Consider the following 56079-nt stretch of genomic DNA (forward strand, 5'->3'; position numbering starts at 1 on the left):
CCGGCCTTGCTCCCGGGAGGACCGCGCTGCAGGGCCCATCCTGGGCCCCAGCGCTTGACGGGCATCCATGCCCGTCACCTCCCTCCGCAAGACCTGCGTTCGGCCTCCTGAAGTCGCGAAGTTACGGGCGGCGCCTGGGCTGACGCAGCTGTCGCTAGCGAGGTACGAGGCTAGACTCCTGATCGGCAACGGCAACGGCAACGGCAACGGCAACGGCAACGGCAACGGCAACGGCAACAGGCGACTAAGAACGACATCGCCATTCTGTGCGTTCGTCGGCGCGCCGACTCAAACATCGAGCGTTTCTCTGTCACGCAACTGTATTGTTGACTATCCTGCGATCTGTCCCAGTACACTTCGCAACTGTTACGGTATTCTGCCTCGGCAGTGAGTCGCACAAGAACAACGATCCCGTCCGCGCTTCGAGAACACGCCATGACCAACCTGCTGCTGTACCAGCGTATTGCCCAGCAACTGGCCGATGACATCCGTCGGGGTGTCTACCAGCCGGGTGAGCGGGTGCCGTCGGTACGCAAGATGAGCGCCCAGCTCAATGTCAGCCACGCCACCGTGCTGCAGGCCTATGCCAATCTCGAGGACCAGGGCCTGATCCGCGCCCGGCCGCAGTCGGGCTACTATGTCCACCAGACCCCTGCGCTGACGGCGCAGACCCCGGATATTGCCCGGGTCGAACGCCCCGGCCTGGTCACCCGGGCCAGCATCATCCAGCAGGTGTTGGTCGAGGCGCGGCGCGATGGCGTCTTTCCCTTCGGCGCGGCGGTACCCCATGTCGACTATCTGCCCGTGCGCGCCCTGCACCAGCAACTGGCCAAGGTGACGCGCTTCCATAGCCCGCGAGCCTTCAGCTACATGTTCAGCCCCGGCTTCGAGCCGTTGCGTCGGCAGATCGCCATCCGCATGCGCGATGCCGGTGTGCTGGTCGATCCCCGTGAAGTGGTGGTGACCCATGGTTGTGTCGATGCCCTGCAGATGGCGCTGCGGGTCCTGACCCGGCCGGGCGACCTGATCGCGGCCGAGTCGCCCACTTACTATGGGCTGTTGCAGCTGGCCGACCTGCTCGGGCTCAAGGTCATCGAGATCCCCAGCGATCCGTCCACCGGCATTAGCCTGGAGGCGCTGCAGTTGGCCGCCAATCAGTGGTCGATCAAGGCCCTGGTGCTGACGGCACGGCTGAGCAATCCGCTGGGTGGCACCATTCCCGAAGAGCGGCAGAAGCAATTGCTGCGCCTGGCCTCGGATTTCGACATCCAGATCGTGGAGGACGATATCTACGGCGAGCTGATGTTCGAGCAGGGGCGTACCAAGGCGCTCAAGGCGTTCGATCGGTTGGATCGGGTGATCTACTGCTCGAGCTTCTCCAAGACCCTGTCGCCGGGGGTAAGGGTCGGCTGGATGATCGCTGGGCGCTACCAGGACGAGATCCAGCGCCTGCAGACCTTCACCACCCACTCGGCGTGCAGCGTCACGCAGATGGCGGTGGCCGCCTACCTGGAGAATGGTGGCTACGATCGGCATTTGCGCTTCATCCGACAGGAATATCGCAAGAACCTCAGCGCTTACCAGCTGGCGGTACAGCAGCACTTCCCGGAAGGCACGCAGATGACCCGACCCACCGGTGGCTTCATTCTCTGGGTCAGTCTGCCGGGGCGGGTCAATACCCAGGAATTGCATGTGCGGGCGCTGGAGCAAGGCATTAGCATCGCCCCCGGGCTGATCTTCAGCAATACCGAGCAGTTCAACCACTGTATCCGCCTCAATTGCGGCATTCCCTGGAATCGCGAGGCCGAGCGTGCGGTGATGACGCTGGGCCTGCTGGCCCAGCAATTGTGCCGAGATCCGAACGGCGTGCTGTTGTAGGCTTGTCAGACGTGTCGGGAACAGGGAGCATACGCGTTTTACAGCTTGCGCTCCCGATGCCCATGAACCTGCTTCGCCCTCTCGTCATCGCCCTGTGTTTCACCTTGCCCTGGCTGTCGGCCGGTGCGGTGCAGGCTGTCGAACCGGCAGCCAAGGCGCAGGGTGTGCACAAGCCGGCGAACAAAGCGTCCACCAAGGTCCCCGCCAAGCCGGTAGCCAAGGTCAAACCCAAGCCGAAGGCCAGGCCTGTCAGCAAGGCCGTCGCCAAGCCGCTGCCTCAACCGAAGGTCGACCTGAGCCTGCCCAAGGACATGGTCAAGCATCTCGAGCCGGATCTCGGTGGCGGACCGGTGGTGCGCAAGCCGCTGCTGCCCTCGATGTTCCCCACCAAGCCCGAATCCGACAGCAGCCCGTTCCAGCTCAACGGCCGGCTGATCAGCAACGAAATGCAGTTGCAGTTGCGCAACGACAGTCGGCGGGATGTGGAAGGCGCGGCCATCGAATTCGAATTCCGCAACTGACTGCCGGGTCACGGGGGATTTCATCCGCCCGGCAATTTCAAACATATGTTTGAGCGGTTAGTATCCAGGGACGTTCGTCCCGTTTTGCTCCTGGGAGTCCTGTTGTCATGAAATGCCGCGAGGGTTGTGGTGCCTGCTGCATCGCCCCGTCCATCAGTTCGCCGATCCCTGGCATGCCGCAGGGCAAGCCGGCCGGCGAACGCTGCCTGCATCTGAATGTCGAAAACCTCTGTGCGCTGTTCGGCAAGCCCGAGCGGCCGCAGGTGTGTGGCGGCTTCAAGGCGGAAGCGGACATCTGTGGCAAAGACCGTGACGAAGCCATTCGCATCATTGGGTGGCTGGAGCAGATGACGGCGGCGTGACAGGTTGGATCCTCGACAACAAGGAACAAGATGATGAGATCGATCAAAGGTATTGCACTGCTGTGTGGCATGGGCGTCCTGCTGGCACCGACGGCCTGGGCTGAGAACTGGCAGGTGGCCAAGGACGAGGAGGGGATCAAGGTTTCCCTCAGCGAGGTGGCCGGCTCGAAATACAAGGCCTATCGCGGCGTGACCGTGATCAAGGCGCCGCTGGCCAAGGTCAAGGCGCTGCAGGAGGATGTGGTGGGGGCCTGCGCCTGGATTCACGAGTGCAAGTCGCAGAAGCTGCTCAAGAGCGAGGGTGACCAGAGCTGGACCTACACCCAGTTCAACACGCCCTGGCCGGTGACGCCACGGGATTCGATCCTGCATGTGACCACGGTCCAGGACGCCGATGGCAGTCTGACCCGCAAGCTCCAGGAGGAACCGAAGTATCTGCCGGAGGAAAAGGGCTTCGTGCGTGTCGCCCAGGTGGAAGGCTTCTGGAAGCTGGTGCCCAAGGGTGACAGCACCGAGGTGACCTACCAGGTGCACACCGAGCCGGGTGGCAGCGTGCCGTCGTGGCTGGCCAACAAGTTCGTGGTCGATGCGCCGTTCAATACCCTCAAGGGGTTGAAGGAGCGCGCCGAGAAGAACTAAAGGCCGCTCCTGCCGTGAGGAAAATCGTGTAAGCAACAAAAAAGGCTGCCCGAGGGCAGCCTTTTGCGTTCAGCCGGCAGGCTTACTTGCGGTCCTTCAGCTCAACGATGTCGCGCTGCTCGTAGCCGGTGTAAAGCTGGCGAGGGCGGCCAATCTTGTACGGGCCGGAGAGCATTTCCTTCCAGTGCGAGATCCAGCCCACGGTACGTGCCAGGGCGAAGATCACGGTGAACATGCTGGTTGGGATGCCGATGGCCTTGAGGATGATGCCCGAGTAGAAGTCGACGTTCGGGTACAGCGAGCGCTCGATGAAGTAAGGATCGGTCAGGGCGATCTCTTCCAGGCGCATGGCCAGTTCCAGCTGCGGATCGTTCTTGATGCCCAGCTCGCCCAGGACTTCGTCGCAGGTCTTCTTCATCACGGTGGCGCGCGGGTCGCGGTTCTTGTACACGCGGTGACCGAAGCCCATGAGCTTGAACGGATCGTTCTTGTCCTTGGCCTTGGCGATGAACTTGTCGATGTTCGAAACATCGCCGATTTCATCGAGCATGGTCAGTACGGCTTCGTTCGCGCCACCGTGGGCCGGGCCCCACAGTGCGGCAATGCCGGCGGCGATACAGGCGAACGGGTTGGCGCCCGAGGAGCCCGCCAGGCGCACGGTGGAGGTGGAGGCGTTCTGCTCGTGGTCGGCGTGGAGGATGAAGATCCGGTCCATCGCCTTGGCCAGCACCGGGCTGATCGGTTTGATCTCGCACGGGGTGTTGAACATCATGTGCAGGAAGTTCTCCGCGTACGACAGGTCGTTGCGCGGGTACATCATGGGCTGGCCCATGGAGTACTTGTAGACCATCGCGGCCAGGGTCGGCATCTTGGCGACCAGGCGAACCGCGGAGATTTCGCGGTGCTGCGGGTTATTGATGTCCAGCGAGTCGTGATAGAACGCCGACAGGGCGCCGACCACGCCGCACATCACCGCCATCGGGTGGGCATCGCGACGGAAGCCGTTGAAGAACGACTTCAGTTGCTCGTGAACCATGGTGTGGTTCTTCACGGTGCTGACGAACTGGGCCTTCTGCTCGGCATTCGGCAGTTCGCCGTTGAGCAGCAGGTAGCAGGTCTCGAGGTAGTCCGATTGTTCGGCGAGCTGTTCGATCGGGTAGCCGCGGTGCAGCAGGACACCCTTGTCGCCGTCGATATAGGTAATCTTCGACTCGCACGAGGCGGTCGCCATGAAGCCGGGGTCGAAGGTGAAGTGGCCGGATGCCCCCAACCCGCGGACGTCGATAACATCGGGACCAACGGTGCCGGTTAAAATGGGCAGCTCGACGGGGGCAGCGCCCTCGATGATCAACTGCGCTTTTTTGTCAGCCATGTGGCCTCCTATTAATGCTTGAAATCATCAGACAGACCCCCCACGCAGGGCCCGCACCACTATAGAGGGATAAATTCGAATGTCAATTTGCCTAAAGGCTGGTTGAAACGCCCTCTGAGGCCTGGTTTTTCACGAAATTCTCGCCCGTTTACGCCTTTTGTTCACTAAAGGCAATGCGCTATTTGGGCGAGCCCCTCACGTTGTCATAAGCAGCCTAACTGTCTATACTCGGCAGCCGACTCCCAGGGGCTTTCAAGCCCGCCCTGCTGGGTGTCGTCGCTCTCCTGGGTGGTGGGTACCTGACCAGTACACTTACCAACAACTTTGCCCTGTTAGCTAGGGGCTCTTCAGTGTGAAAAAAGCCGTGAAAAGCCAACGACCTGTAAACCTAGACCTAAGGACCATCAAACTCCCGATCACCGCGTACACGTCCATTCTTCACCGTATCTCCGGCGTCATCCTGTTCCTCGGCCTTGCCATCATGCTGTACGCATTGAGCAAGTCGCTGGGTGGCGAGGAAGGCTTTGCCGAGGTGAAGGCGTGTCTGACCAGTCCGCTGGCCAAACTGGTGACCTGGGGCCTGCTGTCCGGCCTGCTGTATCACCTCGTGGCAGGTGTGCGCCACCTGATCATGGACATGGGCATCGGCGAGACGCTGGAAGGCGGCAAGCTGGGCTCGAAAATCGTGATCGTCATCTCCGTGGTGCTGATCGTTCTGGCAGGAGTTTGGGTATGGTAACTAACGTCACGAACCTGTCGCGTTCGGGCCTCTACGACTGGATGGCGCAGCGCGTCTCGGCGGTCGTTCTCGCGGCTTACTTCATCTTCCTGATCGGCTACCTCGCTGCCCACCCGGGCATCGACTACGCCCAGTGGCACGCCCTGTTCTCCAACAACGCGATGCGCATCTTCAGTCTGCTGGCCCTCGTTGCCCTGGGCGCTCACGCCTGGGTCGGCATGTGGACCATTGCCACCGACTACCTGACGCCGATGTCCTTCGGCAAGTCGGCGACTGCGATTCGTTTCCTGTTCCAGGCGGTATGCGGCGTAGCGATGTTCGCTTACTTCGTCTGGGGTGTGCAGATTCTCTGGGGTATCTGATTCATGGCTAACATTCCTACGATTTCCTTCGACGCCATCATCATCGGTGGCGGCGGCGCTGGCATGCGCGCAGCGCTGCAGCTGGCTCAAGGCGGCCACAAGACTGCCGTAGTCACCAAGGTGTTCCCGACCCGTTCGCACACCGTTTCCGCCCAGGGCGGCATCACCTGCGCCATCGCTTCGGCCGACCCGAACGACGACTGGCGCTGGCACATGTACGACACCGTCAAGGGCTCCGACTACATCGGTGACCAGGACGCGATCGAATACATGTGTCAGGAAGGCCCGGCCGCGGTCTTCGAGCTGGACCACATGGGCCTGCCGTTCTCGCGTACCGAGACCGGCCGCATCTACCAGCGTCCGTTCGGTGGCCAGTCCAAGGACTTCGGTAAAGGTGGCCAGGCCGCCCGTACCTGCGCCGCTTCCGACCGTACCGGTCACGCGCTGCTGCACACCCTGTACCAGGGCAACCTGAAAGCAGGCACCACCTTCCTCAACGAGTACTACGCCGTCGACCTGGTGAAGAACCAGGACGGCGCTTTCGTCGGTGTGATCGCGATCTGCATCGAAACCGGCGAAACCCTGTACATCAAGTCCAAGGCCACCGTATTGGCCACTGGCGGTGCAGGTCGTATCTACGCCTCCACCACCAATGCCCTGATCAACACCGGTGACGGTGTCGGCATGGCCCTGCGTGCCGGCGTGCCGGTGCAGGACATCGAGATGTGGCAGTTCCACCCGACCGGCATCGCCGGCGCCGGTGTACTGGTCACTGAAGGTTGCCGCGGTGAGGGTGGCTACCTGATCAACGCCCACGGTGAGCGCTTCATGGAGCGTTACGCGCCGAACGCGAAGGACCTGGCTGGCCGCGACGTGGTCGCCCGTTCCATGGTCAAAGAGATCATCGCCGGCAACGGCGTGGGCCCGAACAAGGACCACGTACTGCTGAAGCTGGACCACCTGGGCGAGGAAGTGCTGCACAGCCGCCTGCCAGGCATCTGCGAACTGTCCAAGACCTTCGCCCACGTCGACCCGGTGGTCGCGCCGGTGCCGGTCATCCCGACCTGCCACTACATGATGGGCGGCGTTGCCACCAACATTCATGGCCAGGCCATCACCATGGACGCTGAAGGCAACGACCACATCATTCCGGGCCTGTTCGCCGTAGGTGAAGTGGCGTGCGTATCGGTCCACGGCGCCAACCGCCTGGGCGGCAACTCGCTGCTCGACCTGGTGGTCTTCGGTCGCGCCGCCGGCCTGCACCTGGAAAAGGCGCTGAGCGACGGCGTCGAGTACCGCGATGCCAGCGACACCGACATCGACGTTGCCCTGAACCGCCTGAGCAAGCTCAACGAGCGCACCACCGGCGAAGACGTCGCCAGCCTCAAGCGCGAGCTGCAAAGCTGCATGCAGAACTACTTCGGTGTGTTCCGTACCGGCGAATACATGCAGAAGGGTATCGAGCAGCTGGCTGGCCTGCGTGACCGCATCGCCAACGTCAAGATCAACGACAAGTCCCAGGCCTTCAACACCGCGCGTATCGAAGCGCTGGAGCTGCAGAACCTGCTGGAAGTCGCCGAGGCGACCGCCATTGCCGCTGAAGCCCGTAAAGAGTCCCGCGGCGCGCACGCCCGTGAAGACTTCGAAGACCGTGACGACGAGAACTGGCTGTGCCACACCCTGTACTACCCGGGTGAGAAGCGCGTCGCCAAGCGTGGCGTCAACTTTGCGCCGAAGACAGTTCCTGCCTTCGAACCGAAAGTCCGGACTTACTAAGGGTGGCCGCTATGTTGCAAGTCGAAGTTTATCGTTACAACCCGGACACCGATTCGGCGCCGAAGATGCAGACCTTCCAGGTCGACACCGGTGGCAAGGATCTGATGGTCCTGGACGTGCTGGCGCTGATCAAGGAGCAGGACGAGGGCTTCTCGTACCGTCGCTCCTGCCGTGAAGGCGTGTGCGGTTCCGACGGCATGAACATCAACGGCAAGAACGGCCTGGCGTGCATCACGCCGCTGTCTGCTGTCGTAAAAGGTAACAAGTTGGTCCTGCGTCCGCTGCCAGGCCTGCCGGTTATCCGTGACCTGGTCGTCGATATGAGCATCTTCTACAAGCAGTACGAGAAGGTGAAGCCGTTCCTGCAGAACGACACCCCGGCCCCGGCCATCGAGCGCCTGCAGTCGCCGGAAGATCGCGACAAGCTGGACGGTCTGTACGAGTGCATCCTGTGCGCCTGCTGCTCGACCTCCTGCCCGTCGTTCTGGTGGAACCCGGACAAGTTCCTGGGCCCCGCCGCACTGCTGCAGGCCTACCGTTTCCTGGCCGACAGCCGCGACACCAAGACTCAGGAGCGCCTGGCGTCTTTGGATGACCCGTTCAGCGTGTTCCGCTGCCGCGGGATCATGAACTGCGTGAACGTTTGCCCGAAAGGTCTGAATCCGACCAAGGCGATCGGTCACGTACGTAACATGCTGCTGCAAAGCGGTACCTGATTCAAAGCGTTGTACCTGCAGTAAGCCGAGGTGCGGGTGGTGAGCCCGCACCGAGGTAAAACCCGAGCAAGGGCCCACAAAGCCCGCGCTCATTACCTATGAAGATATGAGACCAGCAGGGGCTTCCGGGCTGGTACCCGGAAAATCAGCAAGATCCAGGTGGCGTGGTTCAGTCGCTGTGTTCGGACTTTTCCAGGTTTGCTGTGGCTCTCGCCGATCAGTCCCCTAACCGAGGGTGACCAAGCATGCAAGAAAGCGTGATGCAGCGCATGTGGGAAAGCGCCCACCTTTCAGGTGGTAACGCTGCATATGTGGAAGAGCTTTATGAGCTCTACCTGCACGACCCTAACGCTGTGCCAGAAGAGTGGCGCACTTACTTCCAGAAGTTGCCCGCCGACGGCAGCACCGCTACCGATGTATCGCACTCGACGATCCGCGACCATTTCGTACTGCTGGCAAAGAACCAGCGCCGCGCCCAACCGGTATCCGCCGGAAGCGTGAGCAGTGAACACGAGAAGAAGCAGGTTGAAGTACTGCGACTGATCCAGGCCTATCGTATGCGCGGCCATCAGGCTGCCAAGCTCGACCCGTTGGGGTTGTGGCAGCGTCCTGCGCCCGTAGACCTGTCGATCAATCACTACGGCTTGACCAATGCCGATCTTGATACGACCTTCCGTGCCGGCGACCTGTTCATCGGCAAAGAGGAAGCGAGCCTACGCGAAATTTTCGAAGCGCTGCAGAAGACATATTGTCGCACCATTGGCGCCGAGTTCACCCACATCGTCGATTCCGAGCAGCGCAGCTGGTTCCAGCAGCGCCTGGAAAGCGTGCGTGGCCGCCCGGAATTCTCTGCTGACGTGCAGGCTCACCTGCTCGAGCGCGTCACGGCCGGTGAGGGCCTGGAGAAGTACCTGGGCACCAAGTACCCGGGCACCAAGCGCTTCGGCCTCGAAGGTGGCGAAAGCCTGATCCCGATGCTGGACGAAATGATCCAGCGCTCCGGTTCCTACGGCACCAAGGAAGTCGTGATCGGCATGGCCCACCGTGGCCGCCTGAACGTGCTCGTCAACACCTTCGGCAAGAACCCGCGCGAGCTGTTCGACGAGTTCGAAGGCAAGAAGATGAACGAGCTGGGCTCCGGTGACGTGAAGTATCACCAGGGCTTCTCCTCCAACGTGATGACCCCCGGTGGCGAAGTCCACCTGGCCATGGCGTTCAACCCCTCCCACCTGGAAATCGTCTCGCCAGTGGTGGAAGGTTCGGTTCGCGCCCGCCAGGATCGCCGCAACGACACCGTTGGCGACAAGGTTCTGCCGATCTCCATCCACGGTGACGCAGCGTTCGCCGGCCAGGGTGTGGTCATGGAAACCTTCCAGATGTCGCAGACCCGCGGTTTCAAGACCGGCGGTACCGTGCACATCGTGATCAACAACCAGGTCGGTTTCACCATCAGCAACCCGCTGGACGCGCGCTCCACCGAGTACGCCACCGACGTTGCCAAGATGATCCAGGCGCCGATCCTGCACGTGAACGGCGACGATCCGGAAGCGGTGATGTTCGTCACCCAACTGGCCATCGACTACCGCATGCAGTTCAAGCGTGACGTGGTCATCGACCTGGTCTGCTACCGTCGTCGCGGCCACAACGAGGCCGACGAGCCGAATGGCACCCAGCCTTTGATGTACCAGCAGATCAGCAAGCAGCGCACCACCCGTGAGCTGTACGCCGAGCAACTGATCAGCGCCGGTCGCATCGATGCCGAGCGCGCCCAGGCCAAGGTCGACGAGTACCGCAACGCCCTGGACAACGGCCTGCACGTGGTCAAGAGCCTGGTCAAGGAGCCGAACCGCGAACTGTTCGTCGACTGGCGTCCGTACCTGGGCCATGCCTGGACCGCGCGTCACGACACCCGCTTCGACCTCAAGACCCTGCAGGAGCTGTCGGCCAAGCTGCTCGAGCTGCCTGAAGGTTTCGTCGTTCAGCGCCAGGTCGCGAAGATCTACGAAGATCGCCAGAAGATGCAGGCCGGTGGCTTGCCGATCAACTGGGGTTATGCAGAGACCATGGCCTACGCCACCCTGCAGTTCGAAGGTCACCCTATCCGCATGACCGGCCAGGACATCGGCCGTGGCACCTTCTCGCACCGTCACGCGGTGCTGCACAACCAGAAGGACGCCAGCACCTACGTGCCGCTGAAGAACCTGTTCCCGGGCCAGCCGCGCTTCGAGCTGTACGACTCCTTCCTCTCGGAAGAAGCCGTGCTGGCCTTCGAATACGGCTACTCGACCACCACGCCGAACGCGCTGGTGATCTGGGAAGCGCAGTTCGGCGACTTCGCCAACGGTGCGCAAGTGGTGATCGACCAGTTCATCACCAGCGGCGAGCACAAGTGGGGCCGCCTGTGCGGTCTGACCATGCTGCTGCCGCACGGCTATGAAGGCCAGGGTCCGGAGCATTCCTCCGCGCGTCTGGAGCGTTACCTGCAGCTGTGCGCCGAGCACAACATCCAGGTCTGCGTACCGACCACCCCGGCACAGATCTACCACCTGCTGCGTCGCCAGGTCATCCGACCGCTGCGCAAGCCGCTGATCGTGCTGACGCCCAAGTCGCTGCTGCGTCACAAGCTGGCCATCTCGACCCTGGAAGACCTGGCCGATGGCTCGTTCCAGACCGTGATCCCGGAAATCGACACCCTGGATCCTGCCAAGGTCGAGCGCCTGGTCCTGTGCGGTGGCAAGGTCTACTACGACCTGCTGGAAAAACGCCGTGCCGAAGGCCGCGAAGACATCGCCATCGTGCGTATCGAGCAGCTGTACCCGTTCCCTGAGGACGACCTGGTCGAGATTCTCGCGCCTTACACCAACCTCAAGCACGCAGTGTGGTGTCAGGAAGAGCCGATGAACCAGGGCGCCTGGTACAGCAGCCAGCACCACATGCGCCGTATCCTGGGCCGCCACAACAAGGCGCTGGTCCTGGAATACGCCGGTCGCGACGCTTCCGCCGCGCCAGCTTGTGGTTACGCATCGAAGCACGCCGAACAGCAGGAAAAACTGCTGCAAGACGCCTTCACTGTCTAACGCCTTCGCGCACCTGAAACCGAATTTAAGGAAACACAGATAATGGCTATCGAGATCAAAGCCCCAACCTTCCCGGAATCGGTTGCCGATGGCACCGTTGCCACCTGGCACAAGCAGCCGGGCGACGCCGTCAAGCGTGACGAGCTGATCGTCGACATTGAGACCGACAAGGTCGTCCTGGAAGTCCTGGCCACCGCCGACGGCGTGCTGGGCGCCATCGTCAAGGGCGAGGGCGACACCGTCCTGTCCGACGAAGTGCTGGGCTCGATCGTCGAAGGTGGCGCTGGCGCCGCTGCTCCGGCCGCTGCTGCTGCCCCTGCCGCCGCACCGGCCGCCGCTGCCGCCGACGCTGGCGAAGACGACCCGGTCGCCGCGCCAGCCGCGCGCAAGCTGGCTGAGGAGAACGGCATCGACCTGGCTACCGTTGCCGGCACCGGCAAGGGCGGTCGCATCACCAAGGAAGACGTCGTCGCCGCCGTCGCCAACAAGAAGTCGGCCCCTGCCGCCGCACCGGCTGCCAAGCCGGCCGCTGCTGCCGCTGCCCCGGTCGTCGTCGCCGCTGGCGACCGCACCGAGAAGCGTGTGCCGATGACCCGTCTGCGCGCCAAGATCGCCGAGCGTCTGGTCGAAGCCCAGTCGAGCATGGCCATGCTGACCACCTTCAACGAAGTCGACATGACCGAAGTCATGGCCCTGCGTTCGAAGTACAAGGACCTGTTCGAGAAGACCCACAACGGCGTGCGCCTGGGCTTCATGTCGTTCTTCGTCAAGGCCGCCACCGAGGCGCTGAAGCGCTTCCCGGCAGTCAACGCCTCGATCGACGGCAACGACATCGTCTACCACGGTTATGCCGACGTCGGCGTCGCTGTTTCCAGCGACCGTGGCCTGGTGGTACCGGTACTGCGCAACGCCGAATCGATGAGCCTGGCTGAAATCGAGAACGGCATCGCCACCTTCGGCAAGAAAGCCCGTGACGGCAAACTGTCGATCGAAGAGATGACCGGCGGTACCTTCACCATCACCAACGGTGGTACCTTCGGCTCGATGATGTCGACCCCGATCGTCAACCCGCCGCAGGCCGCGATCCTGGGCATGCACAACATCATCCAGCGCCCAATGGCCATCAACGGCCAGGTGGTGATCCGCCCGATGATGTACCTGGCGCTGTCCTACGACCACCGCCTGATCGACGGCAAGGAAGCGGTAACCTTCCTGGTGACCATCAAGAACCTGCTGGAAGATCCGTCTCGCCTGCTGCTGGACATCTAAATCGCAGCGCAAGCCGCGGGCGCCGTGCTTCTCCCGAAGCGCGTGTGCCTGGCGGCTTGGCGCTCGTAGCTTGAAGCTAAAAAGGAATCGTTTATGACCCAGAAATTCGACGTGGTAGTGATTGGTGCAGGTCCTGGCGGCTACGTGGCCGCGATCAAGGCCGCACAGCTCGGCTTCAGCACCGCCTGCATCGAGAAATACACCGACGCCGAGGGCAAGCTGGCCCTGGGCGGTACCTGCCTGAACGTGGGTTGCATTCCTTCCAAGGCCCTGCTGGACAGCTCCTGGAAGTACAAGGAAGCCAAAGAGAGCTTCAACGTGCACGGCATCTCCACTGGCGAAGTGAAGATGGACGTGGCCGCGATGGTTGGCCGCAAGGCCGGCATCGTCAAGAACCTGACCGGTGGCGTCGCCACCCTGTTCAAGGCCAACGGCGTCACTTCGATCCAGGGCCACGGCAAGCTGCTGGCCGGCAAGAAAGTCGAAGTCACCAAGGCTGACGGCACCACCGAAATCATCGAAGCCGAGAACGTGATCCTGGCCTCCGGTTCGCGTCCGATCGACATTCCGCCGGCTCCGGTCGACCAGAACGTCATCGTCGATTCCACCGGCGCCCTGGAATTCCAGAGCGTACCGAAGCGCCTGGGCGTCATCGGTGCCGGCGTGATCGGTCTGGAGCTGGGCTCTGTATGGGCTCGCCTGGGTGCCGAAGTCACCGTCCTGGAAGCCCTGGACACCTTCCTGATGGCTGCCGACACCGCCGTGTCGAAAGAAGCCCAGAAGACCCTGACCAAGCAAGGCCTGGACATTAAGCTGGGCGCTCGCGTCACCGGCTCGAAAGTCAACGGCAACGAAGTCGAAGTCACCTACACCAACGCCGAAGGCGAGCAGAAGATCACCTTCGACAAGCTGATCGTGGCGGTCGGCCGTCGTCCGGTGACCACCGACCTGCTGGCCGCCGACAGCGGCGTGACCATCGACGAGCGTGGCTACATCTTCGTCGACGATCACTGCGCCACCAGCGTTCCGGGCGTCTACGCCATCGGTGACGTGGTACGCGGCATGATGCTGGCGCACAAGGCCTCGGAAGAGGGCATCATGGTCGTTGAGCGCATCAAGGGCCACAAGGCCCAGATGAACTACGACCTGATCCCGTCGGTCATCTACACCCACCCGGAAATCGCGTGGGTCGGCAAGACCGAACAGGCGTTGAAAGCCGAAGGCGTTGAGGTTAACGTGGGCACCTTCCCGTTCGCGGCCAGCGGCCGTGCGATGGCGGCCAACGACACCGGTGGTTTCGTCAAGGTCATCGCCGATGCCAAGACCGACCGCGTACTGGGCGTTCACGTGATCGGCCCATCGGCTGCCGAGCTGGTTCAGCAAGGCGCGATCGCAATGGAATTCGGCACCAGTGCCGAGGACCTGGGCATGATGGTCTTCAGCCATCCGACCCTGTCCGAAGCGTTGCATGAAGCAGCGCTGGCGGTGAATGGCGGTGCCATTCACGTCGCCAACCGTAAGAAGCGTTAATTATAAGAAACCACGGCGGGCTGCCCGTCGTGGGTCTTGCGTGCAAGACTCACCGCGGAACGTCCGCCGGACCGGATCACACGGGAAAACCCGGGGTCAACGGTCACAGGTGGTGCGGCGCCAGTCATGGCGCAGCGCCGAAGCGCAGTACCTAACGAAGACGGTAAAAAGCATGAATCTTCACGAGTATCAGGGTAAGCAGCTGTTCGCTGAGTACGGCCTGCCAGTTTCCAAGGGTTTCGCTGTCGATACCCCTGAGCAAGCTGCAGAAGCCTGCGACAAGATCGGCGGGAACGAGTGGGTCGTCAAAGCCCAGGTCCACGCCGGTGGTCGCGGCAAGGCGGGCGGCGTCAAGCTGGTTCGCAGCAAGGAAGACGCCAAGGCGTTCGCTGCTCAGTGGCTGGGCAAGAACCTGGTCACCTACCAGACCGACGCCAACGGTCAGCCAGTTTCCAAGATCCTGGTCGAATCCTGCACTGACATCGCCAAAGAGCTGTACCTGGGCGCTGTAGTCGATCGTTCGAGCCGTCGCATCGTGTTCATGGCCTCCACCGAAGGTGGCGTGGACATCGAGAAAGTCGCCCACGAGACTCCTGAGAAGATCCTCAAGGCCACCATCGATCCGCTGGTCGGCGCTCAGCCGTTCCAGGGTCGTGAACTGGCGTTCCAGCTGGGTCTGGAAGGCAAGCAAGTCCAACAGTTCGCCAAGATCTTCGTAGGCCTGGCCAAGCTGTTCAAGGATCACGATCTGGCCCTGCTGGAAGTGAACCCGCTGGTGATCAAGGCCGACGGCGACCTGCACTGCCTCGATGCCAAGATCAACATCGACGCCAACGCCATGTACCGTCAGCCGAAGCTGAAGACCTTCCACGACCCGTCGCAGGACGACGCCCGTGAAGCCCACGCCGCCAAGTTCGAACTGAACTACGTTGCCCTCGAAGGCAACATCGGCTGCATGGTCAACGGTGCCGGCCTGGCCATGGGTACCATGGACATCGTCAACCTGCACGGCGGCAAGCCAGCCAACTTCCTCGACGTGGGCGGCGGCGCTACCAAGGAGCGCGTTACCGAAGCGTTCAAGATCATTCTGTCCGACAGCAATGTCGCGGCGGTCCTGGTCAACATCTTCGGCGGCATCGTTCGCTGCGACATGATTGCCGAAGGCATCATCGGCGCTGTGAAAGAAGTCGGCGTCAAGGTTCCGGTTGTCGTTCGCCTCGAAGGCAACAACGCCGAACTGGGCGCTAAAGTACTGGCAGAAAGCGGTTTGAACATCATTGCGGCAACCAGCCTGACCGACGCTGCTCAACAAGTTGTCAAAGCTGCGGAGGGCAAGTAATGAGCGTCCTGATCAATAAAGACACCAAAGTCATCTGCCAGGGCTTCACCGGCTCGCAGGGTACTTTCCACTCCGAACAAGCCATCGCCTACGGCACCAAGATGGTCGGCGGCGTCACCCCGGGCAAGGGTGGCACCACCCACCTGGGCCTGCCGGTGTTCAACACCGTGAAAGAAGCCGTGGAAGCCACCGGCGCTGACGCGTCGGTCATCTACGTACCGGCTCCTTTCTGCAAGGACTCGATCCTGGAAGCCGCCTTCGGTGGCATCAAGCTGATCGTCTGCATCACCGAGGGTATTCCTACCCTCGACATGCTGGACGCCAAGGTCAAGTGCGACGAGCTGGGCGTGACCCTGATCGGCCCGAACTGCCCAGGCGTGATCACTCCGGGCGAGTGCAAGATCGGCATCATGCCGGGTCACATCCACCTGCCAGGCAAGGTCGGTATCGTTTCGCGTTCCGGCACCCTGACCTACGAAGCTGTGAAGCAGACCACCGACGCCGGCTTCGGCCAGTCGACCTGCGTCGGCATCGGCGGTGACCCGATCCCGGGCTCCAACTTCATCGACATCCTGAAGCTGTTCCAGGAAGACCCGAAGACCGAAGCGATCGTCATGATCGGTGAGATCGGCGGTTCCGCTGAAGAAGAAGCCGCGGCCTACATCAAGGCCAACGTGACCAAGCCTGTTGTCTCTTACATCGCCGGTGTTACCGCACCTGCGGGCAAGCGCATGGGCCACGCTGGCGCCATCATCTCCGGTGGCAAGGGCACTGCGGACGAGAAGTTCGCCGCCCTGCAGGACGCCGGTGTGAAAACCGTGCGTTCCCTGGCTGACATCGGCAAGGCCCTGGCCGAGCTGACTGGCTGGGAAGTCAAGAAGTAAGTAACACGCAGTACCCCCCACGCGCACAAAGGCCACCTTCGGGTGGCCTTTGTCGTTTTTCTTCGAGTCATCCGCGATCGCGCGTTTGTGGGAGGGCTAGGAAAACTCGATCACCTTGATCAGGATTTTCAACCAGACATCCATTCAAATCCGCAATAAATTGTCGCCGAACACGTTCAACCAGACGACAAACACATACGCACATCGGACAAGCAGCACTGTGCCAGTGCGTTTGTCAGGCAAAACAGGTAGGCTACGCGTTCACTCTGTGCCCGTACCCCAAAAGGGAACGACACGCTAAACGGGTCTGGCTCACCAAGCCGGGCAGCATTTCCCTTCATCCTGTGGGAAATCCCCTCCGACTCCCGATTTCAGCAGTGTGGTATTTCCTTAAATGAAAGTGTTAAAAGGCCAGGATATCCTGGCGCTTGGCTTTATGACGTTCGCGCTGTTCGTCGGCGCCGGCAACATCATCTTCCCGCCCATCGTCGGCCTGCAGTCCGGTCCGAACGTGTGGATGGCCGCACTCGGCTTCCTGGTCACCGCTGTGGGCCTGCCGGTCATCACCGTGGTCGCGCTGGCCAAGGTCGGTGGCGGCATGGACGCCCTGAGCAGCCCGATCGGCAAGTTCTTCGGCGGCCTGCTGGCGGCCGTGTGCTACCTCTCGGTCGGTCCGCTGTTCGCCACCCCGCGTACCGCGACCGTGTCGTTCGAAGTGGGCGTTGCGCCGCTGACCGGCGAGAGCCCGACGGCGCTGCTTATCTACAGCATCGTGTACTTCGCCGTGGTACTGGCCGTGTCCATGTATCCGGGCAAGTTGCTCGACACCGTGGGCCGTTTCCTCGCGCCATTGAAGATCATCGCCCTGGCAGTGCTGGGCATCGCGGCCTTCGCCCTGCCGGCCGGCACCATTGGCGAGGCCCAGCCTGCCTATGCCGCCGCCGCGTTCTCCAAAGGGTTCTCCGATGGCTACCTGACCATGGACACCCTGGGCGCCCTGGTTTTCGGTATCGTCATCGTCAACGCCATCCGCTCGCGTGGCGTCGAGTCGCCGAAGCTGATCACCCGTTATGCCATCATCGCCGGCCTGATTGCCGGTGTCGGCCTGGTGCTGGTGTACGTCAGCCTGTTCCGCCTTGGCGCGGGCAGCCATGACATCGCCGCCGACGCCACCAACGGCGCGATGGTCCTGCATGCCTACGTGCAGCACACCTTTGGTTCGTTGGGCAGCGGCTTCCTCGCCGTATTGATCGCACTGGCCTGCCTGGTGACCGCCGTTGGCCTGACCTGCGCCTGCGCCGAGTACTTCAGCCAGATCCTGCCGCTGTCGTACCGCGCCCTTGTGGTAATCCTGGCCGGCTTCTCGCTGCTGATCTCCAACCTGGGCCTGACCAAGCTGATCATGTTCTCGATTCCCGTGCTGACGGCGATCTACCCGCCGTGCATCGTGGTCGTGGGCCTGAGCTTTGTGAAAGACCTGTGGAATTCGCCGACCCGCATCCTGGCCCCGGTCATGCTGGTGTCGCTGGTGTTCGGCGTTGTCGACGCAATCAAGGGCAGCAGCTTTGCCCACGTACTGCCTGACGCCCTGGCTCACCTGCCGTTCAGCAACGAAGGCATGGCCTGGCTGGTGCCTTCGGTGGTCACCCTGGCCGCCGCCGTGGTCTGCGATCGCATGCTGGGCAAGCCGCGCGAGGCGCTGGCCTGATGGATTGAAACCTCAAGGGCAGGGCGCTGGCCACAAGCTGAAGGGCGCTCAGCCACGGTGGATATCGAAACCCCGCTTCCCTTGAGGAGCGGGGTTTTTTGTTGTCTGTGCCGACGCAATCGCGGGGCAAGTCGTATCGGCGCACCGCCGCTCCCACGCCAGTCGCTGCCAGTGGGTTGGGGCGTGGGAGCGGGCTTGCCCCGCGATTTTTACTGGATGGCGTGTCTTTTAATGAGCCCGGGCGTCGAAAGCCGGTCTGTTTCTCTTTTGTGGGATAACTGCATGAGCTTCATCCAAAACAACCTGGGCAACCTCCTTGCCGCCTGCTGGTTCGCCTTCTGCTGGGGCGGCTACACCCGCTACGCCATCTGGAAAGGCCGCGACACGGCGTGCCTGGCCAGCGTGCTGCACCTGTACCGCGAAGACTGGATGCGCCGCATGCTGCTGCGCGACAACCGAATCGCCGATGCCAGCGTGATCGGCAACCTTGAGCGCAACGCGTCGTTCTTCGCCTCCAGTACCTTGATCATCCTCGCCGGTATCCTCACCGTGCTCGGAGCTTCGGATCGCGCGCTGTCGCTGCTGGCCGACCTGCCATTGGTGCAGCAGGCCTCGCAAGGGATGTCGGAAATCAAGTTGCTGTGCCTGGCGATGGTGTTCGTCTACGCCTTCTTCACCTTCAGCTGGTGCATGCGCCAATACAACTTCGCCGCTGTGTTGGTGGGTTCGGCGCCGATGATCGGCGAGCGCCTGGTCAACGAACTCGAGCGCAAGGCCTTCGCCTCTCGGGCCGCACGCGTGCTGTCGCTGGCCGCCAACCAGTTCAACCTGGGATTGCGTTCGTACTACTTCGGCATGGCCATGCTGAGTTGGTTCATCAGCCCTTGGTTGTTCATGGTCATGAGCGTCGGCGTTGTATTCATCCTGTATCGCCGCGAGTTCCATTCCCATGTACTGGAAGTGATGGTGTTCACACCGACGGAAAGTGTGTCGGTAGAGCCGGGCAAGGACGCTTCCGGTATTGCTGGCTGAAACCTTTTAGCGTTAAGTGGTAGATACAAAAAAACCCGACATTGTCGGGTTTTTTTGTATGGCGCGATTACTGCTTGGCAGGCTCGGCAGGCGCAGTGGTCGGCGCTGGGGTGGAGGGCGCGGCCTCCTCGGCGGCCTTCTGCTGCGCTTCGGCCTGATCTTTGGCGGCTTCGGCGTTTTCCTTGGCGGCTTCGTTCATCTTATCCTGAGCTTCGCCCATCTTTTCCTGGGCTTGCTCGGCGTGTTGCTGTGCGTCCTGGGCTTTGTCTTCGCTCGCTTTATCGCAAGCAGCCAGGCCCATGGCAGCGGCCAGCATCAGAGCAAAAGCAAAAGGTTTACGCATGGGGTGTTTCTCCTGGGTGGAATAACTTTACGTGTACCTTCGAGTTCATCGCCTGCGAAGAAGTTCCACAAAGGTTACAGATATATAACTGCCCGACCTATATGGACTTTTTATCTATTTTATGAAGCGAGGGACAATGAACGAGACGCCATTGATGGCGATGGCCGAGCGTTTTCTCTCGGCGTTGAAACATTGCCAGGTACTGCAGATGCGCGTGCACCACGCCGACGCCGACGGCATGACGCTGGTGCTTCCCTGGTCACCGGCCATTGTCGGCAACCCGCAGAACGGCGCGGTGCACGGCGGGGTGCTGACCACGCTGATGGACACCACCTGCGGCATGGCTACGCTCTGCGCGTTGCCGCGTTTCGAGGTGTGCCCGACCCTGGACCTGCGCATCGACTACATGCATCCGGCCGAGGCCGGCAAGGACATTTTCGGCCATGCCCAGTGCTACCGGGTGACCCGCGATGTCATTTTCACCCGCGGCACCGCCTACCAGGACGACCCCGCGCAGCCGATCTGCCAGGTGGTCGGCACCTTCATGCGCCTGGGGCAGGACGTCAAGGGCGGCATTCGTTTCGGCAACAGCCTCAAGGAGGGCCGCGCGTGATCCCCGCCGATATCCGTCAACAGTTGAACCGGGCCCATGCTCGCGGCGATTACCAGCCTCTGCTGGCATTGATCCCATATGCCGGGTTGATCGGCATCGAATGCGAGCGCCACGGCGACGACCTGCTGTTCCGCCTGCCGGCCAATCCCGACAACATCGGCAACCCGTTGTTGCCGGCGATCCATGGTGGCGTGATTGCCGGCTTCATGGAGCTGTCCGCGGCACTCTACCTGTTGATCTTCAGCGAGAGCGCGAGCATCCCGAAGATCATCGATTTCTCCATCGATTACCTGCGCGCCGGGCATTTTCGCGACACCTACGCCCAGTGCCAGCTATGGCGCCAGGGGCGGCGGGTGACCAACGTCGCCATCACCGCCTGGCAGGGCGATCGCGACACGCCGATCGCCACGGCGCGCGCGCATTTCAAGATCGAACCGGAAAAGCCCTTGAAATAGTCAGGGGTGCCCCCATCTGCTGGACATCCGCCATCAAAAGCAGGCCCGACGGCCGCCAGGCGTCAACAACCAACAGATTGGAGTTTGAAGACCATGAGTGTGGAGACTCAAAAAGAAACCCTGGGCTTCCAGACCGAGGTAAAGCAGCTGCTGCACCTCATGATCCATTCCCTGTATTCGAACAAGGAGATCTTCCTGCGCGAGCTGATCTCCAACGCTTCCGACGCCGCCGACAAGCTGCGTTTCGAGGCCCTGGCCAAGCCTGAGCTGCTCGAAGGCGATGCCGAGCTGAAAATCCGCCTGAGCTTCGACAAAGACGCCAATACCGTGACCCTCGAGGACAACGGCATCGGCATGAGCCGCGAAGACGTCATCGCCCACCTGGGCACCATCGCCAAGTCCGGCACCGCCGACTTCATGAAGAACCTCACCGGTGACCAGAAGAAGGACTCGCACCTGATCGGTCAGTTCGGCGTGGGCTTCTATTCCGCGTTCATCGTCGCCGACAAGGTCGACGTGTTCAGCCGCCGCGCCGGTCTGCCGGCCGCCGAAGGCGTGCACTGGTCGTCCAGGGGCGAGGGTGAGTTCGAGGTCGCCACCGTCGACAAGCCGCAGCGCGGCACCCGTATCGTCCTGCACCTGAAGAAGGGCGAGGATGAGTTCGCCGATGGCTGGCGCCTGCGCAACATCGTCAAGAAGTACTCCGATCACATCGCCCTGCCGATCGAGCTGCCGAAGGAGCAACCAGCGGCTGCCGAAGGCGAAGAGCAGCCGGCCCAGGAGTGGGAAACCGTCAACCGCGCCAGCGCCCTGTGGACCCGTTCGCGCACCGAGGTCAAGGACGAGGAGTACCAGGAGTTCTACAAGCACATCGGCCATGACTTCGAGAACCCGCTGGCCTGGAGCCACAACAAGGTCGAAGGCAAGCTCGAGTACAACTCGCTGCTGTACGTGCCGGCCCGCGCACCGTTCGACCTGTACCAGCGCGAAGCGCCACGCGGTCTGAAGCTGTACGTGCAGCGCGTGTTCATCATGGACCAGGCCGAGTCGTTCCTGCCGCTGTACCTGCGCTTCATCAAGGGTGTGGTCGACTCCAACGACCTGTCGCTGAACGTTTCCCGCGAGATCCTGCAGAAGGATCCGATCATCGATTCGATGAAGACCGCGCTGACCAAGCGCGTGCTGGACATGCTGGAGAAGCTGGCGAAGAACGAGCCGGAGCAGTACAAGGGCTTCTGGAAGAACTTTGGCCAGGTGCTGAAGGAAGGCCCGGCCGAGGACTTCGCCAACAAGGAGAAGATCGCAGGCCTGCTGCGCTTCGCCTCCACCCACGACGACAGCGGCGAGCAGAGCGTTGCCCTGGCCGACTACCTGGCCCGCGCCAAGGAAGGCCAGGACAAGATCTACTTCCTGACCGGCGAATCCTACGCCCAGGTCAAGAACAGCCCGCACCTGGAGGTCTTCCGCAAGAAAGGCATCGAAGTGCTGCTGCTGACCGACCGCATCGACGAGTGGCTGATGAGCTACCTCAGCGAGTTCGACGGCAAGGCCTTCGTCGACGTCGCCCGTGGCGACCTGGACCTGGGCAAGCTGGATTCCGAAGAGGACAAGAAGGCCCAGGAAGAAGTCGCCAAGGACAAGGAAGGCCTGGTCGAGCGCCTCAAGGGCGCGCTGGGTGACAGCGTGGCCGAAGTGCGAGTCTCGCACCGCCTGACCGACTCGCCGGCGATCCTGGCCATCGGTGAACAGGACCTGGGCCTGCAAATGCGCCAGATCCTCGAAGCCAGCGGGCAGAAGGTGCCCGAGTCCAAGCCGATCTTCGAGTTCAACCCGACCCACCCGCTGATCGAGAAGCTCGATGGCGAGCAGAGCGAAGACCGCTTTGCCGAGCTTTCGCACATCCTGTTCGACCAGGCGGCCCTGGCGGCCGGCGACAGCCTGAAGGACCCGGCGGCCTATGTGCGTCGCCTCAACAAGCTGCTGGTCGAGCTGTCCGCTTGATCTGACGCAGACAAAGCCCGCTTCGGCGGGCTTTTTCTTTCTGGTGAGAATGGGGGGCGCTGGGAATGCATCTATCATGTGCTGACCCGTGAAGCCCAAGGAGAGCTGAATGAGCAAGGTCATCGTCGAATCGCTGGTCTATCACCTGTCAGGCAAAGCCTACGAAAGCCGCCTGGTCTACACCCAGGGCGCGCTGCCCCAGCCGGGCCTGGTGATGGCGCCGAACTGGATGGGTATCGGCGAGGGCGCCGAACGTATCGCCAAGGAAGTGGCCGAGCAAGGCTATGTGGTGTTGATCGCCGACCTGTACGGCCAGTCGGTGCGCCCGTCCAATGCCGATGAGGCGGGCGCGGCGATGATGCCGCTGAAAAATGATCGCGCCGAGCTGCGCAAGCGCATGCAGGAGGCGCTGGCGCAGCTGCTGGGGCAGTCGAGGGCCTTGTTGGAGCCTGGCAAGGTGGCCACCTTCGGCTTCTGCTTCGGTGGCTGCTGCGCGTTGGAACTGGCCCGCTCCGGCGCCGACCTGAAGGCCGCCGTTTCCTTCCATGGCACTCTGGACACGCCAAGCCCCGAGGACGCCAAGCGCATCAAGGGTTCGGTGCTGGTGCTGCATGGCGCTTCCGATCCGCTGGTGCCCAAGGAACAGCTACCGGCTTTCGAGGCCGAGATGAACGCGGCCAAGGTCGACTGGCAATTGCTCAGCTATGGCGGCGCGGTGCATTCGTTCACCGATCCGAACGCCAATGTGCCGGGCAAGATGCAGTATGACCGGCGTACGTCGGAGCGGGCGTTCCGCTCGATGCATAACTTGCTCAAGGAAGTGTTCGCAGGCTGAACGCTCAGGGGCCGCAAAGCGGCCCCAGTTTAGCGCGGTAGTTCGATCCGCCCGCTTTCCCCCGGCACCACTGGCCAATCCCCAGCCGCCCAGCGCGCCCGCGCCGACTCGATCAAGGCCGGATCACTGGCCACGAAATTCCAGTTCATCCGCCGCGGTCCATCCAGCGGCGCGCCGCCGATCAGCACCAGCTGGCACTCCTCCTCGGCATACAAGCTCACCGCTTCGCCCTCAGGCAGCACGACCAGGCTGCATGGCTCGACGTCCTCTTCATCCAGCAGCAATTCACCTTCGAGCAGATACAGCGCGCGCTGTGCGTGTTCCGTCGGCACGATCAGGGTGGTGGCCGGCTGCATGCGCACATGGGCATAAAGTGTCGGGGAGAGCACTGGCACGGGGGACTCCAGGCAGAAGCCCTTGCCGGCAATCATGCGGATCTGCACGCCCAGGCTGTCGCTGAGCGGCAGGCTGGGCGCCGGGTGGTGGCTGTAGCTTGCCGGCCCTTGTTCGGCGCTTTGCGGGGAAGCCAGCCATACCTGCAGCCCATGCAGGCGCGAGCCTTTGCGAAATGCTTCTGCCGGCGTTCGCTCGACGTGCGCCACGCCGGCGCCGGCGGTCATCCAACTGACATCGCCCGGCTGTACGCGCTGGTCCGAGCCCAGGCTGTCCTTGTGCTGGATTTCACCCTCGAACAGGTAGGTGAGGGTGGACAGGCCGATATGCGGATGCTGGCGAATGTCCATGCCATGGCCCGGCGCGTAGTCGGTTTCCAGCATATGGTCGAAGAACACGAAGGGGCCGACGCTGCGGCACTGCGCCGATGGCAGCGGGCGCAGGATCGGCTGGCCCTCGACCGATTCGGCACGTGGGCGGATGACCAGGGGACTGCTCATGGCGACACTCCTTGAGGGATGCCTGCAAGCATAGCGTTTCGCCGTCCGTGGCTGAACCGTCGCGGGCGCTGCCCGGTCTACTCTGGCGGGGATGGTAAAAGGAGGCTCCAATGATCGCCCGCACACTGGCTTGCCTGCTGTTGAGCGCAGGCCTGTTTGATTCCGCGCAGGCCCGCGACTACCGCTACAGCGACGCGCACCTGCACTACGTGGACTTCTTCCAGGAAACCGAGGGCATGCCGGCGCTGCTCAAGGCCATGGACGCCGCTGGGGTCGAGCAGTCGATGATCTCCGGCATCCCGGTGGCCAAGAAGTGGCACGAGGACGAGCCCAAGCGCCCGCGCTATTACGCCGGCGACGACGCCGACGCCTACTGGTACAGCGCCACCGACCTGTATGTCGCTGCCGCGTTGCAGAAGCTGCCAGCAGAGCAACGCCGTCGCTTCCACCCGTTCCTCACCGGCTTCAATCCGGTGGACAAGAACGCCGTCAATCATATCGAGCGCATGCTCGACCTCTATCCGGGGTTGTGGCAGGGCATTGGCGAAGTGTTCACCCGCCACGACGACCTAACCGCCCTGACCAGCGGCGACACGCCGCGGGCCAACAACGAAGCCATGACCCGCATCTATCACCTGGCTGCCGAGCGCGACCTGCCGGTGCTACTGCATTCGAACATCACCTCCAAGCGCGAGCGCAACCCGCTTTACCTGGCCGAGATCGAAGAGCCACTGCGCAACCATCCGCATACCCGCTTCATCTGGGCCCACGCCGGCAGCAGTCTGGAGATCCATCGACATCAGGAACAGATGGATTTTCTCCTGCCGGTGCTGACGCGGCTGTTGGAGGACTACCCGAACCTGTATGTCGACCTGTCCTGGAGCGTGCTCAAGCCCTACCTGCTCGATCCGCAGGGTGTGCCGCGCCAGGACTGGGTGGCGCTGGTCGAGCGCTTCCCGCAGCGTTTCGTGCTCGGCTCCGACCTGGTGGGGCGGTTCGACAGCCTGGGTGAGCAGATGCACGGTTTCGACCCCTTCCTCGATGCCTTGCCGGCAGCGGTGGCGGAGCAGGTGAGTCGGACAAATTTTGTCAATCTGCTGCCAAAAGCGGCGAAGTAGCGCATTTTAGTAGTAGATAGCTTTTTGATATCGCCTTTTCGTCTTACGCAATTTCCAGGCGGCCCGATACCTTCATTAAGCGACGGAACAACGCTTTTGGGAGGGATCCTGGAAATGAGCCTGAGACGCTTGAATATCGCCCCGCGCGCGGGCCTGGGCTTCGGCATCATGGCACTGCTGGTGGTGGCGCTGGGCGGCTTCGCGCTGCAGCAGATGACCAGCATGCGCCAGCAGTCCGAGCAGGTCGACAACAACTGGCTGCCGAGCGTGATCTCGGTGGGTCGCATGACCCAGGACATGCTGCGCATCCGCGCCTTGACCCTGCGCCTGCTGGTCAACACCGACCCGGCGGCCCAGCAGCAGAACCGTGCCCGCATCGAAGAGATCAAGGGCGGCCTGAGCAAGGCCCAGAACCATTACGATGGGTTGATCGTGCTGCCTGAGGAGCGGACCTTGTTCGACCGCTATCAGGTCCTGGAGCGCCAGTACATGACCTTGCAGGGGCAGGTGGTGCAGTTGGCCAGCGATGGGCATGTCCAGGCGGCGGCGGCGCTGGTCAACGGCGAGATGAACCAGCTGGCCGACCAGATGACCTCCACGCTCAACGAGCTGATCGAGCTGAACAACCACCAGGCCAACTCCGCCACAGACCTGGCCGAGGCCGTGTACAACGGCGCCAAGGTCTGGGTCGGCGTGCTGCTGGTGATCGCCCTGAGCCTCACCGTGGTGCTCGCCCTGGCCCTGACCCGCAGCATCGTGCGACCGCTCGGGCAGTCGCTGAAGGTGGCCGAGACGGTCGCCACGGGCGACCTCACGCCGCAGATCACCGTGCAGGGCGACGATGAGCCGGCGCGCCTGCTGGCGGCGCTCAAGAGCATGCAGCAGAGTCTGCGCGAGACCATCGGGCGGATTTCCGATTCGGCCAGTCAGCTGGCCTCGGCGTCCGAAGAGCTGAGCGCGGTCACCGAGGACGCCACCCGCGGCCTGCAGCAGCAGAGCATGGAAATCGAGCAGGCCGCGACCGCAGTCAACCAGATGACGGCGGCGGTGGAGGAGGTGGCGAGCAATGCGGTCGCCACCTCGCAGGCTTCCCGCGAATCCGACCAGATCGCCCGCCGTGGGCGCGAGCAGGTGCAGGCCACGGTCACCGCCATCGAGGCGCTGGCCAATGGCGTGGCGGGCAACGCCGAAGAGGTGGGGCAGCTGGCCCAGCAGGTGCACGACATCAGCAAGGTGCTGGATGTGATCGGCTCGATCGCCGAGCAGACCAACCTGCTGGCGCTCAATGCCGCCATCGAGGCGGCGCGGGCCGGCGAGGCCGGGCGCGGGTTCGCCGTGGTCGCCGACGAGGTGCGGGCGCTGGCCCACCGCACGCAGACCTCGACCCAGGAGATCGAGCAGATGATCGTGGCTATTCGCAGCGGCGCCGAGCGGGCCGTGCAGGGCATGCAGCACAGCGACGCCCAGGCCCGTTCGACCTTGGACGGCGCCCATGCCGCCGGCCAGGCGCTGGAAGCGATTGCAGCGGCCATCGGCCAGATCAACGAGCGCAACCTGGTGATCGCCAGTGCCTCGGAGCAGCAGGCCCAGGTGGCGCGGGAGGTGGACCGCAACCTGACCACCATCCGCGACCTGGCGCACCAGTCCTCGGCCGGGGCCGAAGAAACGTCCGCCGCGAGCCAGGCGCTGTCGCGGCTGGCGGTGGACCTGAACTCCCTGGTACAGCGGTTTTCGGTATAAGGGCCATCGCGGGGCACAAACAAAAACGCCCGGACCAAGGTCCGGGCGTTCTCGTTCAGCGGATCAGCCGATCACTTGCCTTCCCAGCGCTTGAGCACCAGGGTGGCGTTGGTGCCACCGAAGCCGAAGCTGTTGCTCATGACCGTGTCGATCTTGGCGTTCTCTTCGGTCTTGCGCAGTATCGGCAAGTCGGCGACTTCCGGGTCCAGCTCGTCGATGTTGGCGGAGCCGGCGATGAAGTTGTTCTCCATCATCAGCAGGCAGTAGATCGCTTCGTGCACGCCCGCGGCGCCCAACGAGTGGCCCGACAGGCTCTTGGTCGAGCTGATCTTCGGTGCCTTGTCGCCGAACACTTCGCGCACGCCCTTCATCTCGGCGACGTCGCCGACCGGGGTGGAGGTGCCGTGGGTGTTCAGGTAGTCGATCGGGGTGTCGACGGTGGACAGCGCCTGCTGCATGCAGCGGATCGCGCCTTCGCCGCTCGGGGCGACCATGTCGTAGCCGTCGGAAGTCGCGCCGTAGCCGACGATCTCGGCATAGATCTTGGCGCCACGGGCCAGGGCATGTTCCAGCTCCTCGACCACCACCATGCCACCGCCGCCGGCGATGACGAAGCCGTCACGGTCGGCGTCGTAGGCGCGCGAGGCCAGTTCCGGGGTTTCGTTGCGCTTGGTCGACAGGGCGCCCATGGCGTCGAACAGGAACGACTGGCTCCAGTGCTCTTCTTCGCCGCCACCGGCGAAGACGATGTCCTGCTTGCCCCACTGGATCTGCTCCAGGGCGGTGCCGATGCAGTGCGCGGAAGTGGCGCAGGCCGACGAGATCGAGTAGTTGATGCCCTTGATCTTGAACGGGGTGGCCAGGCACGCCGACACGGTGCTGCCCATGGTGCGGGTGACACGGTAGGGGCCGACGCGCTTGACGCCTTTTTCGCGCAGGGTGTCCAGCGCTTCCATCTGGTTCAGGGTGGAAGCACCGCCGGAGCCGGCAACCAGGCCGGTGCGCGGGTTGGAAACCTGCTCTTCGGTCAGGCCGGCGTCCTTGATCGCGTCCTGCATGGCGAGGTAGGCATAGGCGGCGGCGTGGCCGACGAAGCGATAGACCTTGCGGTCGATCAGCTCTTCGAGGTTGAGGTCGATGGAACCGGAAACCTGGCTACGCAGCCCCATTTCCTTGTATTCCGGGTTGTAACGGATACCCGGACGGCTGTTGCGCAGGTTTTCGGTGACGGTAGCTTTGTCATTGCCCAGGCACGATACGATGCCCAGACCAGTGATCACGACGCGGCGCATGCGAATAACCCTTAGAAATTGTCAGTGGAGGTGAACACGCCGACCCGCAGGCCTTCGGCGGTGTAGATCTCGCGACCGTCGACGCTGACCGAGCCATCGGCGATGGCCATGTTCAGCTTGCCCTTCAGGACGCGCTTGATATGAATGTTGTAGGTGACTTTCTTGGCTTCCGGCAGGACCTGGCCAAAGAATTTCACTTCGCCCGAACCCAGGGCGCGGCCACGGCCCGGCAGGCCCTGCCAGCCGAGGAAGAAACCGACCAGTTGCCACATGGCGTCCAGGCCCAGGCAGCCCGGCATCACCGGATCGCCTTCGAAGTGGCAGGCGAAGAACCACAGGTCCGGATTGATATCCAGCTCGGCGACCAATTCACCTTTGCCGAACTTGCCGCCTTCCTCGCTGATATGGGTGATGCGATCGACCATCAGCATGTTCGGGGCGGGCAGTTGCGCATTACCGGGGCCGAACAGCTCACCGCGACTGCAGCGCAGCAGGTCTTCCCGAGTAAAGGCGTGTTGTTTGGTCATGCGAGCTCCTCAATAACCCCCTGCGGCAGGGGATGAATCTTCCCGGCCGGCCCGAAGCGCTTGGCATTCGAGGCGGCAGCCTACAGGTAGACTATTGCGTTGTGGTGAAAGTCACAGCGCACCTGGCAAAAGAAGTACAGGTGTGCACTGAAATGTTATTTTCCGGCCCTGCGGCGGTCCTGTCCAGTCCTTAAGACTGCCGCACTTTAGCATTTATCGCCAGTCGCGGCTGTCCGACCCGGCAACCAGCGTTGCAGGATGCGTTGCAGATCGGTGCGTTTGAACGGCTTGCTCAGGTAATCGTTCATTCCGGCGGCCAGGCAGCGTTCGCGGTCGCCCTGCAACGCGCTGGCGGTCAGGGCGATGATCGGCAGGCCCGCGCTGCCCGGCAGCTGGCGGATGCGCCGGGTGGCCTCGTAGCCGTCGACATTCGGCAGGCGGCAATCCATCAGCACGGCGGCAAAGCGTTGTTGGCCGACCAGGTCGACGGCCTGGGCGCCGTCCATCGCCAGGCTCACCTCGAAACCGAGGCTGCGCAGCATCGCCTCGATGACGCTCTGGTTGACCGGGTTGTCCTCCACCAACAGCACTCGCCCGCCGCCTTCGCCCGTCGCGCTGTCCTGGGGCGCGGCGCCGGACAGGGTGGCGGGGGTGCTGGCCAGGGCCAGTGGCATTTCCAGGGTGAAGGTCGAGCCCAGCCCCTCGCGGCTCTCGCCGCGCAGCTGGCCGCCCATGCGCTCGGCCAGGGTGCGGGCGATCGACAGGCCCAGTCCGGTGCCGCCATAGCGCCGGGAGATGGTGTTGTCGGCTTGCTGGAAGGCCACGAACATCATCTCCAGGCGGTCGCTGTCGATGCCGATGCCGGTGTCGCGCACGGTGCAGGTCAGCCAGATCAGCTGGCGATCGAGCACCTGCCAGCGGGCCTCGATGGCCACCTCGCCGCGCTCGGTGAACTTCAGTGCGTTGCCCACCAGGTTCAGCAGGATCTGGCGAATGCGCGTCGGATCGCCCACCACCTGCAGCGAGTTCATGCCCGGCGGCAGTTGCAGGCGCAGGTCCAGGTTGCGCTGCTGGGCGCTGTGCTGGAACGACTGCACGCTGCTGGTGATCAGCTCGCCGAGGTTGAAGTCGATATGTTCCAGCTCCAGGGTGGTGCGCTCGATCCGCGAGAAATCGAGGATGTCGTTGATCACCTTGAGCAGGTGGCCGGTGGATTCGCTGGCCACGGCGGTGTAGTCGGCCTGTTCGCCGGTCAGCTCGGTGGTCTCGAGCAACTGCAGCATGCCCAGCACGCCGTTCATGGGGGTGCGCAACTCGTGGCTCATCATCGCCAGGAAGTCCGACTTGGCGCGGTTGGCCTGCTCGGCTTCTTCGCGGGCCTGGATCAGCTGGCCCATGGCCTGTTGCTGTTCGTGGGCGGCCTGGTCAAGGGCGCTGGCCAGGTTGTTGATGTGCCGGGCCAGGTGGCCCAGCTCACTGTCGTCGACCACCGGCAAAGGCGCGTTGAAGTCGCCTTGCTGGATCGCCCGGACCGCGTGGCCCATGTCGCTGATCGGCTTGGACAGGCTGGTGGCCAGGCGCCGCGCCAGCAGGAAGGTGAACAGCAGGGCGAACAGGGCGAGGATCGCAGCCTTGATCACGATCTCCTGCTGGCGCTGGCTGAAGGCGTCGTCGGACATGCCGACGATCACCCGGCCGAGATAGTCGTCGCCGATGTTCGGCGCTGGCGCCTTGCCCTGCAGGAAGTCATTGTCCAGGCGGATCTGCTGCAGGCGGATCGGCGCCTGGAACACCTCGACACGCTGGGCGCGGCTTTGGCTTTCGTTGGGTTGCTCGACGTACACCAGGATATGGTTGCGGCTGTCCTGCACCTCGAGGAAACGCACGTGGGGAATGCTCAGGGTGGCGCGCATCAGGCTCTCGAGGACTTCGTTGTTGCCCGAGATCACCCCGTACTCCGAGGCCGGCGCCAACTGGTTGGCGATCAGTTGCCCGGTGTGGTTGAGTTCCTGGCGCAGGTCCTGGATCCGCACGAAGGTGAAGAAGCTGATCAGCAGCAGGGTCAGCAACAGGGCGGGGCCCAGGCTGATGATCTGGGTGCGGGTATGGATGTCCCAGCTCAGGCGCTTGCTCATGGGGTGGGGGCTCCTTCGGCGAGGGCCAGGGCGGCGGCGACCGGGTCGATCGCCTCCAGGCCAAGGGCGCGAGCTACCTGCTGGTTGCCGCTGACACCGAAGTGCGCGGGGTAGAGGCTGCGCGGCCAGCGGCCTGGAGGCAGGTCGAGCAGTTGCCCGAGCACCGCCAGCCAGTCGTCCTGGTCGCTGTAGGTGCTGGCCAGGGCGCCGGCACGGACGAAGCCGACGTTCGGCCCGATCAGCGCCATCTGCCGGCCATAGCTGCTGAGCAGCACGTTCTTGGCCGACTTGGAGTTGTACAGGTCGGGATCGTCCAGGCCGAGCAGCACGTCGCTGTTGCCCAGCAGGTCCTGCAGGGGGCGGCTGTCGCGCAGGTCGGGCCAGTCCTGGGCGACGATTTCCAGGCCCAATGAACTGGCGGCCTGGCGCAGCTCGTCGAGCAAGAAACGGCTGTGTTCGCCGTACAGCACGCCGATGCGCCGCGCCTGCGGCAACAGGTATCGGGTCAGGCGCAGTTGCCGGGCCAGGGGCGGGTCGCTCCAGAGCAGGGTCAGGTAGGCGGGGCGCGAGGCGCCCAGGCGCTGCTCGGCCTGGACCCGACTGACCCGCAGCGCCAGCGCTGCCGGTCCTGCGGCCTCGCCCAGGCGCCATTCAAGGGCTTGGGTGTCGAGCAGGATCAGCCGGGTGTCTGCCTTGAGCTTGCCCGGGCTCGGCAGTTGCTCGACAGTCTGGAACCGTACCTGGTCGTTGGGGCGACGGTTTTCCAGGGCCGTGACGAAGCTGCGAATGCCGGGCTGGTCCTCGGCGCCCACCAGCAGGATTTCGCTGGCGGAGAGCGATCCCAGGGGCCATAGGCACAGCAGCAACAGGCGCAGCAGACGGACCATCAGAATTCCAGCTCCGCGCTGACGCTCAGGCGGTGGCGGCTGTCGTAGCGGTTCTGCTCCAGGGTGACCGGTTCGTCGTCCAGGCGCTGCTGCCACAGCGCGGCCAGCTCCAGGTTGCTGCCGTGCACCTTGAAACGCTTGGCCAGGCGCAGGTCGACCCGTTCGTAACGGTAACCATTGAGGGCGTCGTCACCGTAGTAGAAGAGGGCGCTGGACCAGCCTTCGCCCCAGTCGCGCAGCCAGCCGGCCGAACCGCTGTTGCGCGCGCTCAGGCGCCGGTCGTTGGGGTTGCTGGCCCAGGCGTCGACATAGGCGTAGGTCAGGCGCAGGCGATCGCGCTGGGTGGCGCGCCAGTCGAACTGCGCCTCGCTGCCGCTGAAGCGCGCCTTGTTGGCGTTGCTGGCGATGTACTGGTTGTTCTTCAACGGCTCGCTGATCATCCCGGTGATCTCGTCGTAGAACAGTTTCACGTCCAGGCTCAGGTCGATGTCGGTGAAATAGCCGTTGTAGCCGAGTTCACGCGAGCGCATGCGTTCCTGGTCGAGGTTGCCCGGGCCGCGGGTCTTGACGAAGTATTCGCCGTTCTGCAGGCCGTAGCGGTTGGGCGTGAGGTTCTTGACCGTGTAGCTCCAGTTGACGTTGTTCTCGAACATGTCCGGCGAGCGGATCGCCTCGGAATACACCGCGCGCAGGCCATGACGCGGGGTGATCAGGTAGTTCACCGCCACCCGTGGCGTGAGCGAGTTGCCCGACAGCTGCGAGTGTTCGTGCATCGCCCCGCCCTGGACGATCCAGTGTTCGTCGATGCGCCATTCGAGCTGGCCGAACAGGCGCCAGGTCTGGTCATCGATGCTGCCGTTGAAGTAGGTCTGCGAGTCGGCCTTGTCGTAGCGGTAGTTCATGCCGGTGACCAGGCGCAGGCTGTCGGTGAGGCTCAGGGTGTCCTGGATTTCCAGGTCGTAGCGGGTCTCGCGGGTGCTCTGGTCGACGTCGCCGCAGATCGTGTTGCGGCCACCGTTGACCCACTGGTTCTGTACCTGGCTCATCAGCGAGCCGAGCTCAGGGTTGGTGGTGCTGGGCAGGTTGCCGGTAAACAGGTTGCGCGCGACCTTCTCGGCGAAGTTCGGGTCGAGCTGCCACAGGCGGGTCAACTCCGGGCTGAAGGCGATTGCCGCGTCGCAGGCACGCCATACCTGCTGGCGGTCGAAGTGCTGGGCCGAGCCTTGCACATACAGGCTGTGTTCGGGGTTCAGGTCGATGTTCCAGCGCACCGAACCTGCGTAGTCCTTGGCGTTGACATCGGCATTGTCGCCGGCCCGGTAGTTGCCGAACACCGGCTGGTAGGTATAGGGCCGCTGGTTGCTGCCCTCCTTGGCCGCCAGCTGCCATTCCAGGGTCTGGTTCGGCGCCAGGGTGTGGCTGGCGTTGAGGTTGACGCGGTTGAGCCGGCGGCTGTCGCGGTAGTCGCGGCCGAACTGGTCGTGGTCGAAGCCATCGTCCTGCTGGCCGGAGAGCGACAGGCGCAGGTCGCCGCTGTCCCAGCCAAAGCCCTGGCTCGCGTAGTAATCGTTGATGCCATCCTGGCCGCGGCTCAGCTTGAGCCGGGTGCCATGGCTGTCGGCCGGGTTGCGGGTGAGGATGTTGACCACCGCCATCAGCGCGTTGGCGCCGTAGCTGACGGTGTTGGGACCGCGGAACACCTCGATGCGCTCGATATCCTCGATCGCCACCGGGATATCGCTCCAGTCCACCGTGGCCAGGCCCGCGCGGTACACCGAGCGGCCATCGATCAGCACCTGCATGCGCCGGGCATCGCTGACATTGCTGCCGTGGTAATTCACCGTCGACTGATTGCCGGCGCCGTAGCCGATCATCATCCCCGGCACCAGGCGCAGCAGTTCGGGAATATCGCGGGCGCCGCTGGCGCGGATCAGCTCGCTGTCCAGCACGGTCATGCTGCCAGGCACCGCCGCCGGGGATTGTTTCAGGCGCGTGGCGGTCAGAACCTGCGGCAGGTCCTGGTTGTCGATGAACAGGTCGTCGGCCAGGGCCGGCCCGCCCAGCAGGGCGGTCAGCAACAGCAGGCGAGGATACGGGGGCGTGCCAGGGAACACGAAACGGCCTTGTTTCAGAAATGAATCAGGCATGTTAACCGACCCTACGGCTTTTGCCAGTGATCGGCGGATGGCCTATTGCCGCATCGCCCCCCTGAACTTTCTCTATTGTGTTCGGGGGGGGGGGGCGCGGGCTGGCCCCACGATGCATACGCACTGGTTCTGTCGCATCGGCACCGTATAATGCCCGGGTCGCCACTTACTTTATTGGTTAACGGATTGGATATGACTGAACAGCAACCTGTTGCGGTTCTTGGAGGCGGCAGCTTCGGCACCGCCGTGGCGAATCTCCTGGCCGAGAATGGCCATCCGGTGCGGCAGTGGATGCGCGACCCGGCGCAGGCCGAGGCGATGCGCGTCGATCGCGAGAACCCGCGCTACCTCAAGGGCATCCGCCTGCATGACGGCGTCGAGCCGGTCAACGACCTGCTTGCCACCCTGCAGGGCAGCGCGTTGATCTTCGTCGCCTTGCCGTCGAGTGCCTTGCGCAGCGTGCTCGCACCCCACGCCGAGCTGCTGCGTGGCAAGGGGCTGGTCAGCCTGACCAAGGGCATCGAGGCGCACACCTTCAAGCTGATGAGCCAGATCCTCGAAGAGATCGCCCCCCAGGCGCGTATCGGCGTGCTGTCGGGCCCCAACCTGGCCCGCGAGATCGCCGAGCATGCGCTGACCGCCACCGTCGTCGCCAGCGAGGACGAGGCGTTGTGCCAGCAGGTACAGGCCGTGCTGCATGGCCGTACCTTCCGCGTCTACGCCAGTGCCGACCGCTTCGGCGTCGAACTGGGCGGCGCGCTGAAGAACGTCTACGCCATCATCGCCGGCATGGCCGTGGCTTTGGGGATGGGCGAGAACACCAAGAGCATGCTGATCACCCGCGCCCTGGCCGAGATGACCCGCTTCGCCGTGAGCCAGGGCGCCAACCCCATGACCTTCCTCGGCCTGGCCGGGGTCGGCGACCTGATCGTCACCTGCTCGTCGCCCAAGAGCCGCAACTACCAGGTCGGCCATGCCCTTGGCCAGGGCCTGAGCCTGGAGCAGGCGGTCAGCCGTCTGGGCGAGGTGGCCGAGGGCGTCAACACGCTCAAGGTGCTCAAGGCCAAGTCCCAGGAAGTGGGTGTGTACATGCCGCTGGTGGCGGGCCTGCACGCGATCCTGTTCGAAGGGCGCACGCTCAACCAGGTGATCGAGCACCTGATGCGCGCTGAGCCCAAGACCGATGTCGATTTCATTTCCACCAGCGGTTTCAATTGAAGGAGCGACCATGAACGATACCCCCGAGCGCGCCGAGCGCGAGTCGATCATCCTGCGGGTGCTGTGGATGCTGGTATTCCTGGTGGCCTGGCAACTGGCCGAGCTGCTGCTCGGCGGCCTTGTGCTGGTGCAGCTGATCTACCGGCTGGTCTATGGCGCGCCCAGCGCCAGCCTGATGCACTTCGGCGACAGCCTCAGCCAGTACCTGGCGCAGATCGGCCGCTTCGGCACCTTCCACTCCGACCAGAAGCCCTGGCCGTTCGCCGACTGGCCGAGTCCGCGTGCGCCGGAGGGCGAGGTGCCGCACGCCGTCGCCCCGGCAGCGCACCCGGTGCGTGACGAGGAGCCCAAGCTGTGAAACTCTGGGTGCTGCGCCACGGCGAGGCGGACCCCCGGGCCAACAGCGATGCCGAGCGACGCCTGACCGCCCACGGTCGCGAGCAGGTACTGCGCAGCGCCGCGTACCTGCTCGGCCAGCCGCTGCAGGCGATCATCGCCAGCCCCTACGTGCGCGCCCAGCAGACCGCCGCCCTGGTGCACGGCGCGCTGGGCTTTGCCGAGCCGGTGCGCACGGTGCCCTGGCTGACGCCGGACAGCGACGTGCAGCAGGTGATCGGCGAAGTCGAGCGCCTGGGGCTCGAGCATGTGCTGCTGGTCAGCCACCAGCCGCTGGTGGGCAGCCTGGTTGGTCTGCTCGAGCATGGCCACGGCCAGCAACCGGCGCCGTTGAGCACCGCGAGCCTGGCCGAACTGGAAGGGGACTGGCCATTGGCGGGGCTGATGACCCTGCGTGGCCTGCGTCATTCCGGCTGAGCCCCGGCAACTGGCATTTCTGTCAGTTGCCAGCCTGTCGTCTGGCCAAGTAGCGTGGCGCCGTGGCTGAATCATGCAGCCGCGCAGGCACAGGGAGAGGCAAATGAGCCGTTATCGACTGGAGCTGGTACGCTCCGTGAACCCGCAATCGCTGCTCGACAAGCTCAGTGATGCGCGCGCCCTGGACTTTGCGGAATACCGCCTGTTGCAGGACTGCGCCGACGCCAAGCTCGACGAGCTGATGCGCCGCTTCGAAGGCCAGTACGAACTCGAGCAGTTGCGCCAGGCCAGCATTCGCATGGCCCATTTGCTGCAGACCAGTTGCCTGGCCCTGCGCCGGTTGGCCGACAATGAAGCGGACCGCAGCCTGGCCCGCGAAGCGCTGGAGTTGCAATTGAGCTACATGCGCGCCTGCCTGCACCGTTCGCTGGCCAGCCTCGAGCGCAGCCGAATGACCTGATCGCCACTGGCGATGACCTTTCCGAACGTTGCCGGCAGGGACCGGCTTGCCGACAATGGGCCATCCATCCCCGTGCAGAGCAGGCGGCCATGTCGCAGCAGATCTTCTTCGCCCACGCCAATGGCTTTCCCTCGGCCACCTACGGCAAGCTGTTCGCCGCCCTGGGGCCGGACTACGAGGTGTGTCACCTGGCGCAGCATGCCCACGACCCGCGCTTTCCGGTCAACGACAACTGGCAGAACCTGGTGGACGAACTGCTGCATCACCTCGAGCAGCAGGACGCGCCGGTCTGGGGTGTCGGCCATTCGCTGGGCGGTGTGCTGCACCTGCATGCGGCGTTGCGCCGACCGGAGTTCTACCGCGGGGTGGTGATGCTCGACTCGCCGGTGTTGACCCGCGCGGACGAGTGGCTGATCCAGGCCGCCAAGCGCCTGGGCTTCATCGACCGCATCACCCCGGCCGGGCGCACCCAGGGCCGGCGCGAGGCATTTCCCGATCGCGACAGCGCCCGCACCTATTTTGCCGGCAAGTCCCTGTTCCGTCACTTCGACCCGGATTGCCTTGAAGCCTACCTGGAGCATGGCCTGGAGCAGGGCGAGGGAGGCCTGCGCCTGCGCTTCGACCCGGCCACGGAGATCAGCATCTACCGCAGCATTCCCCATGTCAGTCCGGCCCGGCCACGCCAGTTGCAGGTGCCGTTGGCGATGGTGCGCGGCGCCCAGAGCCGGGTGATCCGCAAGCACCATGCCCTGGCCGTGCGCGCCATGGCCAAGGGCGAGTACCACAGCCTGCCGGGTGGGCACATGTTCCCGCTGGAACGGCCCACCGACACCGCCGGCCTGATCAAGGGCCTGGTCGACCGCTGGAGCCAGGCATGAGCGCCCAGGTCGAGGAGATCCGCCTGACGCTTGGCCATATCGAGCTGGCCGCGCACCTGTTTGGCCCGGCCGACGGCCTGCCGGTGATCGCCCTGCATGGCTGGCTGGACAACGCCAACAGCTTCGCCCGCCTGGCGCCGCAACTGAAGGGGCTGCGCATCGTCGCCCTGGACCTGGCCGGACATGGCTACTCCGAACATCGTCCGATCGGCGCCGGTTATGCGCTGGCCGACTACGCCCATGACGTGCTGCGGGTTGCCGAGCAGCTGGGCTGGGCGCGCTTCGGCCTGCTCGGCCATTCGCTGGGGGCGATCATCTCGGTGCAACTGGCCGGGGCCTTGCCCGAGCGGGTCAGCCACCTGGCGCTGATCGACGGGGTGATTCCGCCGACGCTCAGCGAACAGGACGCCGCCGAGCGCCTGGGGCTGGCGTTGCAGGCGCAGCTGCGCCTGGAAGGCAAGCGCAAGTCGGTGTACGCATCCCTGGAGGAGGGCGTCGAGGCGCGTATGAAAGGCATGGTCGCGGTCAGCCGTGAAGCCGCCGAACTGCTGGCCCAGCGTGGGTTGATGCCGGTGCCCGGCGGCTACAGCTGGCGCAGCGACAGCCGCCTGACCTTGCCCTCGCCAACCCGCCTGAACCAGGACCAGGCCATGGCCTTCGTCAAACGCGTCGCCTGCCCGGCCTGCCTGGTGGTGGCCGCCGATGGCATGCTGGCGCGCCACACGCAGCTGCTGGAGCAGCTACCCTTCGAGCGGGTGACCCTGCCGGGTGGTCACCACCTGCACCTGAACGACGTTGAGGGCGCGACCCTTGTCGCAGACTGTTTCAATCGCTTCTTTGGCATTCCTTGACTTGCACCGGACAACTGTCGAGGCTTGGCGGGTTGAAAGGGAGACAACCATGTACATGCCAGACATCCACGCGCCTTGCCCCGCCACCTGCGAGGGTGGTCGATGAGCGCACCTGTTTTCGTTCGCGGCGCCATCGCCGCCTGCCTCGCCATCGCCAGCCCCTTGTTGTGGGCCGGCAGCCTACCGGTCCCGCCTCACGCCAAGGTGGTCGACCAGCGCCCGGCGGTGGAACAGGAGCGGGTCTACCCCCTGGGGCCACTGCGCAAGATCAGCGGTCGCCTGCGGGTCGACGACAAGGTCGAGAGCCGTGGCCAGGTCAGTTCCGTGACCTACGAATTGCCGGTCGAGCGCAGCGCCCGCGAAGCTTTCACCAGCGCCCGCGAGGCCCTGCAGCAGGAGGGCGGCTATCCGTTGTTCTGGTGCCAGGGCCGCGATTGCGGCGAAGCCAGCCTGTGGGCCAACGACGTGTTCGCCAATGCCCGGCTCAATGGCGGTGACGAGCAGCAGGCGTTCATCCTGCTGCGCCGCTCGGCCGAGCAAGCCGACACCCTGGTGGCGCTGTACAGCGTGACCCGCGGCAACCGCCGCGCCTACCTGCATGTCGAGGAGTTCGTCGCCGGCAGCCCGCTGGGCGATCTGTTGCCCACTGCCGCCACGGTGCTGCGCGAACTGCGCGATACCGGCAAGCTCGACTACCCTGATCTGGCCGAGCCCCATGCCATCTGGACAACGTTGCTGGCGCGCAGCCTGAACCTCGACAGCACCCTGCGCATCAGCCTCAGCGGCAAGGGCGCCGAAGCCTGGCGCGAGCAGCTGGTCAAGGCCGGCGTGCGCAGCGCCCGGCTCGAGGTCGGCGATGCCTCGACCGAGGGCCTGCACCTGGAACTGATCCGTTGAGTGAGCGCCACCATGGCCAACAATGACCGCCTGTTGATCCAGATCCTGCTGCTGACCCTCCTGGGCGCCGCGTTGTGGGTGATGGCACCGTTCATCTCGGCGCTGCTGTGGGGCGCGATCCTGGCGTTTGCCAGCTGGCCGCTGATGCGCCTGCTGACCCGCGTGCTCGGCGGGCGCGAAACCCTCGCCGCGAGCCTGCTGACCACGGTGTGGATCCTGCTGGTGGCGCTGCCGCTGGTGTGGCTGGGTTTCAACCTGGCCGACCATGTGCGCGATGCCACCGCGTTCATTCGCGACGTGCAGGTCGATGGCCTGCCGGATGCGCCCGCCTGGGTGGCGGGCATTCCGTTCGTGGGCGAACGCCTGGTGAGCTGGTGGGAGTCGTTCGACCAGCAGGGCGCCGCCTTGCTGGCCTCGGCCAAGCCGTACCTTGGCCAGGTTGGCAACTGGTTGCTGGCGCGCAGCGCGCAGATCGGCGGCGGGGTGCTGGAGCTGACCCTGAGCCTGGTGTTCGTGTTCTTCTTCTACCGCGACGGGCCGCGCCTGGCGGCCTTCGTCCACCGCCTGCTGCAACGGCTGGTGGGTGATCGCGCCGAGTACTACGTCGACCTGGTGGCCGGCACCGTGCAGCGGGTGGTCAATGGCGTGATCGGTACCGCCGCGGCCCAGGCCCTGCTGGCGCTGATCGGCTTCCTGATCGCCGGTGTGCCGGGGGCGATCGTGCTTGGCCTGGTGACCTTCATGCTCAGCCTGATTCCCATGGGTCCGCCGCTGGCCTGGATCCCCGCCACTGCTTGGCTGGTGTCCAAAGGCGACTATGGCATGGCGGTGTTCCTCGGCATCTGGGGCACCTTCGTCATCAGTGGCGTGGACAACGTGCTCAAACCGTACCTGATCAGCCGGGGCGGCAACCTGCCGCTGGTGATCGTGCTGCTGGGGGTGTTCGGTGGCCTGATCGCGTTCGGTTTCATCGGCCTGTTCATCGGGCCGACCCTGCTGGCGGTGGGGTACAGCCTGCTGCTGGACTGGAGCCGCAATTCCGCGCAGCACACGCCGCAACGTTGATCTTTCGGGCCTCTTCGCGGGTAAAGCCGCGAAGAGGCCCGTGCAGCGATCCGGTGGACCTGATCTTTACGCTTTCTTTATGCCCTGACCCCACCCCCGATCTCGCCCCTTTACGCCCCTCCCTCGGACAATTTCCCCAAAGCGGCCCTCACGCCGCAACCAGGGGAGATTCACTCATGTACATGCTTGACGGACTGTCACTGCTTCTGGCGGTGGCGTTGGCGGTTTACCTGCTGGTGGCGCTGCTGCGCGCCGACCGCGGCTAAGGGGCGACCATGCACAGTTACGATTACCTGCTGCTGCTGGCGTTCTTCGCCATCGTGCTGCTGCCGGCGCCCTGGCTCGGGCGTTTCTACTACAAGGTGATGGAAGGCCAGCGCACCTGGCTGTCGCCGCTCCTCGGTCCGGTGGAGCGGGGCTGCTATCGCGTGGCCGGCGTGCGTGCAGAACAGGAACAGAGCTGGAAGCAGTACACCCTGGCCCTGCTGGCCTTCAACCTGGTCGGTTTCTTGATGGTGTTCGGCGTCCTGCAACTGCAGGGCGGCCTGCCGCTCAACCCGCAGCACCTGCCGGGCCAGGAATGGTCGCTGGCGTTCAACACCGCGGTCAGCTTCATGACCAACACCAACTGGCAGGCCTACAGCGGTGAAGCCTCGGTCAGCTACCTGAGCCAGATGATCGGCCTGACCGTGCAGAACTTCGTCAGCGCCGCCACCGGCCTTGCCGTGCTGGTCGCCCTGTGCCGGGGTATCGCCCGTCGCTCGGCCAGCACCCTGGGCAACTTCTGGGTCGACCTGACCCGCGCCACCCTCTACGGCCTGCTGCCGCTGTGCCTGGTGCTGGCGCTGCTGCTGGTCTGGCAGGGCGTGCCACAGACCTTTGCCGACTACGTCCACGCCGTGACCCTGCAAGGCACCGACCAGACCATCCCGCTGGGCCCGGCCGCCAGCCAGATCGCCATCAAGCAGTTGGGTACCAACGGCGGCGGCTTCTTCGGCGTCAACTCGGCGCACCCGTTCGAGAACCCGACGGCCTGGAGCAACCTGTTCGAGGTGGCTTCGATCATCCTGATCCCGGTGGCCCTGGTGTTCACCTTCGGCCATTACGTCAAGGACCTGCGCCAGAGCCGCGCGATCATCGCCTGCATGCTGGCGCTGTTCCTGATTGGCGGCAGCACCGCGCTGTGGTCGGAACATCAGCCCAACCCGGCCCTGGAAAACGCCCAGGTTCAGCAGAGCGCGCCACTGGAAGGCAAGGAGAGCCGCTTCGGCACCACCGGCTCCGTGCTGTGGACGGTGACCACCACCTCCGCCTCCAACGGCTCGGTCAACGCCATGCACGACAGCCTCAACCCGATTACCGGCATGGTGGCGATGGTCAACATGATGCTTGGCGAAGTGATCTTCGGCGGCGTTGGCGCCGGCCTCTACGGCATGCTGCTGTTCGTGTTGATCGCGGTGTTCCTGGCCGGGCTGATGATCGGCCGCACCCCGGAGTACCTGGGCAAGAAGCTGCAGGCCCGTGAAGTGCAACTGCTGGTGGCGAGCCTGCTGGTGATGCCGGTGGGCGTGCTGATCCTCGGCGCCATCGCCGCCAGCCTGCCCGGGCCGGCCGGCGCGGTGACCAACCCCGGCGCCCACGGTTTCAGCCAGCTGCTGTACGCCTACACCTCCGGCGCTGCCAACAACGGCTCGGCCTTCGCCGGTTTCGGTGCCAACACGGTGTACCACAACGTGATGATCGGCCTGGCCATGTTGATCGGCCGCTTCGGCTACATCCTGCCGGTGTTGGCCCTGGCCGGCGGCCTGGCGGCGAAGAAGAGCGCGCCGCAAGGCCTCAACAGCTTCCCCACCCACGGCCCGCTGTTCACCACGCTGCTGCTGGTGACCATCTTGTTGGTCGGCGGCCTGACCTTCCTGCCGGCCCTGGCCCTGGGGCCGATTGCCGAACACCTGAGCCTGGGTTTCTGAGGAATACACAATGAACATGCCCATTCCCGAAGTGAAGGCGCATCAAGGCGCCAAGGACCAGACCCGCTTCAGCGCGTTGTGGCGCCCGGCCCTGCTCCAGGCTTTCGTCAAGCTCGACCCGCGCCAGCTCAAGCGTGCCCCGGTGATGCTGGTGGTGGCCCTTACCGCCGTGCTCACCACCGTGCTGTGCTTGGTGCCCGGCAGTGGCGTGAGCACCGGCGTGGCGGTGCAGATCGCCGTCTGGCTGTGGTTCACCGTGCTGTTCGCCAACTTTGCCGAAGCCCTGGCCGAGGGCCGCGGCAAGGCCCGCGCCGACAGCCTCAAGGCCGGCAGCCAGGGCCTGACCGCCAAGCGCCGCAAGAGCGACGGCAGTTTCGAAAGCGTCGCTGCCACCCAGCTGCGCAAGGACGATGTGGTGCGTGTCGTGGCCGGCGAGATGATTCCCGGCGACGGCGAGGTGCTCGAAGGCATCGCCGCGGTCAACGAGTCGGCGATCACCGGCGAATCCGCCCCGGTGATCCGCGAGTCCGGCGGCGACCGCTCGGCGGTCACCGGCAACACCCGCCTGGTCTCCGACTGGCTGCTGATCCGCATCACCAGCAACCCGGGTGAGTCGACCCTGGACCGCATGATCGCCCTGGTCGAAGGCGCCAAGCGCCAGAAAACCCCCAACGAGATCGCCCTGGATATCCTGCTGATCGGCCTGACCCTGATCTTCCTGATCGTGGTGGTCACCTTGCAGCCGTTCGCCCGTTTCGCCGGCGGCGAGCTGCCGCTGATCTTCCTCGCCGCGCTGCTGGTGACCTTGATCCCCACCACCATCGGCGGCCTGCTGTCAGCCATCGGCATCGCCGGCATGGACCGCCTGGTGCGCCTGAACGTGATCGCCCGCTCCGGACGGGCGGTGGAGGCAGCTGGCGACGTGCACACCTTGATGCTCGACAAGACCGGCACCATCACCTTCGGCAACCGTCGTTGCAGCGCCCTGCACGCCGCCTCCGGGGTGACCGCCAAGGAGCTGGGGGAGGGCGCCTTGCTCGCCTCGCTGGCCGACGACACGGCCGAGGGCAAGTCGATCGTCGAGTACCTGCGTCAACTGCACGATTTCGACGAGCCCTCGAGCACGCAGTATGAAGCCATCGCTTTCAGCGCCGAGACCCGGCTGTCGGGCATCGATTTCCAGCAGCGCCGCTACCGCAAGGGCGCCGTCGACGCGGTGCTGGCCTTCTGTGGCCTGCAACGCCTGGAGCTGCCCGCCGCCCTGGCCCGTGAAGTGGAGCGCATCGCCCAGAGTGGCGGCACCCCGCTGCTGGTGTGCGTCGACAAGCACCTGCTCGGCGTGATCCACCTCAAGGACGTGGTCAAGCCCGGTATCCGCGAGCGCTTCGCCGAACTGCGCAAACTCGGTATCCGTACGGTGATGGTCACCGGCGACAACCCGCTGACCGCCGCCGCCATCGCCGCCGAGGCCGGCGTGGACGACGTGCTCGCCGAAGCCACCCCGGAGAAGAAACTGGCGCGCATCCGCCAGGAACAGAACGACGGCCGTCTGGTGGCCATGTGCGGCGACGGCGCCAACGACGCCCCGGCCCTGGCCCAGGCCGACGTGGGCATGGCCATGAACGACGGCACCCAGGCCGCCCGCGAGGCCGCCAACATGGTGGACCTGGACAGCGACCCGACCAAGCTGCTGGACGTGGTGCAGGTGGGCAAGGAACTGCTGGTCACCCGCGGCGCGCTGACCACCTTCTCCATCGCCAACGACGTGGCCAAGTACTTCGCCATCCTGCCGGCGCTGTTCGCCGCCATCTACCCGCAGCTGGGCGTGCTCAACCTGATGCACCTGGCCAGCCCGCAGAGCGCGATCCTCTCGGCCATCGTGTTCAACGCGCTGATCATCATCGTGCTGATCCCCCTGGCCCTGCGCGGGGTGCGGGTGCAGGCCGCCAGCGCCGCCCACCTGCTGCGGCGCAACCTGCTGATCTACGGCGTGGGCGGCATCATCGTGCCGTTCGCCGGGATCAAGCTGATCGACATGCTGCTCACTGCACTGCACCTGGTTTGAGGAGAGACTGACATGACAGCCTATGTACGCCCGGCCCTGAGCCTGATCCTGCTGATGACCGTGGTCACCGGCGCGCTGTATCCCCTGGCGGTGACCGGCATCGCCCAGGTCGCCTTCCCTGACCAGGCCAATGGCAGCCTGGTGCGCGATGACCGGGGCGAGGTGCGCGGTTCGGCGTTGATCGCCCAGGAATTCAAGGGCGACGCCTGGTTCCAGTCGCGGCCTTCGGCGGGGGCCTATGCCACCGTGGCCAGCGGCGCCAGCAACCTGGCACCGAGCAACCCGGCGCTGGCCGAGCGCGTGAAGACTGATGCCGCCGCGCAGTACCAGGTGCAACAGGGGCCGGTGCCGCAGGCGCTGCTGACCACCTCGGGCAGCGGGCTGGACCCGCACCTGCCGCCCGAGGCGATCGCCTACCAGCTGCCGCGCGTGGCGGCGGCGCGGCAGGTGCCGGTGGAACGCTTGCAAGCGCTGGTGAATGAGGCCACCCTGCGACCACTGGTCGGGCCACCTGTTGTCAATGTGCTGGCGCTGAACCAGGCGCTTGAGCGCCTGGCGCCTGTGGCCGTGCACTGACCCTTGTAGGAGCGGCCTTGTGTCGCGAAAGGCCGCTCCTACAGTGACCGTGAACAAGCAAAGGATGAAACATGAGTGACTCCGCCCGCGCCGACGCGCTGTTGGCGGGCCTGCCCCGGGAAGGCCGGGGCAGGCTCAAGGTATTTCTCGGCGCCGCGCCCGGGGTCGGCAAGACCTTTTCCATGCTGCAGGCCGCCCACGCCCAGCAACGCCAGGGCGTGCGCGTGGTGGCCGGGGTGGTCGAGACCCACGGCCGCGCCGAGACCGAGGCCCTGCTCGGGGGCCTGACCCAGCAACCGCTGCTGCGTAGCGAATACCGCGGCGTGATGCTCGAGGAAATGGACCTCGACGGCCTGCTCAAGGCCGCGCCCCCCTTGGTGCTGGTCGACGAACTGGCCCACACCAACGCCCCCGGCAGCCGTCACGCCAAGCGCTGGCAGGACGTGCAGGAACTGCTCGCCGCCGGCATCGACGTATACACCACTGTCAACGTCCAGCACCTGGAAAGCCTCAACGACAAGGTCCGCGACATCACCGGCGTGCAGGTGCGCGAGACCCTGCCCGACTGGGTACTGCAGGAAGCCTTCGAGCTGGTGTTGATCGACTTGCCGCCGCGCGAGCTGCTCGAGCGCCTGCGCGAGGGCAAGGTCTACGTCCCCGAGCAGGCGCGGGCAGCCATCGAGGCCTATTTCTCCCAGACCAACCTCACCGCCCTGCGCGAGCTGGCCATGCAGACCGCCGCCGCCCAGGTCGATGCGGACCTGGCCAGCGGCTACCGCCAGCGTGGCCAGGAAGCACCGGCCCTGCGCGGTCGCCTGCTGGTGGGCATCGACGGCGACGACCAGGCCGAGCGCCTGGTGCGTCATGCCTGTCGCGTGGCCCAGCGTCGCCATCTGCCGTGGAGCGTGGTCCATGTCGACAACGGCCGTCTGCGTGACGAGACCGCCCGCCATCGCTTGCAGGCTGCCCAGCAACTGGCCGAGCGCCTGGGCGGTGAAGTGGTGCTGCTGCGGGCCGGCGAGGTGGCCCGCACGCTGATCCAGCACGCCGACGAGCGCCGCGCCAGCCTGGTGCTGGTGGGCCAGTCCCGCGATCTGCTGCGTCGGCGCTTCTTCGGCGCCGGTGTCGCCGCGCGCCTGTTGCGCGAGAGCCACGGCCTGGAGATCAACGTGCTCGACCGCGACACCCAGCCGCAACCGGTGCGCACGGCGGTCAAACGCGTGTGGGTATGGCGCCACTACCTGCTGGCGCTGTTCGCCACGCTGCTGGCCACCGGCCTGGCCTGGGCGGTGTCGAGCCTGCTGGCGCTGCCCAACATCTCCCTGGTGTTCCTCGCCGCCGTGCTGCTGGTGGCGGTGCGCAGCAGCCTGGGTCCGGCGTTGGCCTGCGCGGCGTTGTCGTTCCTGACCTACGACTTCCTGTTCATCCCGCCGAACTTCTCCTTCGCCATCCAGCGTGAGGAAGACGTGCTGACCCTGGTGTTCTTCCTGCTGATGGCCGCGCTCACCGGCAATCTCGCCGCTCGCCAGCGTCGCCAACTGCAGGCCTTGCGCGAGACCCAGGCGCAGACCAACCAACTGCTCGACCTGTCGCGCCGCCTGACCGTGGCCACCGACCGCCAGGCCGTGTTCAGCGCCGCCGGCCAGCATATGGACGGCTGGCAGGACGTGCAGGTGTGCCTGCTTGAACGTAGCGCCGATGGCTTGCTGCAAGTCGCCGGTGGCGGCAACCATGCCTTCACCGACAACGAACGCGCCGCCGCCGAGTGGGCCTGGCAGCATGGCCAGGCTGCAGGCTTTGGCAGCGACACCTTGCCTCACGGGCGTTGGTGGTGGTGGCCGTTGGCCGTGGAAGAGCAACCCCTGGCGCTGCTCGGCATTCGCCCCCGCGATGGCGAGCCGCTGAGCGCCCAGCGCCGCCGCCTGCTGAAGGCCCTGGCGCAACCCCTGGCCCAGGCCCTGGCCCGCGCACGCCTTGGCGAGCAACTGGAAGCCGCGCGCCTGCACGGTGAAACCGAGCAACTGCGCAGCGCCTTGCTCGCCTCGGTCTCCCACGACCTGCGCACCCCGCTGACGTCCATGCGCGGCAGCATCGACAGCCTGCTGGCCCTGGGCGACGCGATTCCCCCGGACGATCGCCGCGAACTGCTCGAAGGCACCCGCAACGAAGCCGAGCGCCTGGACCGTTATATCCAGAACCTGCTGGACATGACCCGCCTGGGCCACGGCACCCTCAAGCTGGCCCGCGACTGGGTGGCCCCGGCCGACATCGTCGGCAGTGCCCTCAATCGCCTGCGCGTGGTGCTGGCGCCCTTGCGCGTGCACACCGAAGTGCCGTCCGAGCTGCCGCTGCTGTTCGTGCATGCGGCGCTGATCGAGCAGGCGCTGATCAACGTGCTGGAGAACGCCGCCCGTTTTTCCCCGCCGCAGGGCCGCCTGGAGTTGCAGGTCTCGGTGCGCGACGAGCAGCTGTGCTTCGCGGTGGCCGACGAAGGTCCCGGCATTCCCCAGGACGAGCGCGAGAAGATCTTCGACATGTTCTACACCGCCGCCCGTGGCGACCGCGGCGGGCAGGGCACCGGCCTGGGCCTGGCGATCTGCCAGGGCATGATCGGCGCCCATGGTGGCCGCATCCTGGTCGATGATGGCATCGATGGCCACGGCACCTGCATCACTCTATGCTTGCCGCTGCCGACCCAACCCGATACTGAAAGTGAAGCCCCATGAGCCAAGCCGCCACTCTGCTGGTCATCGACGACGAGCCACAGATCCGCAAGTTCCTGCGCATCAGCCTGGCGTCCCAGGGCTACAAGGTGCTCGAAGCCGCCACCGGCGGCGAGGGCCTGGCCCAGGCCGCGCTGAACAAGCCCGACCTGGTGGTGCTCGACCTGGGCCTGCCGGACATGGACGGCCAGCAGGTGCTGCGCGAGCTGCGCGAGTGGAGCGCGGTACCGGTGATGGTGCTGTCGGTGCGCGCCAGCGAGGTGCAGAAGGTCGATGCGCTGGATGGCGGGGCCAACGACTACGTGACCAAACCGTTCGGCATCCAGGAGTTCCTCGCCCGGGTGCGGGCACTGCTGCGCCAGGCGCCGCAGGTAGGCAACGGGCCGTCGGCGGCGAGCTTCGGGGCGCTGGTGGTGGACTTCGCCTTTCGCAAGGTGACCCTGGACGGTGTCGAGGTGGCGTTGACGCGCAAGGAGTACGCGTTGCTGGCGCAGTTGGCCGGGCACCCGGGACGGGTGATCACCCAGCAGCAGCTGTTGAAAGACATCTGGGGGCCGACCCATGTGGACGATACCCACTACCTGCGCATCGTGGTAGGGCACCTGCGGCAGAAACTGGGGGATGACCCCACGGCGCCGCGGTTCATCGTCACCGAGGCGGGGGTGGGGTATCGGTTGGTCACGCCGGCCCAGTAGGGGCGGGCTTTATATACCCAGCTCCAGTGCCAGCAGCTCCTGCACGGTCTGGCGCCGGCGGATCATGCGCAAGTTGCCCTGTTCGATCAGAAATTCAGGCAGCAGGGGGCGACTGTTGTAGTTCGACGACATCGAAGCCCCGTAAGCCCCGGCATCGTGGATCACCAGCAGATCACCCACTTTGGCCTGGGGCAGTTGCTGTGGCGTCAGTTCCTCATCGTTCTGGGTGAATACATCCCCCGACTCGCACAGCGGCCCGGCCACCACGGTCGGTTGCAGCGGACGGCTCACCGGTCGGCCCACCGCATCGAACAGGCTCATGCGGTGGTAGGCGCCGTACATCGCCGGGCGCATCAGGTCGTTGAAGCCGGCATCGACCAGGATGTAGTGCCGGTCACCCATCTGCTTGACGGCGCGTACCTCGGCCACCAGGCAACCCGACTCCGCCACCAGGAAGCGGCCCGGTTCGATCTCCATGCGCACGGGGTGGCCGAGCATGGCTTCGATCTCCGCCCGTGCCACTGCCCAGGTATGGGCGTAGCGTTGCAGGTCCACCGGCTGGTCGTCGGTGCGGTACGGCGTGGACAACCCGCCGCCGATGGAGAAGGCCTCGATGTCCATGCCCAGCTTGCCGACCAGCCCGACCATGGCACCGGCCACCTGTTCCAGGTGTTCGTAGTCCACCCCCGAGCCGATGTGCATGTGCACGCCCACCAGGTGTAATCCGTACTGTTTCACACAGGCCAGCGCCTCGGGCAATTGCTCGTGCCAGATGCCGTGCTTGCTGTTCTCGCCGCCGGTGTTGGTCTTTCGGCTATGGCCGTGGCCGAAGCCGGGGTTGATGCGCAGCCATACCCGGTGCCCGCAGGCGTGCTCGCCCAGCTGGCGGAGCATGTCGATGGAACCGGCGTTCACCTCGATCTTTGTCTCGACCACTCGAGCCAGGGTGGGCTGGTCGAGCACGTCGCAGGTCAGCACCACGCCGGCCGGCTCGCCGTCCACTGTCGCCCCGGCCGCGAACGCCCGCTCCATTTCGCCCAGCGACACGGCATCGAGCACCAGGCCACGTTCGCGCATCAGGCGCAGGACGTGCAGGTTGGGGTTGGCCTTCTGCGCGAAGCGGACCGTGTCGAAGTGCTGCTGCAACTGATCGATGCGCTGGTGGATGGTCTGGGCGTCGTAGGCCCACAGTGGGGAGCCGTGCTGGCGGACGGCCTGGGCCAGGAGGGTGGTGGTCATGGTGGTGTTCCTTGTAATGGATGCACCGATCTTGAGTCAGTTGGTTGATCCAGAAAAATAGCTATTTATGCTGGATCGATTCATATTTGATATGCATGCGTCAATTTCAAGGGGTCTGGCATCACCATGAAGCTCTCCATCCGCCACATCGAAGTGTTCCGCGCCATCATGGCCGCCGGCAGCGTCACCGGCGCCGCCCGCCTGCTGTTCACCTCGCAACCCACTGTCAGCCGTGAGCTGGCGCGCATGGAGCAGGTCACCGGTCTGAACCTGTTCGAGCGCGAAGGCGGGCGCCTGGCGCCCACGGCCCAGGCCTTGCTGCTGATCGAGGAGGTCGAGCGCGCCTTCGTCGGCCTGGAGCGCATCGACCGCTTCGCCCAGGCCATCCGTAATTTCGAGCAGGGCCGGCTGGCCATCACCTGCCTGCCACTGTTCTCGCAGACACTGCTGCCCAAGGCCTGCAAGGCGTTCCACCAGCAACACCCGGGGGTCAGCGTGAGCATTACCGCGCAGGAGTCGCCGTTGCTGGAAGAATCATTGGTCGCCCAACAGCACGACCTCGGCCTGACCGAAACCGCGCAGGTGCCCAGGGGCGCGGTCGGGGAACTGCTATTCAGCGCCGACATGGTCTGCTTGTTGCCCGAGCATCATCCGTTGCTCGCCAAGCCAGTGCTTGAGTTGCACGACTTCCATGAGGTCGACTTCATCAACCTGGCCAGCCTGGACAGCTATCGGCAACAGCTGGACCGCCACTTCCGCGAGGCTGGAGTAAACAGGCGCACGGTGATCGAAACCACCAGCGCCGCCTCGGTATGCGCCATGGTCCGGCAAGGGCTGGGCGTGGCGATCATCAACCCGCTGAGCGGGTTGGAGGCAGGGGAGGGTGGGCTGCCCATGCGCCGTTTGAGTCTCTCGGTACCGTATCAGGTAATGCTTATCCGACCAGAGCTGCGCCCGGCGTCGGCAGTGCTGGAGCCGTTCTGCCAGGCGCTTCGGCTGCAGGCCGGGGAGATGGAGCGGGCATTGGCAAAGGGCGCTTGAGCACGCCGTGTCACCTGTTGGAACGATTCAGAACGTCGCGCAGTCAACCCTTTCGACAGTGATCAAACGAGGACTCGTCATGAGTACCCTGACAATCGAAGGCTGGTGCAAAAGTGACGGCGACCGCCGATCTTCCCCGGTGGGTGATATCCACTTCGACATCCAGGGCCCGACCCACACGGCGCTGGAGCAGGCCGAGGAGCGTCTACAACAGAGCCACGAGCCCGAAGCGATGGTTGATGTCGACATGGACACGCTGAACCTGGTCTTGCCCGAAGGCTACGGCCCGCTGTCCGACTGCCGCCTGCGCGTCTACCTGAGCAACGACGAACGTGGCCAGTTTCACTTGGTCGGGCATCGGGCCAGCGATGGCAGCCTGATCTACACCAACGCGGTGCTGATTGCGCAGTTGAGCTGAGCCTCAGCCACGCTCCAGCTGTGCGGCCACCTCCCTGGCCAGCGCCAGGAAGGCCCGCGCCGCCGCCGTCTGGTAGACACCCCTGCGCTGCATGAGCACGGCCGTGCGTTGCAGGCGCAAGGGGTCGAGGGCGATGGCGGCCAGGTCGTCATGCGCCAGGACGATGTTGGCCGGGAGCAGTGTCGACAGCGTCGTCCTGCGCACCACTTCGATGACCGCGCCGATGGCGTTGGCCTCCATCATTACCTGCGGGCGGATACCGTGCTGCCTGCAGTAGCGCTCGATCTGCTCACGGGTGGCAAATTCGGCGCTGAGCAGGATCATCGATTCGTCATTCAACGCCTGTGGCCCGATGGCACTTGCCTGGGCCAACGGGTGTTGGCTGCCGACCACCAGCGCCAGGGTCTCGACCAGTAATGGGTAGGTGTCGATGTCCTGGGTATGGCGTTCATCGAAGGCGATACCGACATCCAGTTCGTCCAACTGCAGCATCTGCTCCATACGCTCCTGGGCGATTTCGCTCAGGTTCAGGGTGATGTTGGGGTACCGGCCATGAAAGGCCTCGACCAGGGGGCCGACCAGGTAGCTGGTAAAGGTGGGCGTCACTGCCACCCGCAATGAGCCTCGGCTGAGGTCGCCCACGTCATGGATCGCGCGCCTGGCCTCCTGCAGTTCCTGCGACGCCCGTTTCGCATAGCGCAGGTAAACCTCGCCGGCATCGGTCAGCCGTGTCGTGCGCCCCGAGCGATCGAACAACTGCGCCCCCAGGCTTTCCTCCAGTTGCCTGACCTGCTGCGAAAGCGCGGGCTGGGAGACGTGCAGGGCTGCCGCCGCCCGAGTGAAGCTGTGGTGTTGGGCGACCGCGAGAAAGTACTGGATATGCCGGGCGAGCATGCTTCTCTCCATAAGATAATCTGATGCTGTTTATCATAAATGAGACTTTTACCTTATGTAATGCACCGCCTAACCTTTGCCTCACACACCGCGACACTGAGGCATCAGCCATGCAAGACATCATCGACGGCTTCCTGAAGTTCCAGCGCGACGCCTTCCCCGAACGGGTCAAGCTGTTCAAGGACCTGGCCACCCAGCAAAGCCCACGGGCGCTGTTCATCTCCTGCTCCGACAGCCGCCTGGTGCCCGAGCTGGTCACCCAGCGTGAACCCGGCGACCTGTTCGTCATCCGCAACGCCGGCAACATCGTGCCGTCCTACGGCCCTGAACCCGGCGGGGTGTCGGCCTCGGTCGAGTATGCCGTCGCCGCCCTGCAAGTGGCCGATATCGTCATCTGTGGCCATTCCGACTGCGGCGCCATGACCGCCATCGCCACCTGCAAGTGCCTGGACCATATGCCCGCCGTGGCCGGCTGGCTGCGCTACGCCGACTCGGCCCGGGTGGTGAATGAAGCCCGCCAGCATCAAAACCCCCACGCCAAGGTCGAGGCCATGGTGCGCGAGAACGTGATCGCCCAGTTGGCCAACATCCAGACCCACCCCTCGGTGCGCCTGGCCCTGGAAGAGGGCCGCGTGGCCCTGCACGGCTGGATCTACGACATCGAGAGCGGTCGCATCGACGCCTTCGACGGACGCACCGGCCAGTTCGTATCCCTGGCGGACAACCCAGAAGTCCGCGCTGTTTCCCACGCCTCCCGGCACGCTGCCTGAACCCGATTTTCAACCCAAGGAGACACCTCATGATCCAGTCGCAAATCAGCCAGAACGCCCGCCTTGCCCTGAGCGAAGTCATCCTCCTGGCCAAGGCCCGCAAGGACCTGTCGTTCGCCCAGATCACCGACGGCACCGGCCTGTCCGAAGCCTTCGTCACCGCCGCGCTGCTGGGCCAGCACCCGCTGCCGGCCAGCGCCGCCCAGGTGGTGGGCGACAAACTGGGCCTGGACGCCGACGGCATTGCCCTGCTGCAGACCGTGCCACTGCGCGGCAGCATCCCCGGCGGCGTGCCGACCGACCCGACCATCTACCGCTTCTACGAGATGCTGCAGGTGTACGGCACCACCCTCAAGGCACTGGTCCACGAGAAGTTTGGCGACGGCATCATCAGCGCCATCAACTTCAAGCTGGACGTGAAGAAGGTCGACGATCCGGAAGGAGGTTCGCGCGCCGTTATCACCCTGGATGGCAAGTACCTGCCGACCAAGCCGTTCTGATTCGCCCTTAGGCAATGGCTCGGGCGCCGCACGACGCCCGGGCCTTTTCCACGCGCGCCAATGATCCCCTACAGGAGCGACGGCATGGACCTGATCTTCAGAAATGTCCGCATCGATGATGCAAAACCCTTGATGGATGTGGCCGTGCGCAACGGCAAGATCACTGAAATCGCCCCTACGATCACCGCAACGGCAACCCAGGAAATCCAAGGCAACGGCAATGTCCTGATCCCGGGCTTCGTCGAAGGTCACCTGCACCTGGAAAAAGCCAACCTCATGCAGCGCAAGGCCAACCGCTCCGGCACCTTGAAGGAAGCGATCGCCGTCACCGCCGAGCTCAAGCCCACGCTCACCCGCGAAGACATCCGCGAGCGCTCGACCCAGGTGTTGCGCGCGCTGGTGCAGGCCGGCACCACCCATGTCCGTGCCCACGCCGAGTTCGACCCCGCCCAGGGTTTCACCGGCCTTGAAGTGGTGCTGGAACTACGGGAAACATTCCGCGATGTCATCGATATCCAGGTGGTCGCTTTTCCCCAGGAAGGCATCCTCAAGTTGCCCGGCATGAAAGCGATGATGGTCGAGGCCATGGAGAGGGGCGCCGATGTGGTCGGCGGCATTCCCTACAACGACGTATCGCCCCACGAGCACATTGATTTTGTCTTCGACCTGGCCAGGCGCTACGACAAGGACATCGACCTGCACCAGGATTTCGCCGATGACGCCGAGCAGATGACCATCGAATACGTGGCCCGCCGGACCATCGCCGAGGGCTACCAGGGGCGGGTGTGCGTCGGCCACCTCACCAGCCTGGCGGCCGTCGAGCCCGAGCGGCAGGCGAGTATCGTCGCGCTGCTGCGTGAGGCCGGTATCAGCGTGATGTGCCTGCCGGCCACCGACCTGCACCTGGGCGCCCGTGGCGACAGCCGCAACGTGCGCCGCACCCTGACACCGGTGCGAGCCTTGCGCGATGGCGGAGTGAACGTGTGCCTGGCCACCAACAACATCCGCAATGCCTTCACTCCCTACGGCACCGGCGACCTGCTGCATATCGCGCAGCTGGCCATCCCCGCCTGTCACCTGGGCGGGGCGGACGACCAGGCCACGGTGCTGCCGATGCTCACCAGCAACCCGGCCAAGGCCCTGGGGTTGCGGAGCCATGGCTTGGCGGTGGGCAACGACGCGGACCTGGTGCTGATGGACACCCACCGTGTCAGCGACGTGATCCTCGACCTGCCCGCGCGGCTGATGGTGCTCAAGCGCGGCAGGGTGGTGGCGACAGCGGAGCAGCGGCGCTCGGTGGTGTTCTGAAGGCCGGGCTCATACGGCCAGCAGCAACAGTGCCGCCAGCAGTGCCGGGGGCATTACCAGCACGCCCAGACGCAAGAAACTCAATGCGCCGACATGCTCGCCCTCGCGGCGGATCGCCACCAGCCACAGCAGCGTGGCCAGGGAGCCGGTGATCGACAGGTTCGGTCCCAGGTCGACGCCGATAAGCAAGGCGGCGGTGGTCTGCCGGGGCAGTTCGACGAGGTGGCCGATGGAACCGGCGATCAGGCCGGTGGGCAGATTGTTCATCAGGTTGCTGGCCACGGCCGCAGTCACCCCCGCCGTCCAGCTTGCCGTGCCTGCCGACTGGTGCGCCAGGGCGGCCAACGATTGGGCAAGACGGTCGATCACGCCGGTGTGGGCCACGGCTTCCACCAGCACGAACAGTCCTGCGACCAAGGGCAGGACCCCCCAGGCCACGTGGCGCAGCAACGGCGCCGGGTTGCGCCGCTGACGCAGGTGGATCAACCCGGTGGTGGCCATGCCTGCGCAAAATGTCGGCAGCCCTAGCGGCATGTCCAGTGCCGATACCGTCAACAGCAGGGTGCCGGTGAACATCAGGCCCAGCGCGCAAAGCCGGGCGCCGGCCGACAAGGGGCGCATCTCGATGGCCACGGCCAGCGGCTGACGGATGCGCTTGCGCTGGGTCACGCGCAGCACCAGGTAGGTCATGGCGATGGCGCCCAGCGAGGGCAGGGTGAACTGGCGCAGCCATTCCAGCAGCGGCGGCATCTGGCTGCCGAAGACTACCAGGTTGGCCGGGTTGGAGATGGGCAGCACGAAGCTGGCGGCATTGGCGATGAAGGCGCAGATGAACAGGTAGGGCAGCGGCTCGGCCTTGGCCGCCTTGCACGCCGCATACACGGCCGGTGTCAGCACCACAGCGGTGGCGTCATTGGACAGGAACACGGTGACCAGTGTACCGACCAGGAATACCAGGTCGAACAGGCGTTGGCCCGAGCCCCTGGCATGCTGCACCGCGTACCTGGCCAGCCAGTCGAACAAGCCTTCCTGGCGAGCCAGCTCGGCCAGCACCATCATGCCGGTCAGGAACAGGTAGACATCGCCTCCTTCGGCGATTGCCGCCAAGGCCAGGCGCCATGGGATCAGGCCGCAGGCCGTCAGCCCTAAGGCGGCGCCCATCGCCCAGACATACTCGGGCACGCGTCCCGGCCGAAGGATGACCAGGGCGGTGGCCGCGGCCGCAACCGACCAGATGATCAGGGATGACTCAGCGACAGGCATGCGAGGACTCAGTTTCCGGAAGGGGAGTGAAGGGGAGGGGCTTGCTCGGCGTTGGCATCGCTGGCAGGTCGGCGGGTCTCCGGCATGGCCAGCCAAAGCAGAAGCAACGCTGCAGTCGCGATGCCCGCCAATGTCAGGAATGCCGCGTCGTAGCCTGCGGACTGTACCACCAGCCCCGCGACTCCGGGACTTAGCGCCGCGCCCAGGCCGAAGGCCGTGGACAATGCGCCAAGGCTGACATTGAA

The 56079-nt window shown here is 64.7% G+C and carries 52 protein-coding genes and 1 pseudogene (1 of these 53 only partly in view); 41 read left to right on the forward strand and 12 right to left on the reverse strand.

What is annotated here, in order from left to right:
- Window positions 1–435: 435 nt before the first annotated feature.
- The 4 genes from ACVWZ5_RS19265 to ACVWZ5_RS19280 all read left to right on the forward strand — a co-directional run bounded on the left by ACVWZ5_RS19265 (window position 436) and on the right by ACVWZ5_RS19280 (window position 3400).
- Window positions 436–1878: an aminotransferase-like domain-containing protein gene (locus tag ACVWZ5_RS19265; protein WP_028690450.1), complete on the forward strand. Its 1443-nt coding sequence runs from the start codon at window positions 436–438 to the stop codon at window positions 1876–1878.
- A gap of 62 nt (window positions 1879–1940) precedes the next feature.
- Window positions 1941–2399 (forward strand): hypothetical protein, encoded by a 459-nt coding sequence (locus tag ACVWZ5_RS19270; RefSeq protein WP_280084066.1) that lies wholly within the window; start codon window positions 1941–1943, stop codon window positions 2397–2399.
- 107 nt (window positions 2400–2506) lie between these two features.
- Window positions 2507–2761, forward strand: a complete 255-nt coding sequence (locus tag ACVWZ5_RS19275) for a YkgJ family cysteine cluster protein (protein ID WP_457340789.1) — start codon at window positions 2507–2509, stop codon at window positions 2759–2761.
- A 33-nt stretch (window positions 2762–2794) separates the two neighbouring features.
- Complete coding sequence (locus ACVWZ5_RS19280) at window positions 2795–3400, forward strand: START domain-containing protein (RefSeq protein WP_062363722.1); 606 nt, start codon at window positions 2795–2797, stop codon at window positions 3398–3400.
- A gap of 82 nt (window positions 3401–3482) precedes the next feature.
- Here ACVWZ5_RS19280 and gltA read toward each other — a convergent pair whose 3' ends face one another.
- Window positions 3483–4772, reverse strand: coding sequence for a citrate synthase (gene gltA, locus ACVWZ5_RS19285; RefSeq protein WP_028690453.1), 1290 nt, complete (start codon window positions 4770–4772; stop codon window positions 3483–3485).
- Between the two features lie 352 nt (window positions 4773–5124).
- Here gltA and sdhC point away from each other — a divergent pair, with 352 nt between their 5' ends.
- From sdhC to ACVWZ5_RS19340, 11 genes are all read left to right on the forward strand, one after another.
- On the forward strand, window positions 5125–5511 hold the full coding sequence (gene sdhC, locus ACVWZ5_RS19290; RefSeq protein ID WP_088852917.1) for a succinate dehydrogenase, cytochrome b556 subunit: 387 nt from the start codon (window positions 5125–5127) through the stop codon (window positions 5509–5511).
- Window positions 5505–5873 carry a succinate dehydrogenase, hydrophobic membrane anchor protein gene (gene sdhD / locus ACVWZ5_RS19295; protein ID WP_028690455.1) on the forward strand — a complete coding sequence of 123 codons (369 nt, stop codon included), beginning with the start codon at window positions 5505–5507 and terminating at the stop codon, window positions 5871–5873. Before sdhC ends, sdhD begins: the two co-directional genes overlap by 7 nt.
- 3 nt (window positions 5874–5876) lie before the next feature.
- Window positions 5877–7649 carry a succinate dehydrogenase flavoprotein subunit gene (sdhA, locus tag ACVWZ5_RS19300; protein WP_084942518.1) on the forward strand — a complete coding sequence of 591 codons (1773 nt, stop codon included), beginning with the start codon at window positions 5877–5879 and terminating at the stop codon, window positions 7647–7649.
- An 11-nt stretch (window positions 7650–7660) separates the two neighbouring features.
- A complete protein-coding gene (locus ACVWZ5_RS19305) occupies window positions 7661–8365 on the forward strand; it encodes a succinate dehydrogenase iron-sulfur subunit (protein ID WP_028690457.1) in 705 nt (234 codons plus the stop codon).
- 245 nt (window positions 8366–8610) lie between these two features.
- Window positions 8611–11442: a 2-oxoglutarate dehydrogenase E1 component gene (locus tag ACVWZ5_RS19310; RefSeq protein WP_062573355.1), complete on the forward strand. Its 2832-nt coding sequence runs from the start codon at window positions 8611–8613 to the stop codon at window positions 11440–11442.
- A 42-nt stretch (window positions 11443–11484) separates the two neighbouring features.
- On the forward strand, window positions 11485–12711 hold the full coding sequence (gene odhB, locus ACVWZ5_RS19315; protein ID WP_028690459.1) for a 2-oxoglutarate dehydrogenase complex dihydrolipoyllysine-residue succinyltransferase: 1227 nt from the start codon (window positions 11485–11487) through the stop codon (window positions 12709–12711).
- A gap of 93 nt (window positions 12712–12804) precedes the next feature.
- On the forward strand, window positions 12805–14241 hold the full coding sequence (gene lpdA, locus ACVWZ5_RS19320; RefSeq protein WP_011534749.1) for a dihydrolipoyl dehydrogenase: 1437 nt from the start codon (window positions 12805–12807) through the stop codon (window positions 14239–14241).
- Between the two features lie 172 nt (window positions 14242–14413).
- Window positions 14414–15580 (forward strand): ADP-forming succinate--CoA ligase subunit beta, encoded by a 1167-nt coding sequence (gene sucC, locus ACVWZ5_RS19325; protein ID WP_003254205.1) that lies wholly within the window; start codon window positions 14414–14416, stop codon window positions 15578–15580.
- The gene (gene sucD / locus ACVWZ5_RS19330; protein WP_004376004.1) at window positions 15580–16464 is read left to right on the forward strand and encodes a succinate--CoA ligase subunit alpha; all 885 of its coding nucleotides are present in this window, start codon (window positions 15580–15582) and stop codon (window positions 16462–16464) included. The genes sucC and sucD overlap by 1 nt, the downstream gene beginning before the upstream one ends.
- Window positions 16465–16858: 394 nt before the next feature.
- Entirely contained in the window at window positions 16859–18172 is a 1314-nt protein-coding gene (gene brnQ, locus ACVWZ5_RS19335) for a branched-chain amino acid transport system II carrier protein (protein ID WP_028690462.1), read from the forward strand.
- Window positions 18173–18454: 282 nt separating this feature from the next.
- On the forward strand, window positions 18455–19204 hold the full coding sequence (locus ACVWZ5_RS19340) for a DUF599 domain-containing protein (RefSeq protein WP_062363713.1): 750 nt from the start codon (window positions 18455–18457) through the stop codon (window positions 19202–19204).
- A 67-nt stretch (window positions 19205–19271) separates the two neighbouring features.
- On the opposite strand, the gene ACVWZ5_RS19345 is transcribed toward ACVWZ5_RS19340, so the two are convergent.
- On the reverse strand, window positions 19272–19547 hold the full coding sequence (locus ACVWZ5_RS19345; protein WP_028690464.1) for a hypothetical protein: 276 nt from the start codon (window positions 19545–19547) through the stop codon (window positions 19272–19274).
- A 136-nt stretch (window positions 19548–19683) separates the two neighbouring features.
- Here ACVWZ5_RS19345 and ACVWZ5_RS19350 point away from each other — a divergent pair, with 136 nt between their 5' ends.
- From ACVWZ5_RS19350 to ACVWZ5_RS19365, 4 genes are all read left to right on the forward strand, one after another.
- Window positions 19684–20160, forward strand: a complete 477-nt coding sequence (locus ACVWZ5_RS19350) for a PaaI family thioesterase (RefSeq protein WP_028690465.1) — start codon at window positions 19684–19686, stop codon at window positions 20158–20160.
- Window positions 20157–20615: a PaaI family thioesterase gene (locus ACVWZ5_RS19355; protein WP_028690466.1), complete on the forward strand. Its 459-nt coding sequence runs from the start codon at window positions 20157–20159 to the stop codon at window positions 20613–20615. The genes ACVWZ5_RS19350 and ACVWZ5_RS19355 overlap by 4 nt, the downstream gene beginning before the upstream one ends.
- 93 nt (window positions 20616–20708) lie before the next feature.
- Window positions 20709–22616, forward strand: a complete 1908-nt coding sequence (htpG, locus tag ACVWZ5_RS19360) for a molecular chaperone HtpG (protein ID WP_028690467.1) — start codon at window positions 20709–20711, stop codon at window positions 22614–22616.
- A gap of 109 nt (window positions 22617–22725) precedes the next feature.
- On the forward strand, window positions 22726–23451 hold the full coding sequence (locus tag ACVWZ5_RS19365) for a dienelactone hydrolase family protein (protein ID WP_028690468.1): 726 nt from the start codon (window positions 22726–22728) through the stop codon (window positions 23449–23451).
- A 29-nt stretch (window positions 23452–23480) separates the two neighbouring features.
- On the opposite strand, the gene ACVWZ5_RS19370 is transcribed toward ACVWZ5_RS19365, so the two are convergent.
- Window positions 23481–24344 (reverse strand): pirin family protein, encoded by an 864-nt coding sequence (locus ACVWZ5_RS19370; RefSeq protein WP_062573357.1) that lies wholly within the window; start codon window positions 24342–24344, stop codon window positions 23481–23483.
- A gap of 110 nt (window positions 24345–24454) precedes the next feature.
- Between ACVWZ5_RS19370 and ACVWZ5_RS19375 the strand changes: the two genes are divergently transcribed.
- The 3 genes and pseudogenes from ACVWZ5_RS19375 (at window position 24455) to ACVWZ5_RS19385 (ending at window position 27202) form a co-directional block, all read left to right on the forward strand.
- A complete protein-coding gene (locus tag ACVWZ5_RS19375) occupies window positions 24455–25462 on the forward strand; it encodes an amidohydrolase family protein (RefSeq protein WP_062573358.1) in 1008 nt (335 codons plus the stop codon).
- A 114-nt stretch (window positions 25463–25576) separates the two neighbouring features.
- Window positions 25577–26347, forward strand: a pseudogene (locus ACVWZ5_RS19380) (MCP four helix bundle domain-containing protein); the annotation flags it as partial.
- A gap of 114 nt (window positions 26348–26461) precedes the next feature.
- The gene (locus ACVWZ5_RS19385; protein ID WP_420902872.1) at window positions 26462–27202 is read left to right on the forward strand and encodes a methyl-accepting chemotaxis protein; all 741 of its coding nucleotides are present in this window, start codon (window positions 26462–26464) and stop codon (window positions 27200–27202) included.
- Window positions 27203–27273: 71 nt separating this feature from the next.
- Here the strand turns inward: ACVWZ5_RS19385 and fabB are convergent, their stop codons facing one another.
- The 5 genes from fabB to ACVWZ5_RS19410 form a co-directional block, all read right to left on the reverse strand.
- Complete coding sequence (gene fabB / locus ACVWZ5_RS19390; protein WP_062573360.1) at window positions 27274–28494, reverse strand: beta-ketoacyl-ACP synthase I; 1221 nt, start codon at window positions 28492–28494, stop codon at window positions 27274–27276.
- Between the two features lie 11 nt (window positions 28495–28505).
- A complete protein-coding gene (gene fabA / locus ACVWZ5_RS19395; RefSeq protein ID WP_028690473.1) occupies window positions 28506–29021 on the reverse strand; it encodes a 3-hydroxyacyl-[acyl-carrier-protein] dehydratase FabA in 516 nt (171 codons plus the stop codon).
- Window positions 29022–29227: 206 nt separating this feature from the next.
- Window positions 29228–31156, reverse strand: a complete 1929-nt coding sequence (locus ACVWZ5_RS19400) for a response regulator (protein WP_084942522.1) — start codon at window positions 31154–31156, stop codon at window positions 29228–29230.
- Window positions 31153–32043, reverse strand: a complete 891-nt coding sequence (locus ACVWZ5_RS19405; protein WP_062573362.1) for an ABC transporter substrate-binding protein — start codon at window positions 32041–32043, stop codon at window positions 31153–31155. Before ACVWZ5_RS19405 ends, ACVWZ5_RS19400 begins: the two co-directional genes overlap by 4 nt.
- Window positions 32043–34190: a TonB-dependent receptor plug domain-containing protein gene (locus ACVWZ5_RS19410; protein WP_172402423.1), complete on the reverse strand. Its 2148-nt coding sequence runs from the start codon at window positions 34188–34190 to the stop codon at window positions 32043–32045. The genes ACVWZ5_RS19405 and ACVWZ5_RS19410 overlap by 1 nt, the downstream gene beginning before the upstream one ends.
- Before the next feature lie 192 nt (window positions 34191–34382).
- On the opposite strand from ACVWZ5_RS19410, the gene ACVWZ5_RS19415 reads away from it, so the two are divergent.
- The 14 genes from ACVWZ5_RS19415 (at window position 34383) to ACVWZ5_RS19480 (ending at window position 48401) form a co-directional block, all read left to right on the forward strand.
- Window positions 34383–35408, forward strand: a complete 1026-nt coding sequence (locus ACVWZ5_RS19415; protein WP_028690477.1) for an NAD(P)H-dependent glycerol-3-phosphate dehydrogenase — start codon at window positions 34383–34385, stop codon at window positions 35406–35408.
- 10 nt (window positions 35409–35418) lie between these two features.
- Window positions 35419–35766 carry a DUF4389 domain-containing protein gene (locus tag ACVWZ5_RS19420; RefSeq protein WP_457340790.1) on the forward strand — a complete coding sequence of 116 codons (348 nt, stop codon included), beginning with the start codon at window positions 35419–35421 and terminating at the stop codon, window positions 35764–35766.
- Window positions 35763–36221, forward strand: coding sequence for a phosphohistidine phosphatase SixA (gene sixA / locus ACVWZ5_RS19425; protein ID WP_062573365.1), 459 nt, complete (start codon window positions 35763–35765; stop codon window positions 36219–36221). The genes ACVWZ5_RS19420 and sixA overlap by 4 nt, the downstream gene beginning before the upstream one ends.
- A 103-nt stretch (window positions 36222–36324) precedes the next feature.
- The gene (locus ACVWZ5_RS19430) at window positions 36325–36681 is read left to right on the forward strand and encodes a hypothetical protein (protein ID WP_062573366.1); all 357 of its coding nucleotides are present in this window, start codon (window positions 36325–36327) and stop codon (window positions 36679–36681) included.
- A gap of 89 nt (window positions 36682–36770) precedes the next feature.
- A complete protein-coding gene (locus ACVWZ5_RS19435) occupies window positions 36771–37559 on the forward strand; it encodes an alpha/beta fold hydrolase (RefSeq protein WP_096048322.1) in 789 nt (262 codons plus the stop codon).
- Entirely contained in the window at window positions 37556–38410 is an 855-nt protein-coding gene (locus tag ACVWZ5_RS19440) for an alpha/beta hydrolase (protein ID WP_280071272.1), read from the forward strand. The genes ACVWZ5_RS19435 and ACVWZ5_RS19440 overlap by 4 nt, the downstream gene beginning before the upstream one ends.
- A gap of 102 nt (window positions 38411–38512) precedes the next feature.
- Window positions 38513–39307: a DUF4892 domain-containing protein gene (locus tag ACVWZ5_RS19445; protein WP_280071271.1), complete on the forward strand. Its 795-nt coding sequence runs from the start codon at window positions 38513–38515 to the stop codon at window positions 39305–39307.
- Between the two features lie 12 nt (window positions 39308–39319).
- On the forward strand, window positions 39320–40372 hold the full coding sequence (locus ACVWZ5_RS19450; protein WP_028690484.1) for an AI-2E family transporter: 1053 nt from the start codon (window positions 39320–39322) through the stop codon (window positions 40370–40372).
- A gap of 176 nt (window positions 40373–40548) precedes the next feature.
- Complete coding sequence (gene kdpF, locus ACVWZ5_RS19455; protein WP_011534724.1) at window positions 40549–40638, forward strand: K(+)-transporting ATPase subunit F; 90 nt, start codon at window positions 40549–40551, stop codon at window positions 40636–40638.
- A 9-nt stretch (window positions 40639–40647) separates the two neighbouring features.
- Window positions 40648–42342 (forward strand): potassium-transporting ATPase subunit KdpA, encoded by a 1695-nt coding sequence (gene kdpA / locus ACVWZ5_RS19460; RefSeq protein ID WP_186600709.1) that lies wholly within the window; start codon window positions 40648–40650, stop codon window positions 42340–42342.
- A gap of 10 nt (window positions 42343–42352) precedes the next feature.
- Window positions 42353–44407, forward strand: coding sequence for a potassium-transporting ATPase subunit KdpB (gene kdpB / locus ACVWZ5_RS19465; protein WP_062573371.1), 2055 nt, complete (start codon window positions 42353–42355; stop codon window positions 44405–44407).
- A gap of 12 nt (window positions 44408–44419) precedes the next feature.
- Window positions 44420–44983, forward strand: coding sequence for a potassium-transporting ATPase subunit KdpC (gene kdpC, locus ACVWZ5_RS19470; protein ID WP_062573372.1), 564 nt, complete (start codon window positions 44420–44422; stop codon window positions 44981–44983).
- 71 nt (window positions 44984–45054) lie between these two features.
- On the forward strand, window positions 45055–47709 hold the full coding sequence (locus ACVWZ5_RS19475) for a sensor histidine kinase (protein ID WP_062573373.1): 2655 nt from the start codon (window positions 45055–45057) through the stop codon (window positions 47707–47709).
- Complete coding sequence (locus ACVWZ5_RS19480; protein ID WP_062363681.1) at window positions 47706–48401, forward strand: response regulator; 696 nt, start codon at window positions 47706–47708, stop codon at window positions 48399–48401. Before ACVWZ5_RS19475 ends, ACVWZ5_RS19480 begins: the two co-directional genes overlap by 4 nt.
- A 9-nt stretch (window positions 48402–48410) precedes the next feature.
- Here ACVWZ5_RS19480 and lysA read toward each other — a convergent pair whose 3' ends face one another.
- Complete coding sequence (gene lysA, locus ACVWZ5_RS19485) at window positions 48411–49640, reverse strand: diaminopimelate decarboxylase (RefSeq protein ID WP_062573374.1); 1230 nt, start codon at window positions 49638–49640, stop codon at window positions 48411–48413.
- A gap of 126 nt (window positions 49641–49766) precedes the next feature.
- Here lysA and ACVWZ5_RS19490 point away from each other — a divergent pair, with 126 nt between their 5' ends.
- Together ACVWZ5_RS19490 and ACVWZ5_RS19495 are read left to right on the forward strand one after the other, a co-directional pair.
- The gene (locus ACVWZ5_RS19490) at window positions 49767–50681 is read left to right on the forward strand and encodes a LysR family transcriptional regulator (RefSeq protein ID WP_457340791.1); all 915 of its coding nucleotides are present in this window, start codon (window positions 49767–49769) and stop codon (window positions 50679–50681) included.
- 79 nt (window positions 50682–50760) lie between these two features.
- Window positions 50761–51099, forward strand: a complete 339-nt coding sequence (locus tag ACVWZ5_RS19495; protein WP_050704946.1) for a hypothetical protein — start codon at window positions 50761–50763, stop codon at window positions 51097–51099.
- Window positions 51100–51102: 3 nt separating this feature from the next.
- Here the strand turns inward: ACVWZ5_RS19495 and cynR are convergent, their stop codons facing one another.
- Window positions 51103–51993 (reverse strand): transcriptional regulator CynR, encoded by an 891-nt coding sequence (cynR, locus tag ACVWZ5_RS19500; protein ID WP_457340792.1) that lies wholly within the window; start codon window positions 51991–51993, stop codon window positions 51103–51105.
- Window positions 51994–52103: 110 nt separating this feature from the next.
- Here cynR and ACVWZ5_RS19505 point away from each other — a divergent pair, with 110 nt between their 5' ends.
- The 3 genes from ACVWZ5_RS19505 to ACVWZ5_RS19515 all read left to right on the forward strand — a co-directional run bounded on the left by ACVWZ5_RS19505 (window position 52104) and on the right by ACVWZ5_RS19515 (window position 54571).
- Window positions 52104–52763: a carbonic anhydrase gene (locus ACVWZ5_RS19505; protein WP_062573377.1), complete on the forward strand. Its 660-nt coding sequence runs from the start codon at window positions 52104–52106 to the stop codon at window positions 52761–52763.
- Between the two features lie 29 nt (window positions 52764–52792).
- On the forward strand, window positions 52793–53263 hold the full coding sequence (cynS, locus tag ACVWZ5_RS19510; protein WP_050704948.1) for a cyanase: 471 nt from the start codon (window positions 52793–52795) through the stop codon (window positions 53261–53263).
- A gap of 84 nt (window positions 53264–53347) precedes the next feature.
- Window positions 53348–54571 (forward strand): amidohydrolase family protein, encoded by a 1224-nt coding sequence (locus ACVWZ5_RS19515; RefSeq protein ID WP_062573378.1) that lies wholly within the window; start codon window positions 53348–53350, stop codon window positions 54569–54571.
- 9 nt (window positions 54572–54580) lie between these two features.
- Here ACVWZ5_RS19515 and ACVWZ5_RS19520 read toward each other — a convergent pair whose 3' ends face one another.
- Window positions 54581–55834 (reverse strand): arsenic transporter, encoded by a 1254-nt coding sequence (locus ACVWZ5_RS19520; RefSeq protein WP_062573379.1) that lies wholly within the window; start codon window positions 55832–55834, stop codon window positions 54581–54583.
- Window positions 55835–55842: 8 nt separating this feature from the next.
- Window positions 55843–56079 carry the final stretch of an MFS transporter gene (locus ACVWZ5_RS19525; RefSeq protein WP_028690498.1) on the reverse strand. The gene runs 1017 nt beyond the window's last position, so 237 of the gene's 1254 nt are visible here — the last part of the coding sequence; its start codon lies beyond the right edge, outside the window; its stop codon occupies window positions 55843–55845.

The sequence above is a fragment of the Pseudomonas sp. TE6283 genome (genome assembly GCF_054060555.1).

Coding starts and splice junctions, on each gene's coding strand:
- ACVWZ5_RS19310 (WP_062573355.1), top strand. CDS start 8,611: ATGCAAGAAAGCGTGATGCAGCGCATGTGGGAAAGCGCCCACCTTTCA.
- brnQ (WP_028690462.1), top strand. CDS start 16,859: ATGAAAGTGTTAAAAGGCCAGGATATCCTGGCGCTTGGCTTTATGACG.
- ACVWZ5_RS19480 (WP_062363681.1), top strand. CDS start 47,706: ATGAGCCAAGCCGCCACTCTGCTGGTCATCGACGACGAGCCACAGATC.
- ACVWZ5_RS19515 (WP_062573378.1), top strand. CDS start 53,348: ATGGACCTGATCTTCAGAAATGTCCGCATCGATGATGCAAAACCCTTG.
- kdpB (WP_062573371.1), top strand. CDS start 42,353: ATGAACATGCCCATTCCCGAAGTGAAGGCGCATCAAGGCGCCAAGGAC.
- ACVWZ5_RS19440 (WP_280071272.1), top strand. CDS start 37,556: ATGAGCGCCCAGGTCGAGGAGATCCGCCTGACGCTTGGCCATATCGAG.
- htpG (WP_028690467.1), top strand. CDS start 20,709: ATGAGTGTGGAGACTCAAAAAGAAACCCTGGGCTTCCAGACCGAGGTA.
- ACVWZ5_RS19430 (WP_062573366.1), top strand. CDS start 36,325: ATGAGCCGTTATCGACTGGAGCTGGTACGCTCCGTGAACCCGCAATCG.
- fabB (WP_062573360.1), bottom strand. CDS start 28,494: ATGCGCCGCGTCGTGATCACTGGTCTGGGCATCGTATCGTGCCTGGGC.
- lysA (WP_062573374.1), bottom strand. CDS start 49,640: ATGACCACCACCCTCCTGGCCCAGGCCGTCCGCCAGCACGGCTCCCCA.
- sdhA (WP_084942518.1), top strand. CDS start 5,877: ATGGCTAACATTCCTACGATTTCCTTCGACGCCATCATCATCGGTGGC.
- ACVWZ5_RS19370 (WP_062573357.1), bottom strand. CDS start 24,344: ATGAGCAGTCCCCTGGTCATCCGCCCACGTGCCGAATCGGTCGAGGGC.
- ACVWZ5_RS19445 (WP_280071271.1), top strand. CDS start 38,513: ATGAGCGCACCTGTTTTCGTTCGCGGCGCCATCGCCGCCTGCCTCGCC.
- odhB (WP_028690459.1), top strand. CDS start 11,485: ATGGCTATCGAGATCAAAGCCCCAACCTTCCCGGAATCGGTTGCCGAT.
- ACVWZ5_RS19400 (WP_084942522.1), bottom strand. CDS start 31,156: ATGAGCAAGCGCCTGAGCTGGGACATCCATACCCGCACCCAGATCATC.
- ACVWZ5_RS19265 (WP_028690450.1), top strand. CDS start 436: ATGACCAACCTGCTGCTGTACCAGCGTATTGCCCAGCAACTGGCCGAT.
- ACVWZ5_RS19345 (WP_028690464.1), bottom strand. CDS start 19,547: ATGCGTAAACCTTTTGCTTTTGCTCTGATGCTGGCCGCTGCCATGGGC.
- ACVWZ5_RS19350 (WP_028690465.1), top strand. CDS start 19,684: ATGAACGAGACGCCATTGATGGCGATGGCCGAGCGTTTTCTCTCGGCG.
- ACVWZ5_RS19505 (WP_062573377.1), top strand. CDS start 52,104: ATGCAAGACATCATCGACGGCTTCCTGAAGTTCCAGCGCGACGCCTTC.
- kdpA (WP_186600709.1), top strand. CDS start 40,648: ATGCACAGTTACGATTACCTGCTGCTGCTGGCGTTCTTCGCCATCGTG.
- cynS (WP_050704948.1), top strand. CDS start 52,793: ATGATCCAGTCGCAAATCAGCCAGAACGCCCGCCTTGCCCTGAGCGAA.
- ACVWZ5_RS19270 (WP_280084066.1), top strand. CDS start 1,941: ATGAACCTGCTTCGCCCTCTCGTCATCGCCCTGTGTTTCACCTTGCCC.
- sucC (WP_003254205.1), top strand. CDS start 14,414: ATGAATCTTCACGAGTATCAGGGTAAGCAGCTGTTCGCTGAGTACGGC.
- fabA (WP_028690473.1), bottom strand. CDS start 29,021: ATGACCAAACAACACGCCTTTACTCGGGAAGACCTGCTGCGCTGCAGT.
- ACVWZ5_RS19490 (WP_457340791.1), top strand. CDS start 49,767: ATGAAGCTCTCCATCCGCCACATCGAAGTGTTCCGCGCCATCATGGCC.
- kdpF (WP_011534724.1), top strand. CDS start 40,549: ATGTACATGCTTGACGGACTGTCACTGCTTCTGGCGGTGGCGTTGGCG.
- ACVWZ5_RS19280 (WP_062363722.1), top strand. CDS start 2,795: ATGAGATCGATCAAAGGTATTGCACTGCTGTGTGGCATGGGCGTCCTG.
- ACVWZ5_RS19305 (WP_028690457.1), top strand. CDS start 7,661: ATGTTGCAAGTCGAAGTTTATCGTTACAACCCGGACACCGATTCGGCG.
- ACVWZ5_RS19415 (WP_028690477.1), top strand. CDS start 34,383: ATGACTGAACAGCAACCTGTTGCGGTTCTTGGAGGCGGCAGCTTCGGC.
- cynR (WP_457340792.1), bottom strand. CDS start 51,993: ATGCTCGCCCGGCATATCCAGTACTTTCTCGCGGTCGCCCAACACCAC.
- ACVWZ5_RS19365 (WP_028690468.1), top strand. CDS start 22,726: ATGAGCAAGGTCATCGTCGAATCGCTGGTCTATCACCTGTCAGGCAAA.
- ACVWZ5_RS19420 (WP_457340790.1), top strand. CDS start 35,419: ATGAACGATACCCCCGAGCGCGCCGAGCGCGAGTCGATCATCCTGCGG.
- sdhD (WP_028690455.1), top strand. CDS start 5,505: ATGGTAACTAACGTCACGAACCTGTCGCGTTCGGGCCTCTACGACTGG.
- ACVWZ5_RS19275 (WP_457340789.1), top strand. CDS start 2,507: ATGAAATGCCGCGAGGGTTGTGGTGCCTGCTGCATCGCCCCGTCCATC.
- ACVWZ5_RS19495 (WP_050704946.1), top strand. CDS start 50,761: ATGAGTACCCTGACAATCGAAGGCTGGTGCAAAAGTGACGGCGACCGC.
- ACVWZ5_RS19450 (WP_028690484.1), top strand. CDS start 39,320: ATGGCCAACAATGACCGCCTGTTGATCCAGATCCTGCTGCTGACCCTC.
- ACVWZ5_RS19475 (WP_062573373.1), top strand. CDS start 45,055: ATGAGTGACTCCGCCCGCGCCGACGCGCTGTTGGCGGGCCTGCCCCGG.
- ACVWZ5_RS19410 (WP_172402423.1), bottom strand. CDS start 34,190: ATGCCTGATTCATTTCTGAAACAAGGCCGTTTCGTGTTCCCTGGCACG.
- ACVWZ5_RS19520 (WP_062573379.1), bottom strand. CDS start 55,834: ATGCCTGTCGCTGAGTCATCCCTGATCATCTGGTCGGTTGCGGCCGCG.
- ACVWZ5_RS19435 (WP_096048322.1), top strand. CDS start 36,771: ATGTCGCAGCAGATCTTCTTCGCCCACGCCAATGGCTTTCCCTCGGCC.
- ACVWZ5_RS19375 (WP_062573358.1), top strand. CDS start 24,455: ATGATCGCCCGCACACTGGCTTGCCTGCTGTTGAGCGCAGGCCTGTTT.
- sucD (WP_004376004.1), top strand. CDS start 15,580: ATGAGCGTCCTGATCAATAAAGACACCAAAGTCATCTGCCAGGGCTTC.
- lpdA (WP_011534749.1), top strand. CDS start 12,805: ATGACCCAGAAATTCGACGTGGTAGTGATTGGTGCAGGTCCTGGCGGC.
- gltA (WP_028690453.1), bottom strand. CDS start 4,772: ATGGCTGACAAAAAAGCGCAGTTGATCATCGAGGGCGCTGCCCCCGTC.
- ACVWZ5_RS19340 (WP_062363713.1), top strand. CDS start 18,455: ATGAGCTTCATCCAAAACAACCTGGGCAACCTCCTTGCCGCCTGCTGG.
- ACVWZ5_RS19385 (WP_420902872.1), top strand. CDS start 26,462: ATGGAAATCGAGCAGGCCGCGACCGCAGTCAACCAGATGACGGCGGCG.
- ACVWZ5_RS19405 (WP_062573362.1), bottom strand. CDS start 32,043: ATGGTCCGTCTGCTGCGCCTGTTGCTGCTGTGCCTATGGCCCCTGGGA.
- kdpC (WP_062573372.1), top strand. CDS start 44,420: ATGACAGCCTATGTACGCCCGGCCCTGAGCCTGATCCTGCTGATGACC.